48 protein-coding genes and 1 tRNA gene (1 of these 49 running past the window's edge) are annotated in these 57,671 nt (G+C 66.8%); 22 read left to right on the top strand and 27 right to left on the bottom strand.

Annotation, left to right across the window (positions count from 1 at the left end; translation table 11 throughout):
- A protein-coding gene (locus Q0982_RS20400) for a fatty acyl-AMP ligase (RefSeq protein WP_299399240.1) crosses the window boundary here: on the bottom strand, positions 1-777 show its beginning. Its footprint begins 1,005 nt before the window's first position; 777 of the gene's 1,782 nt are visible here — the first part of the coding sequence; it begins with the start codon at positions 775-777; the stop codon falls past the left edge of the window.
- Positions 778-1,506: 729 nt separating this feature from the next.
- Complete coding sequence (locus Q0982_RS20395; protein ID WP_299399097.1) at positions 1,507-2,853, bottom strand: nicotinate phosphoribosyltransferase; 1,347 nt, start codon at positions 2,851-2,853, stop codon at positions 1,507-1,509.
- Between the two features lie 220 nt (positions 2,854-3,073).
- Here Q0982_RS20395 and Q0982_RS20390 point away from each other — a divergent pair, with 220 nt between their 5' ends.
- The 3 genes from Q0982_RS20390 (at position 3,074) to bchJ (ending at position 5,990) form a co-directional block, all read left to right on the top strand.
- Positions 3,074-3,526: a universal stress protein gene (locus tag Q0982_RS20390; RefSeq protein ID WP_299399095.1), complete on the top strand. Its 453-nt coding sequence runs from the start codon at positions 3,074-3,076 to the stop codon at positions 3,524-3,526.
- Between the two features lie 166 nt (positions 3,527-3,692).
- Positions 3,693-5,315, top strand: coding sequence for a magnesium-protoporphyrin IX monomethyl ester anaerobic oxidative cyclase (gene bchE / locus Q0982_RS20385; RefSeq protein ID WP_299399092.1), 1,623 nt, complete (start codon positions 3,693-3,695; stop codon positions 5,313-5,315).
- Positions 5,316-5,327: 12 nt separating this feature from the next.
- Positions 5,328-5,990 (top strand): bacteriochlorophyll 4-vinyl reductase, encoded by a 663-nt coding sequence (gene bchJ / locus Q0982_RS20380; RefSeq protein ID WP_299399089.1) that lies wholly within the window; start codon positions 5,328-5,330, stop codon positions 5,988-5,990.
- 43 nt (positions 5,991-6,033) lie between these two features.
- Here bchJ and Q0982_RS20375 read toward each other — a convergent pair whose 3' ends face one another.
- The 6 genes from Q0982_RS20375 to Q0982_RS20350 form a co-directional block, all read right to left on the bottom strand.
- On the bottom strand, positions 6,034-6,306 hold the full coding sequence (locus Q0982_RS20375) for a hypothetical protein (RefSeq protein WP_299399087.1): 273 nt from the start codon (positions 6,304-6,306) through the stop codon (positions 6,034-6,036).
- Positions 6,307-6,332: 26 nt separating this feature from the next.
- Positions 6,333-7,532: a geranylgeranyl diphosphate reductase gene (locus Q0982_RS20370; RefSeq protein WP_299399085.1), complete on the bottom strand. Its 1,200-nt coding sequence runs from the start codon at positions 7,530-7,532 to the stop codon at positions 6,333-6,335.
- A 4-nt stretch (positions 7,533-7,536) separates the two neighbouring features.
- On the bottom strand, positions 7,537-8,898 hold the full coding sequence (locus Q0982_RS20365) for a BCD family MFS transporter (protein ID WP_299399083.1): 1,362 nt from the start codon (positions 8,896-8,898) through the stop codon (positions 7,537-7,539).
- The gene (chlG, locus tag Q0982_RS20360) at positions 8,895-9,809 is read right to left on the bottom strand and encodes a chlorophyll synthase ChlG (RefSeq protein ID WP_299399081.1); all 915 of its coding nucleotides are present in this window, start codon (positions 9,807-9,809) and stop codon (positions 8,895-8,897) included. Before chlG ends, Q0982_RS20365 begins: the two co-directional genes overlap by 4 nt.
- 106 nt (positions 9,810-9,915) lie before the next feature.
- On the bottom strand, positions 9,916-11,355 hold the full coding sequence (gene ppsR / locus Q0982_RS20355) for a transcriptional regulator PpsR (RefSeq protein WP_299399079.1): 1,440 nt from the start codon (positions 11,353-11,355) through the stop codon (positions 9,916-9,918).
- A gap of 54 nt (positions 11,356-11,409) precedes the next feature.
- Positions 11,410-12,309 (bottom strand): B12-binding domain-containing protein, encoded by a 900-nt coding sequence (locus tag Q0982_RS20350; RefSeq protein ID WP_299399077.1) that lies wholly within the window; start codon positions 12,307-12,309, stop codon positions 11,410-11,412.
- Between the two features lie 866 nt (positions 12,310-13,175).
- Here Q0982_RS20350 and bchF point away from each other — a divergent pair.
- The 15 genes from bchF to Q0982_RS20275 all read left to right on the top strand — a co-directional run bounded on the left by bchF (position 13,176) and on the right by Q0982_RS20275 (position 32,821).
- Complete coding sequence (bchF, locus tag Q0982_RS20345) at positions 13,176-13,775, top strand: 2-vinyl bacteriochlorophyllide hydratase (RefSeq protein ID WP_299399075.1); 600 nt, start codon at positions 13,176-13,178, stop codon at positions 13,773-13,775.
- Positions 13,772-15,079 (top strand): ferredoxin:protochlorophyllide reductase (ATP-dependent) subunit N, encoded by a 1,308-nt coding sequence (locus Q0982_RS20340; protein ID WP_299399072.1) that lies wholly within the window; start codon positions 13,772-13,774, stop codon positions 15,077-15,079. Before bchF ends, Q0982_RS20340 begins: the two co-directional genes overlap by 4 nt.
- A 4-nt stretch (positions 15,080-15,083) precedes the next feature.
- The gene (gene bchB, locus Q0982_RS20335) at positions 15,084-16,691 is read left to right on the top strand and encodes a ferredoxin:protochlorophyllide reductase (ATP-dependent) subunit B (protein ID WP_299399071.1); all 1,608 of its coding nucleotides are present in this window, start codon (positions 15,084-15,086) and stop codon (positions 16,689-16,691) included.
- The gene (locus tag Q0982_RS20330) at positions 16,666-20,382 is read left to right on the top strand and encodes a magnesium chelatase subunit H (protein WP_299399238.1); all 3,717 of its coding nucleotides are present in this window, start codon (positions 16,666-16,668) and stop codon (positions 20,380-20,382) included. The genes bchB and Q0982_RS20330 overlap by 26 nt, the downstream gene beginning before the upstream one ends.
- Entirely contained in the window at positions 20,379-21,290 is a 912-nt protein-coding gene (gene bchL, locus Q0982_RS20325; protein ID WP_299399069.1) for a ferredoxin:protochlorophyllide reductase (ATP-dependent) iron-sulfur ATP-binding protein, read from the top strand. Before Q0982_RS20330 ends, bchL begins: the two co-directional genes overlap by 4 nt.
- A gap of 11 nt (positions 21,291-21,301) precedes the next feature.
- Complete coding sequence (bchM, locus tag Q0982_RS20320; protein ID WP_299399067.1) at positions 21,302-22,003, top strand: magnesium protoporphyrin IX methyltransferase; 702 nt, start codon at positions 21,302-21,304, stop codon at positions 22,001-22,003.
- Entirely contained in the window at positions 22,000-23,439 is a 1,440-nt protein-coding gene (locus tag Q0982_RS20315; RefSeq protein WP_299399065.1) for a BCD family MFS transporter, read from the top strand. Before bchM ends, Q0982_RS20315 begins: the two co-directional genes overlap by 4 nt.
- A gap of 25 nt (positions 23,440-23,464) precedes the next feature.
- Entirely contained in the window at positions 23,465-24,247 is a 783-nt protein-coding gene (gene puhA / locus Q0982_RS20310; RefSeq protein WP_299399063.1) for a photosynthetic reaction center subunit H, read from the top strand.
- Positions 24,244-24,933, top strand: coding sequence for a photosynthetic complex putative assembly protein PuhB (gene puhB / locus Q0982_RS20305; protein ID WP_299399061.1), 690 nt, complete (start codon positions 24,244-24,246; stop codon positions 24,931-24,933). The genes puhA and puhB overlap by 4 nt, the downstream gene beginning before the upstream one ends.
- Positions 24,934-24,950: 17 nt before the next feature.
- Positions 24,951-25,403, top strand: coding sequence for a photosynthetic complex assembly protein PuhC (puhC, locus tag Q0982_RS20300; protein WP_299399059.1), 453 nt, complete (start codon positions 24,951-24,953; stop codon positions 25,401-25,403).
- A 33-nt stretch (positions 25,404-25,436) separates the two neighbouring features.
- Positions 25,437-26,501, top strand: coding sequence for a magnesium-protoporphyrin IX monomethyl ester (oxidative) cyclase (gene acsF / locus Q0982_RS20295; RefSeq protein ID WP_299399057.1), 1,065 nt, complete (start codon positions 25,437-25,439; stop codon positions 26,499-26,501).
- A 31-nt stretch (positions 26,502-26,532) separates the two neighbouring features.
- Complete coding sequence (puhE, locus tag Q0982_RS20290; RefSeq protein ID WP_299399055.1) at positions 26,533-27,663, top strand: putative photosynthetic complex assembly protein PuhE; 1,131 nt, start codon at positions 26,533-26,535, stop codon at positions 27,661-27,663.
- On the top strand, positions 27,626-28,864 hold the full coding sequence (gene hemA, locus Q0982_RS20285; RefSeq protein WP_299399053.1) for a 5-aminolevulinate synthase: 1,239 nt from the start codon (positions 27,626-27,628) through the stop codon (positions 28,862-28,864). Before puhE ends, hemA begins: the two co-directional genes overlap by 38 nt.
- Before the next feature lie 388 nt (positions 28,865-29,252).
- Complete coding sequence (gene ppsR / locus Q0982_RS20280; protein WP_299399051.1) at positions 29,253-30,608, top strand: transcriptional regulator PpsR; 1,356 nt, start codon at positions 29,253-29,255, stop codon at positions 30,606-30,608.
- A gap of 17 nt (positions 30,609-30,625) precedes the next feature.
- Positions 30,626-32,821: a GAF domain-containing protein gene (locus Q0982_RS20275; protein WP_299399049.1), complete on the top strand. Its 2,196-nt coding sequence runs from the start codon at positions 30,626-30,628 to the stop codon at positions 32,819-32,821.
- Positions 32,822-32,851: 30 nt separating this feature from the next.
- Here Q0982_RS20275 and Q0982_RS20270 read toward each other — a convergent pair whose 3' ends face one another.
- The 12 genes from Q0982_RS20270 to Q0982_RS20215 all read right to left on the bottom strand — a co-directional run bounded on the left by Q0982_RS20270 (position 32,852) and on the right by Q0982_RS20215 (position 44,375).
- Positions 32,852-33,652: a heme oxygenase (biliverdin-producing) gene (locus Q0982_RS20270; RefSeq protein ID WP_299399046.1), complete on the bottom strand. Its 801-nt coding sequence runs from the start codon at positions 33,650-33,652 to the stop codon at positions 32,852-32,854.
- 24 nt (positions 33,653-33,676) lie between these two features.
- The gene (gene pufC / locus Q0982_RS20265; RefSeq protein WP_299399044.1) at positions 33,677-34,690 is read right to left on the bottom strand and encodes a photosynthetic reaction center cytochrome PufC; all 1,014 of its coding nucleotides are present in this window, start codon (positions 34,688-34,690) and stop codon (positions 33,677-33,679) included.
- Entirely contained in the window at positions 34,687-35,661 is a 975-nt protein-coding gene (gene pufM, locus Q0982_RS20260) for a photosynthetic reaction center subunit M (RefSeq protein WP_299399042.1), read from the bottom strand. The genes pufC and pufM overlap by 4 nt, the downstream gene beginning before the upstream one ends.
- A 16-nt stretch (positions 35,662-35,677) precedes the next feature.
- Positions 35,678-36,502: a photosynthetic reaction center subunit L gene (pufL, locus tag Q0982_RS20255; protein ID WP_299399040.1), complete on the bottom strand. Its 825-nt coding sequence runs from the start codon at positions 36,500-36,502 to the stop codon at positions 35,678-35,680.
- A 104-nt stretch (positions 36,503-36,606) separates the two neighbouring features.
- Positions 36,607-36,762, bottom strand: a complete 156-nt coding sequence (gene pufA / locus Q0982_RS20250; protein WP_299399038.1) for a light-harvesting antenna LH1, alpha subunit — start codon at positions 36,760-36,762, stop codon at positions 36,607-36,609.
- 28 nt (positions 36,763-36,790) lie between these two features.
- Complete coding sequence (gene pufB, locus Q0982_RS20245) at positions 36,791-36,943, bottom strand: light-harvesting antenna LH1, beta subunit (RefSeq protein ID WP_322097080.1); 153 nt, start codon at positions 36,941-36,943, stop codon at positions 36,791-36,793.
- Positions 36,944-37,138: 195 nt separating this feature from the next.
- A complete protein-coding gene (bchZ, locus tag Q0982_RS20240) occupies positions 37,139-38,602 on the bottom strand; it encodes a chlorophyllide a reductase subunit Z (protein WP_299399035.1) in 1,464 nt (487 codons plus the stop codon).
- A 2-nt stretch (positions 38,603-38,604) separates the two neighbouring features.
- The gene (bchY, locus tag Q0982_RS20235) at positions 38,605-40,245 is read right to left on the bottom strand and encodes a chlorophyllide a reductase subunit Y (RefSeq protein ID WP_299399032.1); all 1,641 of its coding nucleotides are present in this window, start codon (positions 40,243-40,245) and stop codon (positions 38,605-38,607) included.
- Between the two features lie 5 nt (positions 40,246-40,250).
- A complete protein-coding gene (locus Q0982_RS20230) occupies positions 40,251-41,303 on the bottom strand; it encodes a chlorophyllide a reductase iron protein subunit X (protein ID WP_322097079.1) in 1,053 nt (350 codons plus the stop codon).
- A complete protein-coding gene (gene bchC / locus Q0982_RS20225) occupies positions 41,300-42,232 on the bottom strand; it encodes a chlorophyll synthesis pathway protein BchC (RefSeq protein ID WP_299399029.1) in 933 nt (310 codons plus the stop codon). Before bchC ends, Q0982_RS20230 begins: the two co-directional genes overlap by 4 nt.
- Positions 42,233-42,339: 107 nt before the next feature.
- Positions 42,340-43,437 (bottom strand): methyltransferase, encoded by a 1,098-nt coding sequence (locus Q0982_RS20220; RefSeq protein ID WP_299399026.1) that lies wholly within the window; start codon positions 43,435-43,437, stop codon positions 42,340-42,342.
- Between the two features lie 71 nt (positions 43,438-43,508).
- Positions 43,509-44,375, bottom strand: a complete 867-nt coding sequence (locus Q0982_RS20215) for a polyprenyl synthetase family protein (RefSeq protein WP_299399023.1) — start codon at positions 44,373-44,375, stop codon at positions 43,509-43,511.
- Between the two features lie 180 nt (positions 44,376-44,555).
- On the opposite strand from Q0982_RS20215, the gene crtD reads away from it, so the two are divergent.
- Together crtD and Q0982_RS20205 are read left to right on the top strand one after the other, a co-directional pair.
- On the top strand, positions 44,556-46,145 hold the full coding sequence (gene crtD / locus Q0982_RS20210) for a 1-hydroxycarotenoid 3,4-desaturase CrtD (RefSeq protein WP_299399021.1): 1,590 nt from the start codon (positions 44,556-44,558) through the stop codon (positions 46,143-46,145).
- Between the two features lie 26 nt (positions 46,146-46,171).
- Complete coding sequence (locus Q0982_RS20205) at positions 46,172-47,008, top strand: hypothetical protein (protein WP_299399018.1); 837 nt, start codon at positions 46,172-46,174, stop codon at positions 47,006-47,008.
- A gap of 159 nt (positions 47,009-47,167) precedes the next feature.
- Here Q0982_RS20205 and Q0982_RS20200 read toward each other — a convergent pair whose 3' ends face one another.
- From Q0982_RS20200 to bchI, 6 genes are all read right to left on the bottom strand, one after another.
- Positions 47,168-47,656: a TspO/MBR family protein gene (locus Q0982_RS20200; RefSeq protein WP_299399016.1), complete on the bottom strand. Its 489-nt coding sequence runs from the start codon at positions 47,654-47,656 to the stop codon at positions 47,168-47,170.
- A gap of 81 nt (positions 47,657-47,737) precedes the next feature.
- A complete protein-coding gene (locus Q0982_RS20195) occupies positions 47,738-48,841 on the bottom strand; it encodes a phytoene/squalene synthase family protein (protein ID WP_322097078.1) in 1,104 nt (367 codons plus the stop codon).
- On the bottom strand, positions 48,834-50,357 hold the full coding sequence (locus Q0982_RS20190; RefSeq protein WP_299399232.1) for a phytoene desaturase: 1,524 nt from the start codon (positions 50,355-50,357) through the stop codon (positions 48,834-48,836). Before Q0982_RS20190 ends, Q0982_RS20195 begins: the two co-directional genes overlap by 8 nt.
- A gap of 138 nt (positions 50,358-50,495) precedes the next feature.
- Positions 50,496-51,383, bottom strand: a complete 888-nt coding sequence (gene bchO / locus Q0982_RS20185) for an alpha/beta fold hydrolase BchO (protein ID WP_299399010.1) — start codon at positions 51,381-51,383, stop codon at positions 50,496-50,498.
- The gene (locus Q0982_RS20180) at positions 51,380-53,194 is read right to left on the bottom strand and encodes a magnesium chelatase subunit D (protein WP_299399008.1); all 1,815 of its coding nucleotides are present in this window, start codon (positions 53,192-53,194) and stop codon (positions 51,380-51,382) included. Before Q0982_RS20180 ends, bchO begins: the two co-directional genes overlap by 4 nt.
- Positions 53,191-54,225 carry a magnesium chelatase ATPase subunit I gene (bchI, locus tag Q0982_RS20175; protein ID WP_299399005.1) on the bottom strand — a complete coding sequence of 345 codons (1,035 nt, stop codon included), beginning with the start codon at positions 54,223-54,225 and terminating at the stop codon, positions 53,191-53,193. The genes Q0982_RS20180 and bchI overlap by 4 nt, the downstream gene beginning before the upstream one ends.
- A gap of 281 nt (positions 54,226-54,506) precedes the next feature.
- Here bchI and Q0982_RS20170 point away from each other — a divergent pair, with 281 nt between their 5' ends.
- Positions 54,507-55,991, top strand: coding sequence for an alpha/beta hydrolase (locus tag Q0982_RS20170; RefSeq protein WP_299399003.1), 1,485 nt, complete (start codon positions 54,507-54,509; stop codon positions 55,989-55,991).
- A gap of 312 nt (positions 55,992-56,303) precedes the next feature.
- Here the strand turns inward: Q0982_RS20170 and Q0982_RS20165 are convergent.
- Positions 56,304-56,380, bottom strand: a tRNA-Arg gene (locus Q0982_RS20165).
- A 304-nt stretch (positions 56,381-56,684) separates the two neighbouring features.
- Between Q0982_RS20165 and Q0982_RS20160 the strand changes: the two genes are divergently transcribed.
- Positions 56,685-57,671, top strand: a 987-nt coding sequence (locus Q0982_RS20160; protein WP_322097077.1) for a hypothetical protein, incomplete at its 3' end; no start/stop codon positions are given.

Genomic DNA, 57,671 nt, shown 5'->3' with positions numbered 1-57,671 from the left:
CAACCAGGTCAGTGGGCGCAGAGCGAAACTTTTCGTTGCCAGGTAGTCGACGGTCACCTGGCTCAACATCGGCGTCAGGCAGAAACCGACCAGGCCCATGTCGTGATACAGCGGCAGCCAGGATGCGCTGCGGTCTCCACTGCGCAGCTTGAGCCCGTGCTGGCCGATTGCACGGGCATTGCTGGTGATCGCACGTTGGGAAATGAAGACCCCGCGCGGCAGGCTGGTGCTGCCGGAGGAATACTGAATGTAACAGGGCTCATCGGCTGCAAAGGGCCGCAGATCGCCGCCGCTTTCCGGCAGCGCGGCATAATCGGCAGGCGTCCCGATCATCTTCAGCCCGCCACCGGCTTCCGTGAGGAAGGACATCAGTTCTGGAGGGCCGACGGCGATCTGCGCCCCGGCGCGGGCAATCATGGACCGCAGACGTTCGACGTAGGCTTCATGGCTGCCCAGATGGATCGGCAGCGGGAGCGGCACTGGGATCAGGCCGGAGTACTGACAGGCGAAAAAGAAGACCGGAAACTCAGGGACCGTCTCTGCGATGATTGCGACCCGCGTACCGCGCTCAAGGCCCAATCCGTCCAAACGCCGTGCCAGGACGATGGCGCGTTCGCGCAACTCCCTGTAGCTCAGGACGTGCGCGACCTCCCCTCTGCCCGAGAAGAAGTTGTATCCGGTGTTCCCCCTGGCTGCGTAGTCTAGTCCTTGAACCAGCGTGTCAAATTCTGCCACCACAAAAGGCAAATCGTCATTGATAGACGCCGTAACATTCATCATCAACAGATCCCTGAATCGGGTTCCTTCCGATTTCGTTGCATGGATTTGGGTGGATTACCGAAAACAAAGGTATCAGGAGCCGGGCCACCCTCTTCAGGAGCATTTGCAGGCAATCAGCGCATTACTTAGGGCGACAAGGGCGGCGCATATTAGACAAGCATAATAAATGGGCCGCTACCATAGATTGGCAGCAGGCTACCATTTGGGGCGTTTACCGAATTCATCAATCGATAACGCACATCTACAGACAGGAAACCCCCCACTCCTCGATATTTCCCGCTCAAAAGATCCCTCTTGTTGGCCTTTCCATACTTTGGGCTGCTTGGTGCGACAACATACCCAAAGATATGGGGCAAGTTAATCTCTTGTTGCTTTTAGACGCATCGCAGCCAATTGACTAGCCTTCGCCGTAAAAACGATACCCGAATGTAGCTATTTCCGCCACTTGGCGCTCTTCGGGGCGTTCTCAGGACGGTTGCCTATCCCTTCCGAGATGACCTGACCGCCGCGGCGTTACAGGCTCCAGCGGCTCCGGAGCCGCTGCCAGACCGGTGACATCAGCCCCGGCCGAAGCTTCGAGTTCCACCTCTTTCTGGAATCCCCCGGCGGGACCGCCTCAAGCAGCGCGACCGGCCGGAGGTACAGCGCCACGGCCAGGCCCAAGGGGCGGCAGATCGAGCCCGAGAAGCGCCAACGGGGCAAGCCTGAGAACCCTGGCTGCGGCTGTCAGGCCGGCGTCGCTTCTGCAGCCCGGTCGACCTCTGCGGTCAGCCGGCGCAGCGCCGGCGAGACCGCAACCGGATAGGGCGCCTCAGGTTCCAGGCTTCGCAAGCGCTTCGGCAGGCGGTCGCGCTCGGCAGCCGCATGGGCACGAACCTCGTCGAGCCGGGGGAAGGGCCCAAGGCGCTGGCCGCCGCGCATCACAGGCCGCAGCAGCGCCTCGCCGGGCGCCCGGTCGTCCGCCAAGGTCAGCAGATCGCCCGCCATGATGCCGCCGGCATCGTGGCGGCGGTAGACCTGCTTGCGGCCCGGCCAGGTCGCCTTGCCCTCGGAGCGCTTGCGCTTGGCCTGCCCGGCATAGGCCTGCAGCTTGTAGGCACAGTCGAGCGCCGGGGCATCCTCTGAGGTCGAGAGGCTGGTGCCCACCCCGCAGGCATCGATCGGCGCTCCCGCCCTCACCAGACGGCGCAGCGCCCATTCGTCGAGACCGCCGCTGGCGAAGATCTGCACCCTCTGAAGACCGCCGGCATCGAGGATCGCGCGCACCCGCCGGGCATGGTCGGCCAGGTCGCCGCTGTCGATGCGCACGCCTTTCAGGTCGTGCCCCTCCGCTGCCAGCCTGGGGGCCAGTTCGACCACTTTGCGGGCTGCCTGTTCCGTGTCGTAGGTGTCGATGAGCAAGACCACCCCCTCGTGGCGGGAACGGGCGAAGTGCTCGAAGGCCAGCGCCTCGTCGTCATGAGCCTGAATGAAGGAGTGGGCCATGGTCCCGGAAGCCGGAACACCGAAGCGCTGTGCCGCCAGGACGGTGGCAGAGCCGGCGAAGCCGGCCAGATAGCTGGCGCGGGCGGCGAGCAACCCCGCCTCTGCCCCGTGCGCGCGCCGCAGGCCGAAGTCCGCCAGCTTCATCGGGCCGGCGGCGAGGACCATGCGGCTCGCCTTGGAGGCCACCACCGTCTGAAAGTGCAGGAGGTTTATGATGCGCGTTTCGAAGAGCTGCGCTTCGGGCAAAGGCGCGGCCACTCTGAGGATCGGTTCGTCCGGAAAGAAGATGGTTCCCTCCGGCATGGCGTCGACGTCACCGGTGAAGCGCAGGGCGAAGAGACTATCGAGGAACGGCAGGGAAAAACCCGGTTGGGTGGCCAGCCAGCCAATTTCCTCATCCGTGAAGGCGGCGCTTTCCAGGAATGCGACGACCTGCTCCAGACCGGCTGCGACCAGGAAGTTTCGTCCCGGCGGCAACTTGCGCACGAAGAACTCGAAGACCGCCGTTTCCGCCATGCCCGCCTCCTGGTAGGCCTGGAGCATGTTCAGTTCATAGAGATCGGTCAGAAGAAGGCTGGTACGGGACATTGTCTGGGCTTTCGCAGGGTGTTCTCCCAGTCCTTCGGGCACAGCCCAGACTGACAAGCGCCCAGACTCCGGGCCATGCGGCAGATCAAGCCCGCCTGTCGGCTCGCCGGTTACAGAAGCCGCAGGCTGACACACGTCAACGCCAAACGGCCTACGCGGGGCTATTGATCGTTTCAGGTGGGGCCACAGTCAGACGCAACGGCAGCTTGGGAGGCCCCCTATGTTCAAGCGCATTCTCGTCCCCATCGATGGCTCGGAACACGCAACGCGCGCCGTCGATATCGCCGGCAGCCTTGCCGGGCAGGATGGCGCGCCGCTCACGCTGCTGCATGTCTTGACCCATTCGGGCGGCTACAGCGTGCCCAAGGAACTCCAGGCCTACGCCAAGGTGGAACACATCAGGATCACGGAAAAGGACCTGATCGAATCGGTCGGACAGGAGATCCTCGGCAACGCCGCCCGGCGCCTGCGCGACAATGGCGTCGACGCGGTTGAGGAACGCCTCGAAAGCGGCGATCCCGCCAGCGTGATTGCCGCCGTCGCCGAAGGATCGGGTGCCGACCTCATCGTGATGGGCCGCCGCGGCCTCGGGGACCTCGGCGGCCTGCTGCTGGGCAGCGTCTCCCACAAGGTCGCCCAGGCGGTGGATTGCAGTTGCCTGACGGTGAAGTAGCAGGGAAAGACGCCGGAAACACCGGCCGTAGCGCGGGCCGTAGCGCGGGCCGGAGCGCGGGCCGGAGCGCGGACACCGCCGCAGGCGCTGCTTTGACGTGTGTCAATTCAACACGACAATATCAAATGTAATGTAAGAACGACAATAGAGATGGGAGGCCTGCCCCATGCGTGTCGTTCTTGTCCATCCGAACTATCACTCCGGCGGCGCCGAGATTGCCGGCAGCTGGCCGCCGGCCTGGGCTGCCTATCTCGCCGGCTCCCTGCGCGCGGCGGGCTACGACGACATCCACTTCATCGACGCCATGACCAACGATCTGGACGACGCGGAGGTGGGACGCCGGATCGCCGCACTGTCGCCCGACGTTGTCGGCTGCACTGCGATCACGCCCTCCATCTACAAGGCCGAGCGCGTGCTGGAGATCGCCCGGGACGTCTGCCCCGGGGCGGTGCGGGTCCTCGGCGGCATCCATGCCACCTTCATGTACAAGCAAGTCCTGTCGGAGGCGCCCTGGATCGATGTCATCGTCCGCGGCGAGGGTGAAGAGATTCTGGTGGCGCTGATCACGGCGATCGACAAGGGGCGTTGGCCGGAGGACCGCGACAGCATCGCCGGTCTCGCGTTCCGGGACGAGGAGCGGATCGTCGCAACCCAGGCCGCGCCGACGGTGAAGAACCTGGATGCCATCGACCCGGACTGGTCGCTGCTGGAGTGGAGCAAGTACACCTACGTGCCCCTGGGCGTGCGAGTCGCCATCCCCAACATGGCCCGCGGCTGTCCCTTCACCTGTTCGTTCTGCTCGCAGTGGAAGTTCTGGCGCGACTACCGGGTGCGCGACCCGAAAAAGGTGGTCGACGAGATCGAAACGCTGGTGCGCGATCACGGCGTCGGCTTCTTCATCCTGGCCGACGAGGAGCCGACGATAAACCGCAAGAAGTTCATCGCTTTCTGCGAGGAGTTGATCACCCGCGGCCTGCCGGACAAGGTGAAGTGGGGCATCAATACCCGGGTGACGGACATCCTGCGCGATGCAGAGCTGCTGCCGCTTTACCGCCGCGCCGGCCTGGTTCATGTCAGCCTCGGCACCGAGGCCGCCGCCCAGCTCCGCCTCGACCGCTTCAACAAGGAAACCAAGATCGAGGACAACCGCCGCGCCATCGAACTGCTGCGCGAGGCGGACATCTTCATCGAGGCGCAGTTCATCGTCGGCCTGGAGAACGAAACCGCCGAGACGCTGGAGGAAACCTACCAGATGGCCCGGGATTGGGACCCCGATCTTGCGAACTGGGCGATGTACACGCCCTGGCCCTTCTCCTCCCTGTTCCAGGAGCTGGGCGACAAGGTCGAGGTCTTCGACTTCTCCAAGTACAACTTCGTCACGCCGATCATGAAGCCGGAGGCCATGGACCGCGCCGAGCTGCTCGACCGGGTCATGAACAACTACCGCCGCTTCTATATGCGCAAGGCGCTGTTCCACTATCCCTGGCGCGGCACGGGATTCCGCCGACGCTACCTGCTGGGCTGCCTGAAGGCCTTTCTGAAGGCCGGATTCCAGCGGACCTTCTACGACCTCGGCAAGGTCAACTACTGGGGGCCGCAGTCGAAGAAATCCGTCGACTTCCACTTCGACGAAACGCGCCGCATCGCGCCGGCGCAGACTGCCGACTGGGAATCGGCGGCGGAGCGGGCCGCGAAGAAGCGGGAAAGCCGGATGGCGGTCAAAGCCTGCGGCGGCGGCACCGAGCAGATGGCGGAGCTGATGGACCGCGAAACAGCCCCGCCCGCCTGACGGGCCCGGGCCATGGCGGAAGCGATCCTGCAGGCAGACCAGCTCGCATCGCGGGTCGGCCCCAATGCCGTGATCCAGCTCGCTGGGGCGCTGCGAGACCGTTCGGGGCAGCACGCCGCTGAGGATCTCTTCAGGCACGCCGGACTGCAGCACTTCCTCATCGACCCTCCCGGCGAGATGGTGGACGAAGCGCTGGCTGCAAAGCTGTTTGGATGCCTCTTTGCCGACCTGCCGGCGGCGACCGCCGCGGCAATTGCGGCCGAGGCGGGAACGCGCACCGCCGACTACATCCTGGCCAACCGCATCCCCGCCCTGGCGCAGAGGATCTTGCGGGCGCTGCCGCCGGCTCTGGCAGGGCCGCTGCTGCTGACGGCGATCGCAAAGAACGCCTGGACCTTCGCCGGCTCCGGCAGGCTGCGCACCGAAAGCGCCCGCGGCAAAGGCGGAAACGACAGCCACGGCCCGTTCTGGATCATCGAAATCGCCGACAACCCCCTGGCCATGCCGGGCTGCGTCTGGCACAGCGCCGTCTTTCGGCGGCTGTTCGAAACCCTGGTGAGGCCGGCGATAGCCGTCCGCCATCCGGACTGCTGTCACGCCGGAGCACCCTGCTGCCGCTTCGAGATCGGCGTGGATGCCCGCACAGACGAGCAGCCTCAACGCAGGCTTCGCTAGGGCACCCGAGAAGAGGGAGCCGACGGTCTCCGGACCCGGGCCGTCACGGCCGCTGCGGCCAACGTTGCCGCAGGTCGATCAGATGCGCGACCAGCGCCAGGATCAGCCAGAGCGCCACAAGCATCCAGGAGGCATCGGTCAGAGCCGCACGCACCGCCAGCAAAAGGCAGGCTCCGGGAACAAGCATGCTCGCGAGCACAGGAGGCGCAAGCCCCCGGCCCGTCCGCCGGTGGATGCCGTAGAGGAGGACGGCTTCCAGCAGCACGAAGCCCAGAACCACGTCGATCACACGACCGCTGGCGATGAATTCAGCCATCCCGGTCAACCGTCACGAAGCACGAGCTAAGGGGAGACGAGCCGGAAGAGGTGCGCCAGATCCTTGAAGAAGATCCGCAGATGCGCCAGCGGGTCGCGACGCACCAGCTCCTTGTTCATATAGGACTCCCAGGTCAGGCGCTGCACGTCGCGGTCGCCGCAGATGCTGACGAAGCGTTCCCGGCGCTGGTCGTTGACGTACCAGAAGCGCTGCATGATGCCGAGGATCCAGAAGACGCGGCCGTGCACCTTCATGAAGCGGCGGCGCGCCTGGGCCAGTGCCTTTGCATCGCCGCTTGCCAGGAATTCGCCGACCGCCTCGGCAGCCAGGCGGCCGCCCAGCATGGCATAGTAGATTCCCTCGCCGGAGGCCGGCGCCACCACCCCGGCGGCATCGCCGGCCAGCAGGACGTCGCGGCCGTTATCCCAGCGCTTGCGCGGCCGCAGCGGGATGGGCGCGCCTTCGCAGCGCAGCGTTTCGACGCCGTCGAGGCCGGCGTCGCGGCGCAAGCGGTCCACGGCACCACGCAGCGACAGGCCCTTGACCGCGGTGCCGGTGCCGATGCTGGCGGTGTCGCCATGAGGAAACACCCAGCTGTAGAAGTCCGGCGAGAGACGGCCCTGATAGTAGACGTCGCAGCGCGTGCCATCGAAGACAGCGTCTTGCGAGGCGGTAGGTTGCGGCGATCGCACGACCTCGTGGTAGGCGAAGACGAAGGGGATCTTCTCGGCCTCGGGAAAGGCCTCGCGCACGACGGCGGAGTTGGCGCCGTCGGCGCCGATGACCGTGCGGGCGCGTACGGAAACGCTGCCTCCCTCCCTGGTCCGATAAGTCACCACGGGCCTGTCCTGCACATCGCGGGTCAGGTGCTGAAAGGTACCCTGCCGCCAGTCGGCCCCCTGCATCGCGGCGCGGCGGCGCAGCCACTCGTCGAAGTCGCAGCGGTCCACCATGCCGACATAGCCCTCGCCGTCGATCGGCATGTCGACCGTGCGGTCGGAGGGCGCGATGATCCGCGCCGAGCGGGCCCTTGCAACGATCAGGGTGTCCGGAATGGCGAAGTCGCGGATCAGCCGCGGCGGCACCGCGCCGCCGCAGGGCTTGATGCGCCCGGCCTTGTCGAGCAGCAGGACGCTGCGACCCTGTTGCGCGAGGTCCGAGGCTGCCGTCGCCCCGGCCGGGCCACCACCCACCACCACGGCGTCGTAGCTTTCCATAGGCTGCATCAGCTCAGTCTCCTCCAACCGGGGCATATCCGGACCCTTGCGCATGCGCGCGGCCGCCAGCAGCGCCGCCCCTGACTCCCCTGACTCTCAGGGCCAGTCCGGCGGCCAGGAAGAACAGCATGGCTTCGCCTGCGAAGACCATCGCGTAGGCGGATGTCGGCGCGGCGAGTGCCCAGCGCAGAAGGTCGACAGCCAAGGTGCCGAGCAAACCTCCCAGGCCGAAGGCAATCGCCTGCGCCGCCCCCCAAAGGCCCATACGCACGCCCTCCCGCTTCGCCCGGCCGTCGTTGACAAGGCTCATCATCGAGCCGATGGCGGCCACCGCGAAGGCGCCGTTGGCCACACCCAGCGTGAAGACCGTGGCGCGCAGGGGCCAGCTTCCGACGACAAAGCCGGAGAAGGCCAGGGTCAGAAGAACAGCGCCCGAAGCGATGCAGCCGCCGACGGTCCAGCCCAGGAGCGAGCCCAAGCGCCCGCGCGCCAGGCGGCCGCAGGCCAGAGCAACCAGAAGCATACCGAGGAAGACACCGGCGTGCTGCACGCCGGAAAGCCGTGTCGATTCGCCCGGCGTCAGACCGAAGACCGTGCCGGCGAAGGGTTCGAGGATCAGATCCTGGCCGCTGTAGGCCAGCATCGACACGAAGACGAAGACCGCAAAGCGCCGCGCGCGGGACTCGCCCCAGACCTGGCGAATAGCCTCGCGGAAGGGCGGCATGGCCTGGGGGCTTTGTGGGGTTTGAGGGCTCTGCTGCGGCTCCGGCGCGGCCCTGCCTTCGATCCCGAAGACGGCGATCAGCGCCAAGACGAAGGCCGCGGCGGCAACGCCCAGGCTGACGGCGACCAGGCGCGTCAGCGAAAAGGGATCGAGGAGATGGCCGGCGACCGTCGCCGTCACCACGAAGCCGGCAATCATCATCATCCAGACGATGGTGGCCGCCGGGCCGCGGCGCTCGGGATCGACCTGCTTGGCCAGGAGCACCAGGAGCGAGGTGCCGGCAGCGCCGACACCGCCGCCGATGACCGTGAAGGCAAGCACCGCAAGGGCGATGCCCAGGAGCGGCTGGACCGACATCAGGGCCACCGCCAGCGAGGCCGTTGCAGCGCCCAGCGACAGCGCCAGCATGCCGCCGACGATCCAGGGGGTGCGCCGTCCCCCGACGTCGGAGCCGTAGCCGAGACGGGGGCGCAACACCTGAACTGCGTAGTGGAGGCCGACCAGCACGCCGGGCAGGGTTGCCGGCAGCGCCAGCTCGACGACCATCACCCGGTTCAGGGTCGAGGTTGTGAGAACGACGATGGCGCCGAGCGCCGTCTGCACGAGGCCGAGGCGGATAATGCCGAACCAGCCGAGGCGCTTCCCGCTCATGCCGACGCTCCGACCAGCGGCACCAGCGCAAAGGCGGTGACCATCATGCCGATGACGTAGAGCGTGGTCCCGGTGGCGTTGTACCAGGGCGCATAGGCCTTGGGGTCCCTCAACAGCCGCAGCATCAGGACAAGCTGCGCCAGGAACAGCAGCGTGACCGCCAGGGCAAAGCCGTGTTGTCCCCAAACCCAAAGCAGACCGATGACCACGACCTGCGGCAGCGCCATGACAAGGCAGGCCACCCGGGCGGCGAGACTCACGCCGAGACGGACCGGCAAGGAGCGGATGCCCATGCGGCGGTCGCCCTCCACAGCCTTGAAGTCGTTGAGCGTCATGATGCCGTGTGCGCCGGCGCTGTAGAGCGCGGCGACGACCAGGATGCGCCAGTCGGGCAGAGCCGCGGCCATGACCGCGGCGCCGGTGAACCATGCGAGGCCCTCGTAGCAGAGCGCCACGGCCGCACAGCCGCGCCAGCCCTCCTCCTTCAGCCGCAGCGGCGGCGCGCTGTAGGCCCAGGCGAGCGCAAGACCAACGACAGCGGCGCCGAGAACCCAGGGCCCGAGCAACGCCGCAACCATCAGCGAGAGGGCCGTCCAACACAGCGCGAAATAGAGCGGCACACGCCCCGGCACGCGGCCGGAGGGAATCGGCCGCGCCGGCTCGTTGATCGCATCGACGTGACGGTCGAACCAGTCATTGGCGATCTGGCTGGTCCCACAGACCAGGGGCCCGGCCAGAACGACCCCGGCAAGGATCACAGGCCACTGTCCCTCCAGCGGCACGCCGGAGGAAACCACACCACAGGCGAAGGCCCACATCGGCGCGAACCAGGTGATCGGCTTCAGCAGCTCGACCATCGCAGCCGGCTGTATGCGGCCCGTTGCCGCCTCGGAAACAGCCAATCGAGACATATCGTACGGTATGCTTGACATTCTAGATTGTCAATTTTGATTTACAGTTCGGAAGGTCGATTTTCCGCTGCCGGGGAGGCCACCGGGGAGGCCACCGGTGAGACCGTCACGCCTCTTCTTCCGGCGCCACGTCGGCGAGCCCGAAGCGGCGCAGTTTGACGTAGAGCGACTGCCGGCTGACCCCCAGCATTTCGGCCGCAGAGGCTCGGTTATCGCCGGTCAGCTCCAGGGCGGCTTCGATGCAGAGCTGTTCGATGACATCCGTCGTTTCCCGCACAATTTCCTTCAACGAGACACGCCCGACAAGACCGGTGAGCTGCTCGACCGAACGCGGCACGGTCTTGCCCGCCGGATTGTTAGACTTGAGGCGCTGGCCGACATTGCGGATCATGAAGCCGTAGCAGGGCAGCTCACCCTCGGTGACGGCAACGGCGGAAATCTCCACCTGCGCCACCAGGCCCTGCTCGCCTTGCACCGAAGACGCAAAGAGGCGGATCGCCTGGTTCTCGCGCAGATTTGCGCGCAGCACGCTCCAGTCTACACCGGGCCGCCCCAGCCAGCGCTCCAGAGGCTGGCCGCGCGCCTGTTCCTCCGACCCGAGTTGCGCGAGGTCGAGGAAGGCGCGGTTGGTGCTGAGGATCCGACCGTCGAGAGACGTCATGACAAATCCGTCGGGGGCGGCCTCCACCAGCTCCAGCATCCGCGAACGCGGTCCCGACTCGAAGACGCTGCCGTCCCTGTTGAGCGGCGCGAAACGCACCAGAAAGTAGGACGCGTTTTCGTGACGAAACAGCGATGCACCGACGCTGAAGCGCTCGTCCCCATCGGTGGCGACTCGGACATCCTCGCCACGCCCGGCGGAGCGAACCGTCGCCAGCAGGTGGTCGATGGCCTTGCGGCCCCCGGACTTCAAACCCCTGAGGACATCCGGAAAGGTGGAGCCGACGGTCTTGCGCGGGCGCTTGGTCTTGTTGGCATAGGCCTTGAGGAAGGCTTCGGCCGCAGTATTGGCCTCGATGATCTGCTGGCTTGCCGCATCGACGATGAGCACCGGCTCGGAGGAGACCTGGAAGAGCAGGCGGTAGCGCGTCTCGGCACTGCGCTGACGGGCGTATTCGCGCTCCACGGCCTGCTGGGCTTCGACCAGACGCTGCTGCAGCACCGCGAACTCCCGCAGATTGCGGCCCAGCGCAATGACCTTCCCCTTGTCTCCGACCCGCAGGGCGGAATAGAGCACGGGCAGGTCGCTGCCGCTTGTCGAGGGATGGTTGACCTGGCGCCAGCGTGGCGCCTTCTGCTTCGCGGCATCGCGCAGAAGATCCTCGATCTTCTCGCGGCTTTCGACCGTGACCGTCTTTTCCCAGGGCTGGCCGAGCCAGTCGCCGCAGTCGTCGAGAGAAATCTCGTCGCTGCCCAGTGCGAGGTCCCGCACAACGCCCTTTTCGTCCAGGATCAAGGCGACATCGGAAGACGCTGCAAGCAGGCCGAATGCCGCTTTGGGGTCGAGATCACCCAGGGTCTTTAAGGGCGCGTTGAAGTGCTTCACTGCCTACACCGTCATACGTGACAACATCGCCGGATGATACCCGTGCAGGCAAGATCAGCAATGCGCCATCACCAAAGTGTGTAAATTGTCAGCCTGAAGGGCAGCGTGGTGACCGTCAATGGCCATGGCGTCCGCACCGACCTGCGACACGCACTTGGGATGCTCGACGAACACGCGACCGCCAACGATTACGGATAGCTTGTCATTGCGCGACACCCTGCGCACCTCGTCAATCTCCGCGGCCAGGGCTTCCAGTCCTTCATCACAGCTCAACGACAGACCGAGGACCGCAAACCACTCGTCGCGCACCATGCTCGCGACATGCCGCTTGTCGGTGGCCGGCTCGACGGCCACGTCCCAGCCGCCGCGGCGCAGAAATTCGGCCACCATCAAGGCGCCGAAGTTGTGCTGCTCGCCCGGCGCCGGCGCGATGAGGGCGCGGCGCCCCTGTTCCCAGGGAATCGTCTCGCCCTGCGTCGAAAAGCTGAGGTCGCGCAGAATCTGCTGAAGTCGGCCCAGAGCAATGGTGACATCGGAGAAAGTGCAGAGATCCTGCTTCCAGAGCTCGCCCAGGTTCTTTGCAGTCGGCGCCAGCAGGTCCAGGAAGATGCTCTCAAGCGCAACGCCGCGCTCGTGCAGCAGCGTTACGTAGCCCATGGCAACGGGGAAGTCGCTCTTGAGAACCAGACTGGTCAGTTCGGTCACATCATCCGGCGAAGGCTTGCCCCAGTTTTCTTGCCCGCCCTGATGTTCGGGCGGAGTCACCTTGTGAGCTAGGACAAGTCTCGGGATGATCTCTCCTTCTATCGTGCGAACCAGGCGGTCGAAGCGGACATCCGAGCCGTCCACCGCGGCGATGTGACTGAAATCAGCCGGAGGCGCATCGTAGTCGCGGACCTGTTCTTCGGTCCTGAGAAATTCCTTCGTCTGGCCTTCGTCGCTAAAGCTAGCCATTGCCTTCCTCCCTCAAAGCGAGAACGCAGGCTGCATTTTTGGCGAAGGTAACTACCGTCGATCTCCGAGCGCCAATCTGGAGCTAGATCTGCCTACCTGTCTGAACTTATCCCCTGAGTGAAACGCCCCCTCTGGTTTTGATAGTCCCCTTCGCGTCCGCCTTCTTGACCGCTATGGCTTTGGGCATCTGCGCGAACCATTGAACGTTCCCACACGCAGGTCTGTCAAGCAGTCTTCACGTGAGAAAAAGTTGACAGAACGTCCGTGCTGCTCTGCCGCTTTACAAGACCTGCATCGCTTCATCTGCACCACAGCCTATACCCAGGTTCGAATCGGCGCAGCAGGTTGCGATGCCAAGTTCTTCCACAGCCTGTGGAAAAAGACCGGCTTGAGCGACACAGACGACGGCCGCGCGTCGCCGCCGCGCATGCCCGCCTCTCACCCTGCGACTCCGACGATGGGCAGCATGAGCCGAAGCGCAGAGGCGCTGGGATGACGCGAAATCCGATTTGTCCATTTTAATTTACGTCCATAAAACTTGACACTTCCGCGACAGCCGTTCTAGAGTCCCGGAAACAAAGCAAAAGGCGCGTGGGGAGGAGTTCGGTGCAGACTTTCCGACCCTGGCACGAAAGCGGCTCAACAGGATCACCCTTGCATCGTTGCGCAGGGGCTTTCCGGAAGACGGCCATTCGGACGGGTTCCCGGACCACAGTTTTCGGGACCACAGGTCTCAGGACCACAAGGTTCGGGACGATCGGCACCGCAACGCCGACAGCAGCACACACGGCAGATCGCGAACGCGCCAGTCGAACAGGCTTAGGTGGGCCCGGCTCAAGTATGCCCGGCTCAGGTAGGAGAGCATCATGATCTTCGCGTCCGGAATACTTGATCGTTGCATCGCCGCCGTCGACTTCTGCCCCTGGCCGGCCCACGCCGCCGCCAGCCCGCTGCAGCGGCGCCGGGCGCAGACGCAGCGCAGAGCGCTTTACACCGCCGAGCAGCGGCGCCGGCGTGATGCATCCCGCTGGACGCTGGTGCAGGGCATCCTGGCGCCACTGCAGTTCGCGGTTTTCCTGATCAGCCTCTACCTGGTCATGGACTACCTGGCGACAGGTCAGGGCTATGCGCTTGCCACCGGCTCCATCATCCTCAAGACGCTGGTGCTCTATACCATCATGATCACCGGGTCGTTGTGGGAGCGTGACGTCTTCGGGCGCTACCTCTTCGCGCCGGCGTTCTTCTGGGAAGACGTGGTCAGCATGCTGGTGCTGGCGCTCCACAGCGCCTACCTGATCGCCCTTCTGGGCGGTCTGCTGGCGCCTCGCGAACTCATGCTCCTCGCGCTGGCCGCCTATGTCTCTTACGTGGTCAACGCTGCGCAGTTCGTTCTGAAACTGCGCGCCGCACGCCGCGAGCAGCAGCGCTCAACCGAACACCTCGGCCTGGCGAGCCTCGCAAAATGAGCAACTCCGCCGCAGCCGTCTCGCCGCTCACCGCAGCCGGCTGCGGCTCGGAGGGGCTGACACCTGAACCCGAGGTTCTGCGACAGCGCGGCCAAAGAGAGGTCTTCTGCGGTCTCACCGGTATCATCTGGCTTCACCGCAAGATCCAGGATGCCTTCTTTCTGGTGGTCGGCTCGCGCACCTGCGCACACCTGATCCAGTCGGCCGCGGGCGTCATGATTTTCGCCGAGCCGCGCTTTGCCACGGCGATCATCGACGAGCGCGATCTCGCCGGCCTTGCCGACGCCAACGAGGAACTGGATCGCGTCGTCGACCAACTGCTTGCGCGGCGATCGGACATTCGTCTGCTCTTTCTGGTCGGGTCCTGCCCTTCGGAGGTCATCAAGCTCGATCTCGCCAAAGCGGCTCAGCGGCTCTCGCAGCGCCACGCTCCCGGTGTCCGCGTGCTCAACTACTCAGGCAGCGGCATCGAGACGACCTTCACGCAGGGCGAAGACGCCTGTCTGGCCTCGCTCGTCCCCACCCTGCCCGCCGCCGATACCGCCGAGGCATCGCTTCTGGTCGTAGGCGCTCTGGCCGACGTGGTCGAAGACCAGTTTTCGCGGCTGTTCGACGACCTCGGGGTCGGGCCGGTCGGTTTCCTCCCCCCAGGGAAGGCGAAGATGCTCCCGCCGGTCGGCCCGACAACCCGCTTTCTGCTGGCCCAGCCGTTTCTGGCCGATACCGCCAGAGCGCTGGAGGAGCGCGGGGCCACGCACCTGCCGGCGCCTTTTCCCTTGGGCGCAGAGGGCACCTCAGCCTGGCTGCGCGCTGCCGCCGATGCCTGGGGTGTCGAGGCCGAGCGCTTCGATGCGGTCACGGCACCGCCGCGCCAGCGCGCCGGCCGTGCCATCGCCCGCTACCGCGACACCCTGGCCGGCCGCAACGTCTTCTTCTTTCCAGACTCGCAGCTTGAGATTCCCATCGCCCGCTTTCTGGCGCGGGAGCTGGAGATGACGCCTCTGGAAGTCGGCACGCCCTACCTGCACCGGCAGCATCTGGCCGCCGAGCTCGCGTTGCTGCCGGAGACCGCCCGCTTGAGCGAGGGACAGGACGTCGAGCGCCAGCTCGCCCGCTGCCGCGCCGCGCGGCCCGACATCACTGTCTGCGGACTGGGGCTTGCCAACCCGCTGGAGGCCGAAGGCCTGACCACGAAGTGGTCCATCGAACTGCTGTTCACGCCGGTACAGGGCTACGAGCAGGCCGGCGACCTTGCGGAACTCTTCGCAAGGCCCCTGCGGCGTCAGGCGGCCTTGGCGGTTTGAGGCCATGCAATTGACACTCTGGACATACGAGGGACCACCCCACATCGGCGCGATGCGGATCGCAACCGCCATGGACGGGCTGCACTACGTCCTGCATGCGCCGCAGGGCGACACCTACGCCGACCTTCTGTTCACCATGATCGAGCGGCGCGACAGGCGCCCGCCGGTCACCTACACCACCTTCCAGGCACGCGATCTGGGCGGTGATACGGCAGCGCTGTTCAAGTCCGCGGTGCGCGACGCCTATGAACGCTTCAAGCCGCAGGCCCTCCTGGTGGGGGCCTCCTGCACCGCGGAGCTGATTCAGGACGATCCGGGCGGACTCGCCAAAGCCCTGGACCTGCCGGTGCCGGTCATCCCGGTCGAACTGCCGGCCTATCAGCGCAAGGAGAACTGGGGCGCGGCGGAGACCTTCTACCGCCTGGTACGGGCCATGGCCGGACCCAGCATGCCCGCCCCGGGCACCACCCGCTCCGCGCAGGCGGACGGCGCACGACCGAACGGGGCGCGGCCGTCCTGTAACATTCTGGGGCCGACGGCGCTCGGCTTCCGTCATCGCGACGACGTCCGGGAGATCACCCAGCTTCTCGGTCGGCTGGGCATCGCGGTCAACGTCGTCGCGCCGCTCGGTGCAACGCCTGCCGACCTGGCGCGCCTCGGCGAGGCGGACTTCAACGTCGTGCTCTACCCGGAGATCGCGGATACGGCGGCGCGCTGGCTGGAACGCAGCTTCAAGCAGCCGCGCGTGACCACCGTGCCCATCGGCGTCGGAGCGACCAAGGACTTCATCGCCGAGGTCCAGGCGCTCGGCTTCGCCGTCGCGCCGGAAGCCGGCTTCGACAGCGACCTGCGCCTGCCCTGGTACTCCCGTTCCATCGACTCGACCTATCTGACCGGAAAGCGGGTCTTCATCTTCGGTGACGCAACCCATGCCGTCGCCGCGGCCCGGGTCGCGTCCGAGGAGCTGGGCTTTCAGGTCGTCGGCCTCGGCACCTACAGCCGCGAATTCGCCCGCGACCTGCGGGCCGCCGCCGCGTGTTACGGCGTCGAGCCGCTGATCACCGACGACTACCTGGATGTCGAGGCCCGCATCGCCGAGCTGCAGCCCGAACTGGTCCTCGGCACCCAGATGGAGCGCCACATCGCCAAACGGCTCGGTATCGGCTGCGCGGTGATCTCGGCGCCGGTCCACGTTCAGGATTTCCCGGCGCGCTACGCGCCGCAGATGGGTATCGAAGGCGCAAACGTGCTCTTCGACACCTGGGTGCACCCCCTGATGATGGGCCTGGAAGAGCACCTGATCGGCATGTTCCGCGAAGACCCTGAGTTCGGTGCCGACGCCCGGCCCTCTCATCTGGGTCATGGATCGAGTCCGGCAGAGACGCGATCTGCCGGCGTGCCCATCGAGATCTCCCCGACCGTCACCGACTCCGGAGTCCGTTCCGGCGACGAGATCCGTTGGGCCGAGGAGGCAGAGAAGGAACTCGGCAAGGTTCCCTTTTTCGTTCGCGGAAAGGTCCGCCGCAACACAGAACGCTTTGCCCGTGACGGCGGACTGGCCCTGATCACTCTTGAGACGCTGTATGATGCCAAAGCCCACTTCGGACGCTGACGCGACCCCCCTTCGGGTCGTAATCGTTACGCTCGACAATCATCTGGCCAGCGCCACTGAGAGAGCCTGCCGGCGCCTGAAGCGCGGCCTGCCGAGCCTGACCCTCAGCCTGCATGCCGCAACCGAGTGGAGCGACCCGGAAGCCCTGGCCCGTTGTCGCGCGGATATCGAGCAGGGCGACATCATCATCTGCACGATGCTGTTCATGGAAGACCACGTCGAGGCCGTGCTGCCCTGGCTGAAGGCACGGCGTGAGCACTGTGACGCGATGATCGGCTGCATGTCGGCCGGTGAGATCATCCGCCTCACCCGCCTCGGCAAGCTTTCCATGGACGGCAGCAGCGGCGGCGCCCTGTCCTTGCTGAAACGTCTGCGCGGGCGCAACAAGAAGGGCAGCACAGCCGGCGCGCAGCAGCTTGCGATGCTGCGCCGGCTGCCGCAGATCCTGCGGTTCATTCCGGGCACCGCCCAGGACCTGCGCGCCTACTTCCTGACCATGCAGTACTGGCTGGCGGGCTCCGAGGCCAACGTCGCCAACATGGTACGCTTCCTCGCCAGCCGCTATGCCGCAGGACCGCGCGCCGGACTGCGCGGGCGCTTCAAAGCCACCCTCCCGGTCGTCTATCCGGAGGTCGGCCTCTACCATCCGGGCCTGCCGCGGCGGGTGACCGAAGATCTGGCGGACCTGCCGGGCGGCGGCAGCGGCGACGCCAGGCGGGTCGGCCTGCTGCTGATGCGGTCCTACGTTCTGGCCGGCGACACGCGCCACTACGACGGTGTGATCGAAGCCCTGGAAGCCCGCGGCATCGAGGTGGTTCCCGCCTTTGCCAGCGGCCTCGACTCGCGTCCGGCGATCGAACGCTTCTTCGTCGCCGAGGACCGCCCGCGGATCGATGCCATCGTTTCCCTGACCGGCTTCTCACTGGTCGGCGGCCCGGCCTACAACGATTCGAAGGCGGCGGAGGAGGCGCTGGCCGCCTTGGACGTGCCCTTGATCTCCGCCCAGGCGCTGGAATTCCAGACGCTCGACCAATGGGAAGCTTCGCCGCGCGGCCTGACGCCCATCGAAGCCACCATGATGGTCTCGCTGCCGGAACTCGACGGCTCGACAGCCCCCATCGTCTTCGGCGGACGCGGGCACAAGGCGGACGACCCAGCCCCGGGCCAGCGCGACATGCAGCCGCATGAAGAGCGGGCCGGCCTGCTGGCCGCAAGAGTGGCCCGAATGATCGACCTGCGGCGGCTGCCGCGCGCCGACCGTAAGGTCGGAATCGTGCTTTTCAATTTCCCGCCCAATGGCGGGAGCACCGGTACCGCAGCGCACCTCTCAGTCTTTGGATCATTGCACCGTGTTCTGCAGGGGCTGAAACTTGAGGGCTACAGCGTCGACGTGCCCGACACTGTAGACGCGCTGCGGTCGCGGATCCTGGAGGGTAACGCCAAGCGCTTCGGGACCGACGCCAACGTCCACGCGCGCATCGCAACGGACGACCATGTGCGCCGCGAGACCTGGCTCGGCGAGATCGAGGCCCAGTGGGGCCCGGCCCCCGGCCGCCAGCAGAGCGACGGCTCGTCGCTCTTCGTTATGGGTGAGCGCTTCGGCAACGTCTTCGTCGGCATCCAGCCGGCCTTCGGCTACGAAGGCGACCCCATGCGGCTGCTCTTCGAACAGGGCTTTGCCCCGACCCATGCTTTCTCCGCCTTTTACCGCTTCCTGCGCGAAGACTTCGCCGCCGATGCGGTGCTGCACTTCGGAACCCACGGCGCGCTTGAATTCATGCCCGGCAAGCAGGCCGGCCTCTCGTCCGCGTGTTGGCCCGAACGGCTGATCAGCGATCTGCCGAGCTTCTATCTCTATGCCGCCAACAACCCCTCCGAGGGCACGATCGCCAAACGGCGCGCATCGGCGACGCTGATCAGCTACCGCACGCCGCCGCTGTGCCATGCGGGGCTCTACAAGGGTCTCCTCGATCTGCAGGACTCCCTGAAGCGCTGGCGCGCCCTAACCCCGCAAGCGGCTGAAGAAAGGGACTCTCTTGCCGCCCTCATTCAGACGCAGGCGGCAGCGCTGGATCTTGCCCCTGAGACGCCTGCCTGGAGCGGGGGAAGCGACCGTGAGATCGCCGCCCTGCAGGACTCTCTGCGGGAACTGGAGGACTCGCTCATTCCGACCGGGCTGCATGTCATCGGCGAGGCCATGACCCGGGGCGAGCGGATCGAACTGCTGGATGCCATGATGGAAACCGCGACCGGCACCGCTGCCGACCGCCTGGCCGTCGAGGCGCTGGTGGACGGCGCGGCGCCGGAGACGGTCCTGGCCGCCAGCGGTCTGCCGTCCAACGAAGAGACCCAAGCGCTCGTCAAGGAACTGGCGGAGGTCAACCGCCTGCTGACCGAGGACTATGAGATCCCGGCCGTGCTGCATGCCCTCGACGGCGGCTTCATTCGCCCGGTGCCGGGCGGCGACCTGCTGCGCACCCCTGCCATACTGCCCACAGGGCGCAATGTGCACGGCTTCGATCCCATGCGTATTCCCAGCGCCTATGCGATTGCCGACGGCGCCCAGCAGGCCGAACGCCTGCTCGCACGGCATCGGGCCGGCGGAGAGGACTATCCCGAATCGATCGCCTTCGTGTTGTGGGGGACCGACAATCTGAAGAGCGAAGGCGGCCCGATTTCGCAGGCCATGGCCCTGATGGGTGCCCGCCCGCGCTTCGACGGATTCGGACGCCTCTGCGGTGCCGAACTGATTCCGCTGGAGGACCTGGGCCGCCCGCGTATCGATGTCATCGCCACGCTTTCCGGGATCTTCCGGGACCTTCTGCCCCTGCAGACCCGGATGCTGGCCGAGGCGGCCTATCTGGCGGCCACAGCGGAAGAGCCGCCGGAGCGGAACTTCCTGCGCAAGCACGCGCTCAGCTACCAGAAGGCGCAGGGCTGCGATCTAGAGGAAGCGGCGTTGCGCATCTTCTCCAACGCCGACGGCGTCTATGGGTCGAACGTCAACCACCTGATCGACAGCGGCTGCTGGGAGGACGAGGACGAACTGGCGAACACCTTCACCCGCCGCAAGGGCTTTGCCTATGGCCGCGACGGCAAGCCCGAACAGCGGGTGGAGCTGATGAACAGCCTGCTGGCCGATGTCGAGCTGACCTACCAGAGCCTCGAGTCCGTAGAGCTGGGCGTGACAACCATCGACCACTACTTCGACACCCTCGGCGGCATCAGCCGGTCGGTACAGCGCGCCCGGGGCGATACGGTTCCGGTTTACATCGGCGACCAGACCAGCGGCACCGCGAAGGTGCGTACGCTGGAAGAGCAGGTCGCGCTTGAGACGCGCACGCGCATGCTGAACCCCAAGTGGTACGAGGGTCTGCTGTCCCACGGCCACGAAGGTGTGCGCCAGATTGAGGCCCAGGTGACCAATACCATGGGCTGGTCGGCAACCACCGGCCAGGTGAACCCCTGGGTCTACCAGCAGATCACCGAAACCTTCGTGCTGGACGAGGAAATGCGCGAGCGCCTCGCCGCACTCAATCCGACCGCATCGGCCAAGGTCGCCAACCGCCTGCTCGAAGCCCAGGAGCGGCAGTACTGGTCGCCGGACGCCGCCGTTCTGGAAGCCCTGCGCAAGGCGGGACAGGACCTGGAAGACAAGCTCGAGGGCGTGGGCCAGGAGGCAGCAGCATGAACATCGCAACCAAACCTTCGGGCATCCTCACTGGGAACCGCTCCCGCCCCGACGGCGAAGGCAGCGTCCAGGTGAAGCTGGATCCCGATCTCGCCATCGACAGCGCCAAGGTCTTCACGGTCTACGGCAAGGGCGGCATCGGCAAGTCGACCACCTCTTCGAACCTCGCCGTTGCCTTCTCCAAGATCGGCAAGCGGGTGCTGCAGATCGGCTGCGACCCCAAGCACGATTCGACCTTCACGCTCACCAAGCAGCTGATGCCCACGGTCATCGACGTGCTCGAGTCCGTCGACTTCCACCCCGAAGAACTGCGTATCGAGGACTTCGTCTACGAAGGCTACAACGGCGTCATGTGCGTCGAGGCCGGCGGGCCGCCGGCCGGCACCGGCTGCGGCGGCTACGTGGTTGGCCAGACCGTCAAGCTGCTGAAGGAGCATCACCTGCTGGAAGACACAGACGTGGTGATCTTCGACGTTCTGGGCGATGTCGTCTGCGGCGGCTTCGCCTCGCCGCTGCAGCATGCCGACCGCGCCCTGATCGTCGCCGCCAACGATTTCGACTCGATCTTCGCGATGAACCGGATCGTCGCCGCGATCACGGCGAAGGCACGGAACTATGACGTCCGCCTGGGCGGCGTGATCGCCAACCGCAGCGCGGCCACCGATGAAATCGACCGCTTCAACGAGAAGGTCGGTCTCAAGACCCTGGCGCACTTCCCGGACCTCGACGTCATCCGGCGCAGCCGGCTGAAGAAGTCCACGCTTTTCGAAATGGAGGACTCACCGGAACTCGAGGCCGTCCAACGAGAGTATCTGCAGCTCGCCGAGACACTCTGGGCCGGTACGGAGCCGCTGGAGGCGGAGCCCATGAAAGATCGCGAAATCTTCGACTTTCTCGGGTTCGACTGAGGGGACGGACGATGGCAACAGCCTCTTACTTCGAACGGCGCAGCGAGCTCGAGACCTACTTCGACCGCACGGCGGCAGAGGCCTGGTCGCGCTTGACCTCCGACGCGCCGGTCGGACGCATCCGCGCGACGGTACGTGCCGGGCGAGAGCGCATGCGGGCCACCCTGCTGAGCTGGCTGCCGGAGGATCTCCGCGGCCGGCGCATTCTGGATGCCGGCTGCGGCACCGGAGCGCTGTCGATCGAGGCGGCGCGGCGCGGCGCGGACGTGACCGCCGTCGATCTTTCGCTCACGCTTGTACAACTGGCCCAGGACCGATGCCCCCAGGACCTCGGCCCCGGATCAGTTAGCTTTCAGGTCGGTGACATGACCGACCCCGCACTCGGCGCCTTCGATCACGTCGTCGCCATGGATTCGCTGATCCACTACGAGGCGGGCGATACGGTCGACATGCTGGCGCGCCTCTCGCAAAGGGCGCAGCGCAGCCTGCTCTTTACCTTCGCGCCGCGCACACGACCGCTGGCGGCGATGCATACGCTCGGGCGCCTCTTTCCGCGCGGCAACAGGGCGCCGGCTATCGAGCCCCTGCGGGAGATCGACCTGCGGCGCCGCCTGGCGCGGGCCAAGCGGTTGGACGGCTGGGAAACCGGCCGCAGCGAGCGCATCGCCAGCGGTTTCTACACCTCGCAGGCCCTGGAGTTGCGACGCCCATGAGAAGCCTGCAGCGAGTTCTGGCACGCGGCTGGCTCCAGGTCGGGCCACGCTTCCTGCCGTTTGCCGATGCGGCAACGGCGGAGCTGCCGCTCGGCAGACTGCTGCGCCTCTCGCTGTTCCAGGTCTCAGTCGGCATGGCGGTCGTCCTCATAACCGGCGTGCTGAACCGGGTGATGATCCTGGAACTGAGCGTGCCGGCCTGGTTCGTCGCGCTGGCTGTCGCCCTGCCGCTGATGCTGGCGCCCCTGCGCGTGCTTATCGGCTTCCGCTCCGATTATCACATCTCGGTCCTCGGCTGGCGGCGGGTGCCCTACATCTGGACCGGCACCCTGATCCAGTTCGGCGGGCTCTCCATCATGCCCTTCGCCCTGCTGGTGCTCTCCGGCGACAACTACTACGACGTCCCGGCCATCGTCGGCCAGGGCGCCGCCGCCGCGGCCTTCTTCATGGTCGGTATCGGTCTTCACATGTCGCAGACCGCAGGCCTCGCCCTGGCAACCGATCTCGCACCGGCGGAGGCGCGCCCGCGCGTGGTTGCGCTGCTGTACGTCATGCTGCTCCTGGGCATGGTGGTCAGCGCCCTCGCCTTCGGGGCGCTGCTGGCCGACTTCAACGCGGTAAAGCTGATCAAGGTGATCCAGGGCGCAGCCGTGGTGACGGTGGTCTTTAACGTCGTGGCGCTCTGGCAGCAGGAGGCGCGCGATCCGGCGCGCACCGACCCGGCCCTGCCGCGCCCGGCGTTTACCCAGACCTGGCGCGGCTTCATCGGCCAGGGCCGCGTGCGGCGCCTGCTGGTGGCGATCGGGCTGGGGACCGCGGCTTTCAGCATGCAGGATATTCTGCTGGAGCCCTATGGCGGCCAGATCCTCGGCCTCAGCGTCGGCGCGACCACGGTGCTGACCGCCCTGCTGGCCGGCGGCACACTGGTCGGTCTCGCCCTCGCGGCCCGCCGTCTCGGCCGCGGCGCCGACCCCTTGCGGCTGGCCGGTTGGGGCGCCGTCGCCGGCCTGGCGGCCTTTGCCCTGGTCATCCTGGCCGCACCCCTGAACTCCCCCACTCTGTTCCGCGCCGGCACGGCGCTGATCGGCTTCGGCGGCGGGCTCTTCGCCGTCGGCACGCTGACCGCCATCATGGCCCTGGCCGAGGGCGCGCACAGAGGCATCGCGCTCGGCGCCTGGGGAGCGGTCCAGGCCTGCTGCGCGGGCGGGGCCATTGCCCTGGGCGGCGCCCTGCGGGACGTCGTTTCGCAGCTCGCGGACACAGGCGCGCTGGGCCCGGTTCTGACCGGTCCCGCCATCGGCTATGGCGCGGTCTATCACATGGAAATCCTACTGCTCTTTGCCACCTTGATCGCCCTGGGGCCGCTGGCACGGGCGCAGGACCGGCGCAGGGCGGAATCGAAAAACCGTTTCGGGCTGGCGGAGTTCCCCGGCTAGACCCGATTGTTTGTGGAGGTTTGTCATGTCAACCGGCGCATTTACCAGCTACATCGACGTCGCTCAGATTGCCCTCTATATCTTCTGGGTCTTCTTCGCCCTGCTGATCTTCTACCTGCGGCGCGAGGACAAGCGCGAGGGCTATCCCCTGGAATCCGATCGCTCCGACCGGGTGACCGTCCAGGGCTTTCCCTCTCTGCCGGACCCCAAGACATTTCATCTGCACCACGGCGGCACGGTGACGGCGCCGCGGACCGAATCGGACACTCGGACGATTCACGCCGAGCCGGCATCCTACTTCCCGGGTGCGCCTTTGATGCCGACCGGCAATCCGATGACCGACGCCGTCGGGCCGGCCTCCTATGCACAGCGTTCGAACACGCCCGACCTGACCGCCGAAGGCGAGGTGAAGATCGTGCCTCTGCGGACGGCCGGCAACTTCTATCTGGAGCCGCGCGATCCCGACCCGCGCGGCTGCCCGGTCGTGGCGGCCGACGGTCAGACGGCGGGCACCGTGGTGGATGCCTGGGTCGATCGTGCCGAGGTGCTGATCCGCTACCTTGAGGTTGAGGTTTCAGGCCCCGAAGGCCAGCGGCGCGCCATGTTGCCCATGACCTGCGTGCGCATGGGCGGCAAGTCCGGGGCCCGGACGGTCCGCGTCAACGCGATCACCGCGGCGCAGTTCGCCGACGTGCCGCCGCTGGCGAACCCGGAGCAGATCACCCTGCTGGAGGAAGACCGCATCTGTGCCTACTACGCCGGCGGCAACCTCTATGCCACGCCCCAACGCCAGGAGCCGGTGCTATGACGGCCCATTCTCACGGTCACGACGATTTCGCGTTCGAACCCGTCCCTGGCCTGCCCGAGACCCTGCCGGAGGGAGAGGAGATCCTCTGGCAAGGGGCGCCCGCGTGGCGTTCGCTGGCCCGGCGTGTTTTCCACGTCCGGAAGATCGCCTTTTATGTGACGTTGCTGCTGCTCTGGCAGGGTGCGACAACGCTGCATGACGGCGGCGGCTTTGCCATGGCTGCCGTCGCCGTTCTTCTGCCGTTACCGCTGGCACTGGGCGCGGTTGCCATACCGGCCCTGCTGGCGTGGGGTTCCGCGCGTTCGACGGTCTACACCATCACCAACAAGCGGGTGGTCATCCGATCCGGCATCGCCCTGGACGTTACCGTCAACCTGCCGCTGGCGAAGATCGAATCCCTCGCCAAGCGGCTGCACCGCGACGGCAGCGGCGACGTTCCCATGACGCTCTCTGGTGATGGACGGATCGCCTACCTCGCCCTCTGGCCCAACGCCCGCCCCTGGCACCTCGCCCGGCCGCAGCCGATGCTGCGCTGCCTGGAGGAGCCTGAGGCCGTCGCCGACCTCCTGGTCCGGACCCTGATCGCAACCCAGGCCGCTGCGGGCCTGGAGACCGTGGATGGCCAGCCCGAGGCCAAACCGACGGCGGAGCAGCCCCGCCCGCCGCTGATTGCCGCGGCCTCCTGAGATAGGGAATCCACACCATGACCACAAACCACAAGCAGACCGAGACCATTCCGCGGCCTGTCCTGCTTGCCGCCGGGGCCATGGTCATCCTCGCCATCGCGCTGGCTGGTTTCGGCCAGACGAGCGGCATCGGGCGGGTCAGCCTGCCAGAGGCGGAAGCCGTTGCGAGCCGGGATCTGCGTTTCGAGCAGCGCAGTGATGGCCAGGTCGTGGTCCTGGACAGTAACGGTATCGCCGCGATCAATCCGAAAGGCGCCGGCTTCCTGCTGGGCATTGCCCGCGGCCTGGGGCGCGAGCGCCTGCTGCGCGGTGGCGACCCGAACGCGCCCTTTACCCTGACGCGCTGGAGCGACGGGCGGCTGTCTCTGCTGGACCGGGAAACCGGCAGCGAAATCGAACTGTCAGCCTTCGGCCCGGACAATCGGCGCCTGCTTGCGACCCTGCTCTATGCAGAGACCGTTGCGCAATGACGCTTGCCTGACGCAAGCGCAAAGGAGAACACCATGGACGACCTCAACATCAACGACGCCGTCAATGTCACCACCCGCCAAGCCGTCACCGAGGACCTCATCTCGCCGCGCTTCTACACCACCGACTTCGCGGCCATGGACCGCTTGGACGTCAGCTCGGTGCGCAGCGAGTGGGATGCCCTGATGGCGGAATTCCGGGCCGACAACAATCGCCACCACTTCGACCGCGACCCCCGGTTCAACGTCGACATCGAGGCGCTGCCCGAAGACCTGCGGGAAGAGTTCCTCGACTTTCTGGTGAGCTCCCTGACCGCCGAATTCTCCGGCTGCGTGCTCTACTCGGACATCAAGACCCGGGTGAAGAACCCGGACGTAAAAGCGCTGATGGGCGCCATGAGCCGTGATGAGTCCCGCCATGCCGGGTTCATCAACAAAGCGCTCAAGGACTTCAATCTCGGGATCGAACTGGGCTTCCTGAAGAAGACCAAGAAGTACACCTTCTTCAAGCCGAAGTTCATCTTCTACGCCACCTATCTCTCCGAGAAGATCGGCTACGCGCGCTACATCACAATCTACCGGCAGCTCGAACGCAATCCGCAGTACCGCTTCCATCCGATCTTCAAGTGGTTCGAGGCCTGGTGCAACGACGAGTTCCGCCACGGCGAAGCCTTTGCGCTGATCATGCGTGCCGACCCACGCCTGCTGCGCGGCCGCAACAAGCTGTGGATCCGCTTCTTCCTGCTGGCCGTCTTTGCAACCATGTACGTGCGCGATCATGCCCGGCCCGCGCTGCATCGCGCCCTCGGCCTCGATCCCACCGAGTTCGATTTCACGGTCTTCCGCATCACCACCGAGATCTCAAAGCAGATCTTCCCGGTCAGCCTGGATCTCGACAATCCTGCCTTCCACGCCGGTCTGGAGCGCCTGCGGCGCATCGCCGAGGCGAGCAAGGCCGCCAAGCAAAGAGGCGGCTTGGTCGGCGGCGCCAAACGGGCTGCCCTTGCCGTTGCCGGCGCAGCGACCTTCGCCCGGCTCTACCTGCTGCCGACGCGCAAGCACGCGCTGCCGCAGAACGTCCGGCTGGACCCGGTGTGGTAGGCGGCAACCGGACCGAACGAGAGGCACGCCGATGATGGAATACGGCCTCCCTGTGATTTTCGCGCTCTTTGTGTGGTGGTTCTCCACCGGCGTGATCATCTACCTGGACGGCCTGCCCAGGCACACCTTCCGCTGGAGCATGCTCGGCGCGACTCTGCTGCTCGCCGCGTCGGTCTACGGCTTGGCCATCACCAAGAACGACACCAGCGTCGCGGGGGCCTACTGGGCCTTCACCTTCGGCCTGCTGACCTGGGGCTGGCAGGAAATCAGCTTCTACATGGGTTTCGTAACCGGCCCGCGAAAGGAAGCCTGCCCGAAGGGTTGCCGCGGCTGGAAGCACTTCGGTCACGCCATACAGGCCAGTCTCTACCACGAACTCGCGATCATCGCCTCAGCGGTGCTGGTGGTCGCGGTTACCTGGAACGGTGCCAACCAGATCGGCACCTGGACCTTCATGATCCTCTGGTGGATGCACGAGAGCGCCAGGCTCAACGTCTTCCTGGGCGTGCGCAACCTGAACGAGGAGTTCCTGCCGGAGCATCTGGAGTATCTGAAGAGCTTTCTGACCAAGAAACCGATGAACCTGCTGTTCCCGGTTTCAATCACCGTTTCGACGGTGATCCTCACCTGGCTGGTTCAGCTGGCGATCGCGCCGGAAGCCACCGCTTTTGAAGCGGTCGGCTATACCTTTCTGGCAACCATGATGGCGCTGGCAGTGTTGGAGCATTGGTTCCTGGTGGTTCCCCTGCCGACTGCCTCCCTGTGGAACTGGGCCCTTTCCTCCCACAGCAAGACTCAGCCCCTCGATGCCGAGCCGGCCACCTTCGGTGTCGTGGAGGATCACAACCTCGAGCAGGTGAGCACCCTCGCCGCACTGGATCTCGGCGCGAGCGGGGACATCGAAACAGATCACGGGCACGGCCACGAGGATCAGGCGGCGTTATCGCATGGCGGCGCCCCCGGCGAAAATGAACAGCCGCGCATCGTGGCCATCGGACAGAAACTGGACCGCCCGGCGCCGGACGCCGGCACCGCAGCCTGCACCGCGGCCGCCACAACAGTCACCTCCGGGCCAGCCGCTCGGACACGGCCTGTCGAACCTCAAAGCGAGGAGGAGACGAAGAATGGATTACCAGAGCTTCTTCGACCAGCAGCTTACTGATCTCCGTCGGGAGGGACGCTATCGCGTATTCGCCGATCTGGCGCGTCAGGCCGGCAGCTTTCCGCGCGCCACCTGCCATCCTTCACACCAACCCGGCGAGGAGCCGGGCGACCCTTGCGGTGAGGTCACGGTGTGGTGTTCCAACGACTACCTCGGCATGGGGCAGCACCCCGCCGTGCTCGCGGCCATGCACGAAGCGATCGACCGCTGCGGCGCCGGCGCCGGGGGAACGCGCAACATCTCGGGCACCAACCATTATCATGTCCTGCTCGAACGCGAATTGGCCGACCTGCACGGCAAAGAGGCCGCGCTGCTCTTCACCTCGGGCTATGTGTCGAACTGGGCCGCGCTGACGACCCTGGCCTCGCGCCTGCCCAACTGCGTTGTCGTTTCCGATGCCAAGAATCACGCCTCCATGATCGAGGGCATCCGCCACTCGCGTGCGGAAAAGCGCATCTTCAAGCACAACGACCCGGAGGATCTGGCACGCAAGCTGGCCGACATCGAGCCCGGACGCGCCAAGCTGGTCGCCTTCGAATCCGTCTATTCCATGGATGGCGATGTCGCACCCATCGCCGAGATCTGCGAGGTGGCCGAGAGATACGGCGCCATGACCTACCTCGACGAAGTGCACGCGGTCGGTCTCTACGGCCCGCGGGGCGGCGGCATCGCCGAGCGCGAGGGGCTGATGGACCGCCTGACGGTCATCGAAGGCACGCTCGGCAAGGCGTTCGGCGTGCTCGGCGGCTATATCTCCGGCTCGGCCGCCGTGGTCGATTTCGTCCGCAGCTTCGCCTCGGGCTTCATCTTCACCACCGCCCTGCCCCCCGCCGTGACCGCCGGCGCCCTGGCATCGGTCCGCCATCTGAAACGCAGCAAGGCGGAACGCGCGCGCCACCAGGAGCGCGCCGCAACCCTGAAATGGATGCTGACGCAGGCGGGGCTGCCGGTCATGCCGTCGGAGAGTCACATCGTTCCCGTACTGGTGGGCGACCCTCGCAAGTGCAAGGCGGTGACCGATCTGCTCTGGGAGCGCTATGGCATCTATGTCCAGCCGATCAACTATCCGACCGTGGAACGCGGCACCGAGCGGCTGCGGCTGACGCCCTCGCCGCTGCACAGCGACGATGACATGGAACGCCTTGTCTCGGCCCTGAGCGAGATCTGGTCCGAGTTCGCCCTGGTCAGAGAGGCCGCCTGAGACAGCCGGCACTCGGAGCGTTGCGGGCACCGCAATTGGCTGCCGGTATTATAGGTTGCATCACGAGCGCGCCAACACCAAATGCGGTCAGGCGAATTGACTGCTATGATGTTGATTTCACAAATATTTCAGTAAATTATGCTTGTAGTCTGACAGGCGCTGTCCACATTTATGGACAGACAGGACCACGGTCTGTAGAAGTGGGTTCATAAGCAGGTCGTGAAATATAAGACCTGTGCGCGAGGGGGGATTGGTTTAGAGCAACGGCTCGTGGCTGTGCCGAGGGGCGCCTTGCGAAGAGGGTCTACCGGCAGGGGTGGTTTGCGTCCCGCCCATGGCAGCCGCAGTCAGCCGGCCCGGTTTCGACAGCGCATGAGATTGAGTCATTATGGAAGGCTTGAACGTCGCACAACCTGACATAACCATCCATCTGGATATGGAGGGGACCATCCAGCGCGTCTCCCATTCCGCCGCGATCCCTGACAGCGATGTCGAGAGCCTGCGCGGGCGGGCCTGGAGCGAGACGGTCGGCGACGTCGGCGGCGACAAGATCAAGCACATGCTGGAAGACGCGCGGGACCGGGGGATCTCCGCCTTTCGCCAGCTTAACCAGCACTTTCCCAGCGGGCTGAAGCTGCCGATCGAGTACACGGCGGTGCGCCTTGGCGACAACCAGGGCCTGGTCGCGATCGGGCGCAACCTGCAGGCCGTGGCCGAACTGCAGTCCCGCCTCGTGGCCGCGCAGCAGGCCATGGAGCGCGACTACTGGAAGCTTCGTGAAGTCGAGACCCGCTATCGACTGCTCTTCGACTCATCGAACGAGGCGGTGCTCCTGATCCGTGCCTCGAACCTGCATATCGTGGAGGCCAATCCGGTCGCGATCCGCGGGCTCGGCGTGTCGGCCCAGGGCGGCGAGTTCCTGGCCGAGATCGCGGCGAAGGAGCGCCAGCATTTCGAGGACATGCTGCAGAGGGTCCGCGATCAGGGCAAAGCGCCCGCCGTTATGATCCACATGGGCCAGGACCAGACACCCTGGCTGGTCCGCGCGTCCCTGATGACCGCTGGACCGGGCCCGATGTACCTGCTTCAGCTCTCCCCCGTCTCTGCCGAGGCTCCTGCGAGCCTCGTCAACGATACGATGCCGATTGCCGACCTCATCGCGCGGGTTCCCGATGCCTTTGTCGTGCTCGACAAGCAGGGCACGGTCCTGCGGACCAACCAGGCCTTCCTCGACCTGGTTCAGGCCGGCTCCGAAGCCGTTGTCGTCGGAGAGCGGCTCAGCCGCTGGCTGTGGCGGCCCGGCGCAGATCTGACTGTCCTGCTGGCCAACATTCAGCTCCATGGGACGGTCAGGCTGTTCTCGACGACCGTGCACGGCGATCTGGGCCTGGAAACCGAGGTCGAGCTCTCCGCCAGCGGTGACAGGGACGGCGATCCCCAGCATATCGGGGTCCTTATCCGCGACGTGAGCCGGCGCCTGGTGAACAGCACCCAAGGCCGGGAACTCAGCACGCTGGTCAGTACGCTCACCGAGCAGATCGGCAACACGTCCCTGCGCGACCTCGTGAAGGATACGGTCGGCGTTGTCGAACGGCACTACATCGAATCGGCGCTTGAGCTGACCAACGGCAACCGCACGGCCGCGGCCGAACTCCTGGGCCTGAGCCGCCAGAGCCTCTATGCCAAGCTGAACCGCTACGCGATGGACGGCGGCACACCGCCGCCGTCAGACACCAAAGCGTAGCCGGCGCCCCCGCGAGCGTGTCCGAACAACAGCCCGCGACACCGGCCTTCGGCGAAGCCGATCTCTCGAACTGCGAGCGCGAACAGATCCATCTGGCGGGTTCGATTCAGCCCCATGGCGCGCTTCTCGTGCTCCGGGAACCGGAGCTGCGCGTTGTTCAAGCCAGCGCAAACGCCGGCGACTTCCTTGGACATGAGGCCCTTGTCGGCGCGACGCTCGACGAACTGCAGGGCGATCTCTCCGAGAAAGTCCGGCGCCACCTCGGCGACCGCATGGATCGCATTCCGATTGCCGTCCGATGCCACCTGGGCTCGCCGGCACAGGAATTCGATGGCCTGATCCATCGCCCGCCGGAAGGCGGACTGATCGTCGAGCTCGAAGAGGCCGGCGCATCGCTCAACCTGTCCCAGCATCTCGAAGACTCGCTGCGCAAGATCCTCGAAGCCGCTTCCCTGGCCGAGCTCTGCAGCGAGTCCGCCGGCATCATCAAGGCGCTCACCGGCTTCGATCGGGTCATGGTCTACCGCTTCGACGAAGAGGGGCATGGCGAGGTCTTCGCAGAACGCCGGGAGGAGCATCTGGAAGCTTTTCTCGGAAACCGCTACCCGGCATCCGACATTCCGCAGATCGCCCGGCGGCTCTACGAACGCAACCGCGTACGGGTGCTGGTCGACGTGGACTACGAACCGGTGCCGTTGCGGCCGGGGCTTTCGCCGCTGACCGGCGGCGAGCTCGACATGTCGCTCTGCACGCTGCGGAGCATGTCGCCGATCCACATTCAGTATCTGCAGAACATGGGCGTCAGCGCAACATTGGTCGCCTCCTTGATGGTTGCCGGCCGGCTCTGGGGCCTCATTGCCTGCCATCACTACGCACCGCGCCCGGTTCCCTACGAGACCCGCGCTGTCGTCGAGCTTCTGGCGGAAACCATCGCGACGCGCCTCGCAGCTCTTGAGAGCTTCGTGCAGGCCGAAGCGGAGCTCATGGTCCAGCGTCTCGAACAACGTCTTGTCGAGGCGATTTCACGTGACGGCGATTGGCAGTCCGCTTTGTTCGGACATAGCCGTTCTCTGCTGCAGCCCCTCGACGCCAGTGGCGCGGCCCTGCTGTTCGAGGGCGAGGTGCGGACCACGGGCGAGGTGCCGGGAACCCGCGAGCTGCGCCGCATCGGCAACTGGCTCGACCGCCATGCGCGCAAGGGTCAGATCACCACGACCTCGCTGGGCCGCGAAGAGCCTGCCTTTGCATCCCTGACGCCGGTGGCCAGCGGACTGCTGGCGATGCCCCTTTCCAGCGTTCCCGGCGAGTACCTGTTGTGGTTCCGGCCGGAGCGGATCCGCACGGTCACCTGGGGCGGCAATCCCTTCAAGCCGGTCATCGTCGGCAACGACCCCTCCGATCTTTCACCGCGGCGCTCCTTCTCTCAATGGCACGAGGTCGTCGAGGGCACGGCCGACCCCTGGACCTCCGCCGACCTGAACACGGCACGCCTGATCGGCGACACGCTGGCCGACGTGGTTCTGCAGTTCCGCTCGGTGCGCATGGTGATCGCCCAGGAGCAGCTCGATCAGGTCAGCGACAAGGTAAAGCTCTCTGAACAACCGGTGATCACGGCCTCTCCGGAAGGCCGCATCCTGCTGATCAACTCGGCGTTCCGGCGCTTACTGAAGGACCCAGGCAAAGAACTGACCACGGTCAACGACCTCCCGTCGCTCTTCACCAACCCCAACGCGGTAAGGCGCAGTCTCGACGACCTGCTGCGTCATCAGAGCACCTGGCGCGGTGAGGTTGTCCTCTCCGTCCAGGGGGACGAAACGACGCCGCTGCGTGTGCGTGCCGATGCGGTGATCTCCGCGCCCAATCATCTGCTCGGCTTCGTCTTCATGTTTACCGACCTGACCGAGCGCAAAGCCGCAGACACCGCCCGCCGCCAGTTCCAGGAAGGGCTGATCGGACGCCATCAGATGCACGGGCTGCAGCTCAACTCGAAGTCCGATCTGCTCTACCGCAATCTGCTGTCCTCGGTCGTCGGCAATGCGCAGCTTGCCGCGCTCGAGATCACCGACAGCATGGAACTGGCGAAGATTCCGTCCAAGCTCGAGAGTGTTCAGGCCTCCGTGGCGCGCTCCAAGGAGCTGCTGGAGCACCTGATGTGGCATGCCATGGTGGACGACGACAGCGAAGACAGAGACGGGCCGGGAGAGGAGGACTAGCCGCCGGAAGTCTGCGGCTCATGATCCGCTCTAGGGCGCTGCGGCCCGAACGGCCAAAGACAGCGCGATGCTATCCTGGAAAGCCCGCGTGCCCTCGTCGAGCACCGCGTGGAATTGCGATGGCGCCAAGGGGGCGCAGTTGATCCTCTCGCGGTAAATGCCTCGAAACCGCTCGAGATCGCCCACCCCCGCGAAGTCGTAGAACGAAAGACATCCGGCCTGCAGGCCCAGGTTGCGGGCCAGCAGGCGCTGCAGCACGCGTCCGCCGTTCAAATCGCCGAGATAGCGGGTGTAGGCGTGGCCAAGAAGCCGCGCCGGATCGCTCTCTGCCACCGCTTCGATGCGCTGGGCGTAGTGGTCGGCGGCGGGCAGCACCGGCAACGACGACTGCCAGGTTGCTCCAAAGAGAGCGGCAAGATCTTGCGCAAGGCCTTCGGCACGGTAGACGGCAGGATCGGCCAGTCCTGAAATGACGGGGTCCGCCTTCACCTGTTCGAGAGACCGCTCCAGCGCCCCGTAGACCCTGTGCAGGTTGCGCAGCAACAGCACATAGCCTGACTGGCTGGCAGTGCCGCGCAGAATGTCCGCGATGATCCCAGAACGCTCGGCCTGGCGATGCAGGAGCCGGGTTCGTTCCTTCAAGCTGTCCGCCAGACCCGGCGCGCCGATAGAACCGCCGCGCCGCGTGCGACGTTCCCCTGCGGTAAAACCCGGATCCGCTCTCTGCCCATCCATCGGGTACACCTCAACCGGCTTCTTGCAAAGACGAGCTTCGCCGAGCCGGCCGGCGGGGTCAAGCGACGGCCCGCCTTCGGGCGGGCCGTCGTCCAAGGCACCCTGCTCAGAGAGAGCCGCTCAAGGCGGCGCGGCGCTCAGGGAAGGGAAGTCGCCCAACATGCTGTCGCCGTTCAGCGGCTTCTGAACCCCCTGGTGACAGGTCGTGCAGTACGTCTTGGCGACATCGCCCAAGGGCCCCAGCCGACTCGGCGGGAAGACAGGCTGCAACGGATCGAGATGCTCGATGTTCAAGGCCCGCACCATCTCGATGCCATGCCAGGCGGTCATGCGCTGCGGGGTACTCTGCGCCCACTCCTGGACCGCGCGCGTGTTGTGACAGAACGTGCAGTTGACCCCCAGGGCCTCGGACATATGGATCATGAGCGCATAGGAGCGCTCGGTATCCTGGATCGAAACCACGTGATCGCTCGGCAGAGCGTCCAGTCCCTCGACGCGGATCTCACCGTAGTCGCCCAGCAGCGCGGTAAAGGGGTCGGTGTGCATTGAGGTCAGCCCAACGGAAACGGTGTTCTGCCCGGCCGTATAGCCGGCCCAGCCGCCCGTCGGCCCGGGCTCTTCCTCCTTGTACCAGACGTTCTGCGGCACCGGATGACCACGGTGGCAGGTGTAGCAGGTGACGCCGGTCTGGGCGACATGGTCCGTCCAGTTGGTGTTGATGTCCCAGGTCATCTGCAGCATCCGCCGTGCGACGCCCTTGGTGTAGACATCGTCCGAGGCCAGGTTCTCCTCGTTGTGGCAGTAGGCGCAGCCCTCTTCGGGCGAGACCCACTCGGTGATCGCGGCCATCAGACGGTCGAACTGATCGGAGCTGAGATGCCCCAGCACCGGCACGTTCTCGTAGACTTCCGATGCGCGCGGGCCGCTGGTGTCAAGCTCCCAGGGCGGCTCCGGCACCTGGTTCGCCGCAACGCCCTCGGCCAGGCGCTCGATGTCACCGATCTGCACCATCGCGGTGCCGCGGAAGCCGGTCTGGTTGTTGTCCACCGGCGGCAGGTCCCAGTCGGCCATTGCGAACATGGCGACGGTCAGAAAGGCTGCGACCACCGCCAGCAATCCGGTCCAGATGTTCATTGCCCTGCTCCCATCGCCGGGTCGCCCATGCCCTGGAAGATGTCCGGGTAAGGCGGGGCCACACCGTGTTTCACCGACCAGAGATACCAGTTATCGACCACCGTGCCGGTCAGCAGGATGCCGATGCCGCCGGTCAGGGGCGTCAGCACCGCAAACCACCACGCCCAGCGATGGATCGATTCCATCGTGGCGTTGAAGCCCATGGTCCAGCGCCAGAACAGCGCCGCCCGTTCCGATGCCGTGCCGCGGTCGGTCACCTGTTCGATCTCGCGCTCGCCGCCGAGGCGGCTGACCGCAAGGATCGTCGCGCCGTGCATGGCAAAGAGCAGCACCGAACCGTAGAGGAAGACGATCGAGAGTGCGTGGAAGGGGTTGTAATGCAGGTTGCCGTACCGCAGCGAAAAGGCCGTCGTCCAATCGAGATGCGGGAAGATGCCGAAGGGCACGGCCTCGGACCAGCTCCCCATCAGCGCCGGGCGGATGAAGCCCAGCACCAGGAAGAGGAAGATGGCCGATGCGAAGGCCCAGGCGACATGGGTGCCCATGCCCAGGGCGCGGGCCCGGCGGTAAGTGCGCACCCACCACAGCAGGATGGAAATGGTCAGGAAGAACCCGGCCATAACCCACCAGCCGCCTTCGGAAAGCGGTGGCAGGAATGCGAAGCCGTACTCCGGCGGCGGCGGCTCGAGCGCCAGCCAGGGCAGTTGACGGACGAACTCGATCGGATCCCAGTTCACCGAGGCGGCCATGTTGAGGCCGATGATCTCAATGGCGGCGAAGCCGAAGAGCAGTGAAACGATGCCGGTCCAGCCGAGATAGATCGGTCCGATCTGGGCATTGCCGAGCCAACCGATCCAGTAGGCGAAGAAGGGCTTGCCTGCGCGGTCGGTGTCGTGGCGCGGCAGGTCGACCCCGAGATCGGGAGCAGCGCGGACCTGAACGCGTGTGAAGATGTTTTGATACTCAGCCATGGTCCCTTGCCTTTCCCTAGAACCAGATCGGCAGTCTCAGCCACCAGTCCCACCACTCCGGCCAGCTGCGGTTCCAGAACGGTCCGGAGATGACGATGCAGATGGCACTCCAGACGCCGGCGTTGATGGCGAGCAGAAGCCCGAGGCGGTGAATGCCGAGGGTGCCGATGGAGTAGCCGATGGTGTCGCGGAAGAAGGTGTCTTCGTATTCCGGCGTCTTGACCTTTTCTCCCTCGGCCGGATTCACCGCCGAGAGCACCAGCGCACCGTGCAGTGAGAGCGCCAGGGTGGTGGTGAAGAAGAAGGTGACCGCAATCATGTGCGCCGGGTTGTACATGAAATGCAGGTGCTGGTAGCCGACGTTGGACACCCAGTCGAGGTGACTGTAGATTCCGTATGGGAAGCCGTGCCCCCAGGCGCCGAGCAGCAGCGGGCGGATGACCACCAGCGTCACGTAAGCCAGAATGGCCGCGCTGAAGGCAATCGGCACGTGGTAGCCGATGCCCAGCTTGCGGCAGATCTCCACCTCGCGCAGCGCCCAGGAGACAAAGCTGCCGATGGCGCAGATGGTGACGATCTGCCAGATGCCGCCTTCCATCATCGGGGCCGGTCCCAATCCATACTTAAGGTCCGGCGGCGCGATGTTGATCTGCCAGAGGTTCCAGGTCGGCCCCTGGCTGGCACCATAGATGATCAGCACGGTGCCCAGAGCGGCAAAGAAGACCGTCGTCACACCGAAGAAGCCCACGTAGAAGGGACCGACCCAGAAGTCGAACATGTCGCCGCCGATCAGCGTTCCTCCGCGTACGCGGTACTTCCTTTCAAAACTGAGCATTGCCATGGCGTGCCTCTCCTTTGGGTCGCCCTGAACTTGAAGCCGCCGCGGGCGGCGGGTTGGCAGCGGACGGCCCTTCAAGGGCGCGCCCGCTGCCAAAGGCCCAGCGATCACTGGATGCTGGTTTGGGCCGGTTCGTTGAGCCAGCTGCCGTAGCGTTCGGTACTGAGTTGAACGAAGTGGTTCACCAGCACCATGAAGAACGCAAACGCCAGGATCGCTATCAGCGCCCTGCGCGGATCGAACAGAAGCCAGATTCTCCACATGATTTCTCTCTCCTTCTCTGATCTGGACCTAGAACCAAGGACGCCAGATCCAGATGAGGATGTGGGCAATGATCGTCAGCCCGAGGAAATACAGGAATCCCTGCATGAAATACTTGTGGAATTCCCTGGCTTCGTTCTCCGTCAATCCGGACAGGGAGCCGCTCCTTTCGCCGTTAGCCATGCGAATGGCCTCCAACAAGGATGGCCGAATGGCCGTTACCGCGCTCATCCCACGCGGCGGGGTTCGTCACGGCGAGAACACCATGACGAGTCCTCTGCCCGGCAGTACCGGGCAAGAGCTCGGGGACCGCTGCACGCCGGCCACGGCCGCGATCGGCGGGCCGGCAGGCAGGGTCGTGTCTGGAGAAAGTCCGGGTCATGCGCTCTGTCCCTCCGCCGTCGCGGCCAGGGAGCGCTTCACACGCTCGACGCCGACCTCCGCTTCGCCGGCGCCCTTCGCATCGGTCTCGATGCGCTCGCGCAGGCGTTTGGCGGCCGAGATGCGCACCAGGAAGGGCTGCCGCTCCAGATGCGCTTCCAGCGCAGAGCGGGCCTCCGCACTCCAGCGGCAGGCGCTTGCCTGCGCCCCGCGCGCGGGCGTCGCCTCCACCCGGTCGAGGTCGCTGCTTAGCGGCAGAATGTGGAAGAGCGCGTCGAAGAGCGCGTTGCAATATTCCTGAACGATATAGGTGGCACCGGCATAGCCCATGAAGGGCGTGCCCGTCGCCCGGCGCACGATTGCGCCGGGGAAGGATGCCGGAATGTAGACCGCGCGGCAGCCCTGCTCGGCGGCGTACATGCGCTCGTTGTAGGAGCCGAAAAGCACCAGCGGCGGCGATTCTCTGAGCGCCGTCCGGACCGCAGCATTGTCCGGCTTCTTGCCGGCCGTGCGGGCGAAGGAGAAGGTGCAGGGCACCCCCATCTCTTCCTCCAGGAAACGCTTCAGGCCGCGGGTGTAGGTCGCAGAGGCGACAACGGCGAACGACCCGGTGGCGAAGAAGTCCTGCGTCACGCTACGCCAGAGATCCCAGATCGGCTTGATGGTGCCGTGCTTTTCTTCGGCGATGAAGGGCTCCGGGTCGACGCCGGTCAGCTCGCCCAGCTTGCGCAGGAAGTTCGTCGTCGCGAAGAGGCCGATGGGCGCCTGCAGATAGGGCCGGTCCAGCGCCTCGCAGAGCTGGCGTCCGAACTCCCGGTAGAGGCAGACGTTGACTGCGGCATCGGCAAGCCGGGGCACGTCCTTCACATGGGCGCCCAGGGGAAAGATCAGGTTCACCTCGCAGCCGATGCCTTCAATCAGGCGGCGGATCTCCGCCAGGTCCGAGGGCATGTTGAAGGTGCCGTACATCGGCCCAATGATGTTGACCAGGGGCTTGGCGCCTTCGGGGCGCGGCTTCGCCGGCCGCTTCGCGGCCTTCTTGCCGCCGAACTCCGACCACAGCCAGTAGAGGGCGCGGTCGGCGCTCTGCCACTGATCCTCGTCGATCGTGCGCGGCAGGAAGCGCCGGAGGTTGGAGCCCTCGGGCGTGACGCCGCCGCCGATCATCTCGGCGATGGAGCCGGTGACCACGACGGCCGGCTGTTTCTGGTCCTGGGTGCCGCTGGCCCGACGGAGCGCCTCTTCCGTCCCGCTCATGGTGAGCTCGTCTTCGGACAGGCCCGTCACCACGACAGGCAGTTCGTGGGGCGGCAAGGCGTCGGTGTAGTGCAGGACCGCGGTCACCGGCAGGTTCTCGCAGCCGACGGGTCCGTCAATGACCACACGCAGACCCTTGACCGCCGAAAATGCATAGACGGCGCCCCAGTAGCCCCCCGCTCGGTCGTGATCGAGCACCAGCATGGTCAACCGCCTTCCTGCACGGCAGGCTGTAGCTTCGCCTGTGCCTCGGGTCTTACTGGTGCCTCGGATTTTACTGGCGCCTCGGATTTTACTGGCGCCTTGGGCTTCGCGGTGCTGCGCGCAGGGGCCTTCGCCGGCGCGGAAGAGGCTTCGGTCGCGGCCGCCTTGGAGGTCCCTTTCTTGGAGGGCCGCGGCCCGTAGCCCGCAGCATCGCCACTGCCGACCCCGTCGAAGAAGGCGGTCATCTGCCGGAAGCGTTCGCGGCCGCGGGTCTGCGCCGCCACGATGCCGGCCAGCGCACCCGCCCCGGCCGGCCCGAAGAGCGGGCGCGCCGAGACCATGTTGGTGAAGTAGATCGCCGGCACGCCCTCTTCCTTGGCCGCCTGCACCAGGGGCGTGGTTCCGAGCGCGAGATCGGGCTTCACCTCGCGCATGGCTGCCAAGTCCTGTTCCAGCGCGGCGCGGTACTGCACATGGGTTCCCTGCGCGGCAAGCCATGCGCGGTCGGGCTCGCTCCAGGGCGTCTTCGGGCAGGCGGTGCCGACATAGGGGACTTCCGCCCCGGCCTCGATCAGCAGGCGCGCGACCAGCAACTCGGAGCCTTCGTAGCCGGACACGGTGATGCGGGCCTTGATGGGATTAGCGGCCAGCACCGCACGGATCGCCGCCAGGCTCTGCGCCTTGGCGGCATCGACGCGCTCCGCCGCAACCCCGGCAGCCGCCCCGACGGCCTGCAGCCAGTCGGCGGTCGCCTCGACGCCCACGGGGCCCGAGCCGACGACCGGCCGTCCGGCGGCCTGGAACTCGCGCACCGACGCCGTGTAGAAGGGGTGCACTGCCGCTGCCACGCGGCAGTCCAGGGCGCCATAGAGATCGCGCCATTCGCGCGACGGCAGCTGCGGACCGACAGCCAGGCCGAGCGGCTCCAGCAACGCGCCGACTCCGACCGGATCGGCCGGGAAGAGCTCGCCGATCAAGGTGACCGTCGGACGCTCGGCGGCTTCCGGCTCACCCTGGCGCCGCGGCCGCTGCACGGGCCCTTGTTCCGCTTCCGACCGGGCGTAGCGCAGCATGGCGCCGGCCAGAACGTCCTTGGCTTCCGCATGCGTCGGCACGCCGAAGCCGGGCACGTCGATGCCGATGATGCGCACGCCCTCGATCTCGCGCGGCAAACGGTCGAGCGGGATGCCCGAGGCCGTCGGCACACAGAGATTGATGACCACCACCGCGTCGTAGAGTTCCGGATCGGCCATCTCGGCGGCTGCGTTGCGGATGTCCTCGTAGAGCTGCCCCGTGACCAGGGTCTCGGAATTGAAGGGAACGTAGCCGACGGTGCGGCGCGCGCCATAGAAGTGAGAGGTGAAGGTCAGGCCGTAGACGCAGCAGGCCGAACCCGAGAGGATCGTCGCCGTGCGCCGCATGCGCAGTCCGACACGCAGGGAGCCGAAGGCCGGGCACATGGATTGCGGCTGATCGTGGGGGCCCTTGGGATAGTCCTTGGCCAGCCTTTCCAAGGCCGCCGTCTTGCCGGCCGCCCTGGCGGCGTTCAGCAGGGTTTCCTGGCCGCCATGACAGCCACCCGCACCGCTTTCCGGCGCTGCTGCGTCGGGCGGCTTGGTCGGCGGACGATCATAGGGGCGCATCGCGATCAGACCCCTTCGTAGACGACTTCGAGGGAGGGCTTCTCGAGAACTTCCCCCGCGCACATATCTTCCGGCGTGGCCGGATCGAGCACCACGTCGCGCCCCACCGCTTCGCTGGCGAAGAGACCGAGCAGGGCGTCCTGGGTCAGCGGCGCCGGCGTCTGCGGCCCGGCCTCGGCCGCTTGCTGGGCGAGCTCTTCGAACAAGGGGGCCCAGTCTCCGCCGGGCTTGCCGACGATTTCGTAGTTGGCGCTCTTGCGCCGGATGTCGTCGTGCGCGGGGATCGCCGCGAGTACGGGAATGCCCACTGCCTCGGCAAAGGCTTGCGCCTCGCCGGCGCCGTCATCCTTGTTGACCACCATGCCGGCGACGCCGACGTTGCCGCCCAGCTTGCGGAAGTAGTCGACCGCTGAGCAGACGTTGTTGGCGACATAGAGCGATTGCAGGTCGTTGGAGCCGACGACGATGACCTTCTGGCACATGTCCCGGGCGATCGGCAGGCCGAAGCCGCCGCAGACCACGTCGCCCAGGAAGTCGAGCAGCACATAGTCGAAGCCCCAGTCGTGGAAGCCCAGCTTCTCCAACAGCTCGAAGCCATGAATGATCCCGCGCCCGCCGCAGCCGCGGCCGACCTCCGGACCGCCGAGCTCCATGGCGAAGACGCCGTCGCGCTTGAAGCAGACGTCGCCGATCTGGACCTCCTCGCCGGCAAGCTTTTTGCGCGAGGAGGTTTCGATGATGGTCGGGCAGCTGCGCCCGCCGAACAGAAGCGACGTCGTATCGCTCTTGGGGTCGCAGCCGATGAGCAGCACCCGCTTGCCCTGCTGCGCCATCATGTAGGAGAGGTTCGCCAGGGTGAACGACTTGCCGATCCCGCCCTTGCCGTAGATGGCGATGATCTGGGTTTCCTTCGTCACCGGCGCCGTGGAGACCGGGTCCGGATCCTTGGCCGCTTCGACGCGCAGGCGCGCGTCCATCTCCGCCGTCGTGCGAGGTTCGGCAACGGCGGACTCGGAAGACAGAAGGGCCGTGCCCGAAGCACCCTGGGTCTTGGTCATTGGCAATGCCTCCAATCGAGAACCATCTTCAGGCAGGAGGAGTCGTTGAACGCGGTGCGGTAGGCAGGCTCGGCCTGCGCCGCTGCCTCGCGATGCGTAATCAGACCCTCCAGGGAAAGCCGCCCCGACCGGACGAGGCCGCTGACGGCCGCCAGATCGCCGTCGCGCCACTCCGCCGCAACCCTGATCCGCGCCTCGCGGATAAAGGCCGGCGGAAAGGCGAAGGAAAGGGGCTGGCTGTAGAAGCCGGCCAGGGTGATCTCCCCGCCGGGGGCAAGACGGCCGATGAGACTGTCGAGCAGGCTGTGATCGCCGGAGACGTCGCAGATCCTGGTGTAGTCCTGGCGCGGATCGTCGTCGGGGCTGACGACCGCATAGCCTTCACCGCCCTGTCGGCGCGCCGGGCTGCGCTCCCAGACCGTCGGTGCCGTCCCGCCGAGAATGAGGGCCAGACGCGCGACGAGACGCCCCAGGACACCGTGTCCGACGACGAGATCGGGAATGCCGTCGACGATGGCATGGTGAGCGGTGGCTGCCAGAGCCATGAGGACGCCCCGCTCGCCGAGCCCGGCGTCCAGCGCGATCACCCGCTCACCGGCCACCACCAGGCGCGCCGCGGCACCGCCGAAAAGACCCCTGACATCGCCAAAGCAGCGCGCGCCGGGAACGAAGACAAACTCGCCGACCCTGGCGCCGGACCGGCTGCCTGCCTCGGTGACCCAGCCGACCGACTCGTAACCGGGAACCAGCGGATAGCCCATGCCCGGAAAAGCCGGCATGTCGCCGGACCACAGCAGACGCTCGGTTCCGGTGCTGACGCCGCTCCAGGCAACGTCGACAACGACATCCTCGGCCCCGGGCGGCGACAGCTCGAGCCGATCGAGGATCAGATGCTCGGGCTTTTGCAGAACAACGGCGAGGGTTTCCAAGGGTGCTCTCCGTGCCCTGTGGATCAGGGCTTATGGCTCATCTTTCGATCGACTGTCAGCTTATATGGACACTCTGGAATGTCAAGTTAACAGAACACATGCCAGTGTCAGCTTTTTGGAACCTCTGCGACAAGCACGCGGGCCAGCAGGGGGGTGTGGGTGGCGCGCAGCCGGGGATTCGCAAATCCGGCAGCCTCTGCGAGGCGGCCGATCCGCCCTGGCGTGCGCGGACGGCCGCGCCCCATCGCCAGCAGGTAGAAGCCGAAATAGGCGTCGCCGCTCGCCTCGGCCCCGCGGGTCTGCGCCATCGGTTCCGCCACCAGCAGGGTTCCGCCGGGCGGCAGGGCCCGACGTGCCGCGCGCAGCAGCGTCAGCACGGCATCGTCCTCGTGGTCGTGGAGCACACGCACCAGGGAGATGATGTCGGCGCCAAGCGGCAGGGCATCCTTCAGAAAGTCGCCGCCGTGAGTCTTCAGGCGGTCGGCGAAGCCCAGGCTGGCGAAGCATTGCTCGGCCCGCCGGGCGACCGCCGGCAGATCGAAGAGCATCAGCTCGAGCCCCGGTACCGCCGCAGCGGCAGCGGCCAGAAAAGCCCCCTCTCCGCCACCGACGTCGAGCAGGCAGCGGTGCTGGCCCAAGGCATAGGAATCGAGAACCTCGGCCGCCACCATCGGCTGCGAGATCGCCATGAGTCGGCTGTAGCCCGAAACCGAGTCGCCGCCCAGCGCATCGGGTCGCGCGCTGTCGGCATAGGGCCAGAACTGCGCGAGCGCCTGACCGCTGCGCTCCCCCCGCAGCAGGGCGACGGGATCGCGCAGGTCGGCGTAGAGCATGCCGTGATGCTCGACCATCGCCGCAATGCCCGGATTGCCCACCATCGCAGCACCCAGAGGGCCGAGGCCGTAGCGCCCGCCGCCGCGGGTCGCAACCAGTCGCAACGCCACGGCGGCGTCAAGCAGACGCGCCGCAGCCTCTTCGGTCAGACCCAGACGCCGGGCAAGTTCGCCGCGCCCTTGCGGACCTTCCGCCAGGATCGCAAAAAGATCGAGACGCACGGCGGCAGTGAGCACCTGCGTGTAGACAAAACCGGCGCAGAGATCGAACAGCGCGCGGCTGCGGCGGCGCACGATGGGCCGCGTCAAGGGGAAGCGCGCGGCCCAGCGCTGAAAGTCCGGATTTGCGAGCAGACGGTCGCGCGCGTCCAAAAGCCGGTCACGCAGGGCGCGCAGGTTGGCCGGCGCGACCTGCGGGGCGCTTGAGCGAAGGGGGGCGCCGGTTAGGCCGCGCGCCGGAGCTTCTTTGGTAGGAATCGCTGCGCCTCCTCGATGATGCGCAACCGCAGCGCCCTGCGCCCCGGACAGAGCGGGATCGATTCGGCGGCCGCCGCGACCAGCGCTTCGAGACGGTCGATCGCACCGTCCAGGCCAAGCGCATGAACGGCGTTGGGGCGTTGATGGGCTGCATCCTGGCCGACCGGCTTGCCGAGCTCGTCCGGATTGCCGAAGACGTCACGAATGTCGTCGGCAACCTGATAGGCCTCCCCCAATCCCTCGCCCAGCGGACGCCAGGGTGCGGGCTCGTATCCCGCCGCCGCGGCTCCGGCCATGGTCGCCCCGGCAAAGAGGGCGCCGGTCTTGGCGCGCTGGTACTGCGCCAGGTCGAGCGCGGGCTCGCATTCCCAGGCCTGGCCGGCCGAAATCCCGTGCGGTGTCCCCACCGCCGCGCCGACGATGCGCAGCAGGGCGGAGAGGCGCTGCGGCTGTGCCGCGGCGCCACGCCCCAGAACCTCGAAAGCCATGACGATCAGCGCGTCCCCGGCCAGAACGGCGAGGCGTTCGTCAAAGGCCTTGTGAACGGCAGGCTTGCCGCGGCGCAGGTCGGCATCGTCGAAACAGGGCAGGTCATCGTGAACCAGCGACGCGCAGTGCAGCAGTTCGATCGCCGCTGCCGAGGCGGCGGCAATGTCCGAAGCGCCTTCGCCGCAGGCACTGGCCACCGCAAGACAGAGTTGGGGCCGGATCCGCGCGCCCCCCGGAAAAACGGCGTGGCGCATCGCGGCAGCGAGGCGCGGCGGGTGCCCGGGGGCCTCGCCGGCAAGCAGCGCGGCGTCCAACACCGCATCGACCCGATTGACCGTCTTCATGCTGCCCTCCTGCGCTTGCGCTTCCACATCAGCCTCGACTGTCATTTTTAATTGTCACATAATACTGTCAGATAGATTGGACAGTTCCGGTTTGCTTGTCAACGGCCTTGCCCGACAGACCGGACGTCCCCAGAGGCAACACCGCCGGCAACACCGCCGGCAGCACCGGAGGGAGCGCTGGTGCAAAGAGATCGTGTCATCATCATCGGGGCGGGCATCGCCGGCCTTGTGGCTGCCGTCGAGCTGGCGGGCCGCGGCCTGCAGGTCACGCTGCTGGAGCGGGCCGGGGCGCCGGGCGGCAAGATGCGCGAGGTCATGGTGGGCCCGGCAGCGGACCGCCGGGCGGTCGACGCAGGCCCGACGGTCTTCACCATGCGCTGGGTCTTCGACGAGATCTTCGCCCGCGCCGGCACCTCTCTGGAAGACCATGTTACGCTACAGCCTGTCGAGGTCCTCGCCCGCCACGCCTGGAGTGCGGACGAGCGGCTCGACCTCTTTGCCGACATGGCGCGCTCGGCCGAGGCCATCGGCGACTTCTCCGGAGCGGCGGAGGCGCGCCGCTTTCTCGCGTTCTGCAAAGAGGCCGCAGAGGTCTACACCACGCTGGAAGCCTCTTTCATGCAAACCCAGCGCCCCAGCCCCGTCGGCCTCCTGCGCAATGTCGGATGGCGCGGGCTCGGCGGGCTTCTGCGCATCAAGCCCTTCGAGACGCTCTGGTCGGCGCTCGGCCAGCACTTCCACGATCCTCGCCTGCGCCAGCTTTTCGGCCGTTACGCCACCTACTGCGGATCCTCGCCTTTCGCGGCACCGGCAACCCTGATGCTGGTCGCCCACGTGGAGCAGCGCGGCGTCTGGCTGGTCGCCGGCGGCATGCAGCGCCTGGCGGAAACCCTGGCCGCCCTCTCCGAGAAACTCGGCGCCACAATCCGCTACGGGACCGAGGTGCGGGACGTCAAGACCGCCGGCGGCAGCGTGTCGGGCGTCGAACTGACAAGCGGAGAAGTGCTGAGCGCCGACGCGGTGATCGTCAACGCCGACGCTGCTGCAGCGGCGGCCGGCCTGCTGGGCCGGGACGTCGCCGCGGCGCTCCCAGCGGCCCATCCTTCCGGGCGCTCGCTCTCCGCGATCACCTGGGCCCTCGCGGCAGAGACCGAGGGCTTCCCCCTGCTGCGTCACAACGTCTTCTTCTCGGGAGACTACGCCGCCGAGTTCTCGGACATATCCGAGCATCAGCGGGTGCCTCGGATGCCGACCGTCTACGTCTGCGCTCAGGACCGCGGCGACCCCGGCGACCCGCAACCGCAAGGCCCCGAGCGTTTGCTCTGCCTGATCAACGCCCCGGCCTACGGTGATGCCTCACCCGCCGGCGCCCCTTTCGACGGCCCCCTCGACGCCCCCCTCGACGCCAAGGAGATCGAGTCATGCGCGCAAAGAACCTTCGACCGGATAGAGCGCTGCGGCCTGCGCATCGAACGGCAAAGCGCGGCGATGGCCGTGTCGACGCCGCAGGACTTCAACCGTCTGTTTCCCGGCAGCGGCGGGGCCCTCTACGGGCGGGCTTCGCACGGATGGCAGGCAGCCTTCAACCGGCCGGGGGCACGAACCCGCCTGCCCGGGCTCTACCTGGCCGGGGGCAGCGTGCATCCGGGGCCGGGCGTGCCGATGGCGGCAACCTCCGGCCGGCTGGCGGCGGAGAGTCTGCTCCAGGACCTGGATTTGCAGTCGACGTCGCTGCCGGCGGCTATGCCTGGTGGTATCTCGATGCTCTAAGCGAAGACGGCCGCCATGGGGTGACGGTGATCGCCTTCATAGGCAGCGTTTTCTCGCCCTACTACGCTTGGGCGCGTCAGCGCGGAACCGCCGATCCACTGAACCACTGCGCCGTCAACGTCTCGCTCTACGGACCGCGCGGCGGCCGCTGGGCGATGACGGAGCGGGGCGGCGGCGCCCTCAGCCGGGACGCAGAGCATCTGCACATCGGCCCTAGCGCTCTGCGCTGGGATGGCGAGTGCCTAAGCGTCGGCATCGACGAAGTGACCGTCCCCAGGCCGTCACGCCTGCGCGGCCGCTTGCGCCTCTATCCCGAAGCCCTCACTGGCCGCAAGCTGGCGCTGGACCGGGCAGCCCGGCATCACTGGTGGCCCGTGGCGCCGCGGGCCAGGGTCGAGCTCGACTTTCAGCAGCCCGCTCTGTGCTGGCGGGGAAGCGGCTACTTCGACAGCAATGCCGGCGCCGAGGCGCTGGAGCAGTCCTTTGTCGGCTGGCACTGGTCGCGGGCCCATCTGAGCAAAGGCGCGGCGCTGCTCTACAACGCGCGGGAACGCGGCGGCGCGACCACGTCTCTCGCCCTCCAAGTCGCCGGGGACGGGTCTGTCGAGCCCTTTCCCAGCCCGCCGGAAGCGGCCTTGCCGCCGACCCTCTGGCGCATCGAGCGCCGGACCCGCGCCGATCCCTCGGTGACGCCGCAGATTCTTCGAACCCTGCAGGACAGTCCCTTTTACGCCCGCTCTCTAGTGGCCAGCCGCGTGCGGGGCGAGGACGTTACGGCGGTCCACGAGAGCCTCGACCTCAACCGCTTTCGCCATCCCCTGGTACAGTTGATGCTGCCGTTCCGGATGCCGCGCCGTTCTTAGAGCCGGTCTGGGTTGTGTCGTCGCCTTTGCTGACGCTCCACAACTGCCAGACTGCCGCGCCCCCGACCAACAGGAAGAAAAGCGTGATCTCCAGGAAGGCGGCCAACTCGCCGCTGATGATCCCACCCGTCATACCCTCACCGTTCAGGACCCCAGCATTTACGATAGGGCAACGCCGCGCGCGCCGTTCAGCCGCCAGATCGTAAAGTTGAGCAGCATCGCGAAGCTGACCCAGGCCAGATAGGGCAGCATCATGAGGGCGGCGCCAGCGTGGATCGGATAGAAGGCGACGATCATCGCCACGATGGAGATCCAGAGCAGGGCCATCTCCGCAAGCGCAAGATCGATGCGCTTCAAGCCGAAAAAGAGCGCCGACCACAGCCAGTTCAGAAGCAGCTGCAGGGCGTAGATCGCCAAAGGCAACGCTGCACCGGCCCAGCCGGCCTCGGCCCAGACCAGCCAGCCTGAGACCGCGATCATCGCGTAGAGGATCATCCAGACCGGGCCGAACAGCCATCCCGGCGGCTGCCAGGACGGCTTTTCGAGCCGCTGGTACCAGTCGCCGGGCCGGAAGTACATGCCGCTGGTGGCGACGGCCATGCAGGCGCCGATGAACAGCAGCAGGGTCAGGTAGCTTGGACCATCCATCGCTTTATCACTTAGCCTGCCCGCGCCCGGCGTCAACGCCGCCTGCGGGCCGGCCCGCACCGCTCATGCGCGACGTCACAGTCAGGCCCGACGAATGGCCTGCGCTGCTGCCACCTCCCGGTCGCTGCGCTCCAGCCGCTCGAAAAGCGCGATCATCCAGCAAACCCGGGCACTGAGGTCCCACCACGGCAGCAACGCCTGCGCCTCTGCGGCCGCCTCGGCTGCCGCATCCGAAAGCGGCGCGACCGCACAAACCAGGAAACGGGTCTGGTCCAGTGCCGGTTGCGCGAGCGCACGGCGATGCGATGCGCGGCGCGGCAGGACCGCCTGGCCCGCCGTCCGCGCCAGGGATTTCAGCATCAGGTTCAGCTTGCGCGCGCCCGGCACCACGGCTCGTCGGGAGAGGCTGTCAAAGCCGTTCTCCGCGACGCGTGCGCCGATTTCCGCGTAGATCAGACTTGCCGCCAGGATCGCCGGGCGGCAGCCCGCAGGCAGTGCGGCGATTCCGGATCCGGCCCTTTCATAGAGCCGCTCCGCAGCCGCCAGCAGGCGCGCGATCACCGAGGCGAGCGCCGGGCAGAATCGCGGCGCGGCGAGCCAGGCATCGGGGTCGATCCCGGCTTCGCGCAGCCACTGGCGGGGCAGGTAGAGGCGTCCCGCCCTGGCGTCCTCGCCGACATCGCGGGCGATGTTGGTGAGCTGCATGGCCACGCCGAGATCGCAGGCCCGCGCCAAGGCGTCAGCATCGCGCACGCCCATCACGACGGTCATCATGGCACCGACCGTGCCGGCGACCCGTGCGGCATAGGCCTGAAGGTCGGCCAGAGTCTCATACTGGCGGCGCTCCGCATCCCAATACAGCCCCTCGATGAGCGCCAGGGGAAGGTCACGCGGCAGGGCGCGGCGCTGCACCATCGTCGCAAACGCGCGGTCCACCGCATCGTCTTCCGGACAGCCGGCGTAGAGGCGCTCCAGCCGCGCGCGCAGCGCGGCCGGGGCTTCCAGCCCGCCCTGCCCCAGATCGACCACATCATCCGCCGTGCGGCAGAACGCATAGAGGGCGATCGCGTCGTCGCGGACATCACCGGGCAGCAGACGGGAGGCCGCATAGAAAGAACGGGACCCTTCGCTCAGCAACTGGCGGCAGGCTGCAAGATCGGCGGCTGAGGAGTCTGAATCAGGCAAGGGCTGCTGCATCGGGAACCACCTTGTCGAGGACTTTGGCTGAGGTCAGGACGCCCGGCAGTCCGGCCCCGGGGTGGGTGCCGGCGCCGACGATGTAAAGATGTTCGATATCTTCGCTGCGGTTATGCGGCCTGAACCAGGCGCTCTGCGTCAGGATCGGCTCCATGCCGAAGGCTGCGCCCCGGTAAGACAGGAGACGATCCTGGAAATCCAGCGGGGTCATGAGCCGCGAGGTCACAACGGAGTCTTCCAGACCCGGCAGCAGGGTGCTGTGGAGATAGGCCGCGAGACGCTCGCGATAGGGTTCCGCCGCCGTCCGCCAGTCGACTTCGGCGTCCAGATTCGGAACCGGCGACAGCACGTAGAACGCATCGCAGCCCGGCGGCGCCAGGGACGGGTCGGTGGCGCTGGGCCGATGCAGATAGAGGCTGAAATCCTCCGCCAGCACCTTGCGCTTGAAAATATCGGCAATCAGTCCGCGATAGCGCGGTCCCATCAGGATCGTGTGATGGGGAACGTCTTCGTAGCGCCGCTTGGTGCCGAAGTACCAGAGAAAGAGGCTCATGGAATAGCGTGTGCGCTCAAGACGGCGGTCGCTCCAGCGCCGCCGCGCTTCCTCCGGCAGCAGGTTGCGGTAAGTCCAGGCGGTGTCGGCGTTGGAGACGACGATATCAGCGGGGATCACCTCACCGGAGGCCAGGGCGACACCGACCGCACGCCCCCCCTTCACCAGGATTCGGCTGACCTCCGCGCCCAGGCGCAGGCGCCCACCCTGCCCGGCGATCAGGTCGACAAGGCCGGCCACCAGCCGGCCGGTCCCGCCCATGGCGAAATGCACGCCCCATTGGCGCTCGAGAAAGGCGATCAGACTGTAGACCGAAGTCGCGCTGAAAGGATCGCCGCCGATCAGAAGGGGGTGAAAACTGAAAACCCGCCGCAGGCGTTCGTCCCGGATGTACTTGGCGACGAGAGTGTAGACGCTGCGATAGCCCTGCAGTTTCACGAGGTCCGGCAGCACGCGGGCCATGTCGGTCCAGGACCCGAAGCTGACATCGCCCAGTTTCTCGAAGCCGATCCGGAAGTGACGCTCGCTGGCCGCCATGAAACGCTCGTAGCCGGTAACGTCATCAGGAGAAAAGCGGGCGATGGCCGCCCGCATAGCCGCGGGATCGCCGGAATAGTCGAAGGTCGCGCCGTCGTCGAAACGGATGCGGTAAAAGGGGTCGAGCGGCCTGAGGTCGACATCGTCGGCCAAGCGCCGGCCGCAAAGCTGCCAGAGTTCCTCGAAGAGAAAGGGCGCCGTCACGATGGTCGGCCCGGCATCGAAGGTAAAGCCGTCCTGGCGGAACACGTAGGCCCGCCCCCCCGGGGCGTCCAAACGCTCCAGCACCGTCACCCGGTAGCCGCGCGCGCCGAGACGCACCGCCGCAGCAAGACCGCCGAAGCCGCTGCCAATCACCACCGCATGCGGCTTCTGTGAAGCCTTGGCCGGATCGCCGGTGGCGCGCAGGCGCAGGCCGACGCCGCTTTCTCTCACAGCCGTAAACATTACTTGACAAGTATATATGTTGTTTTTAATTGACGCTAGCCGGAGAAACGGCAGCCGCGGAGAATCCTTGTGGGGCTGGCGCGGGACCGGCACGGCAACGGCGGATCAGCCGCGAAGCACCTTCACCCGCCGTGCAAAGTCTGCGATATGCGCCGCCGTTTCCCGCGGCGCCTCCTCGTGGGCCAGGTGCCCCAGGCCCGGCATCGAAATGACCTCGGCCCGGGGGGCCAGTGCCCCGATATGCCGCGCCTGTGCGGGCGGTACGCTGCGGTCGCGGGCACCGACGATCAGCAGCAGCGGAACGGAGAGCTCTGAGAGCTGGTCCTCAAGGCGCTCCAGATTCCAGTTCGCCATCATGTCGAGCGCTGCAGCCACATGGGCCGGCTTGCGCGCCAAGCGGCGATAGAGGCGCACGCCCTCGGCATCGATGCGCGAACCGGTATCGCGCAGCAGGCGGTTCACGAGCAATGGCTCCGCTGCGCCCAGGGAGAGAATCCGCGGCGCCGCTCCGCTCAGCGACAGAGCCCGGGCAACCGGGGAAAACACCCGGCCGGGCAGCCCGCGCAATGCCAGCAGAGCGCCGTTGAGACTGATCATACCCTTGGCGTCCAGCCGCTCGTCCAGGCACATGCGCGCCAGGATCGCCGCACCCGCCGAGTGCCCGGCGACCAGCGCCGGTGAGACCGCAAGGGCCTTCAGCAACGTGTCGATCGACCGGGCCATCGCCGTCAGGGACATCCGGTGGAACGGCGCGGTCTGACTGAAGCCGTGGCCCGGCAGGTCGGGCGCCACGACGGAGAAGCGTTCCGCCAGAAGCGGCAGCAGGCCGCGCCACGAATGGGTCGAGGCGCCGGTCCCATGCAGCAGCAGCAGAACAGGCCCGGATCCCTGGCACTGAACGTGCCATTCCAGCCCCCCGGCTTCGATAAAGCGGCTGCTGTCCCGGTTCGGCCAGTCCTGCCCGTCCTGTTCCCAGATCGGACAGTCACTCATGCCACAGCCTCCGGCGCGCCGGCGCTTTGGCCGGCGTCTTGAACAGCAGCGGAAAGGCTGCGGGCATCGGCGCGCGGCAATGCCAGGTAACGCGCACCCATCTCCGCCGCCAGATCCCGGGCGAAGGGATTGGCCCGGGGGCCGGTATCGATGAAAAGGGCGGCGAGCCCCGCGCCGCGGATCCGGCGCGCGGCGCGCTGCGCGTCTTCCTCCGCCTGCGCGCGCCCGCCGCTGCCGTCGCGGGATACATTGGCGCGACCGTCGGTGAGCAGCACAAGGCTGGGCGTGCGCCCTTGCCGCTTGGCCGCCTCCGCCAGCGCCAGCGCCGCATCGAGACCATCGGCCAGCGGCGTTCCGCCGCCACCGGGCAAGGCCGCAAGCTCTCGCTTGGCGCGCACCAGCGAGCGTGTCGGAGGCAGCAGAACCTCCGCGCCGGCGCCGCGAAAGGCGATCAGCGCAACCTGGTCGCGCCGCGCATAACAGTCCGTAAGCAGCAGCTCGACGGCACCCTTCGCTTCCGCCAGCCTGTGCAGGGCCGCCGACCCGGAAGCGTCGACCACGAAGATCGTGACCGACTCGCTGCGCTGCTTGAAGCGAACGATGCGGAAGTCGTCCCGCCGCACCTCCATGCGCGGGCCCGCGTCGGCGCCATCCTGCCGGCGCCGGCGCAGCGGCTGCCAGGGGGCAGCGGTCCGCAGCGTTTCGACGAGGTTCAGGCGGTTGCCGCCCGCAAGGTCGCCGCGGCGCGTGCCCACCGGGCGCCCCCGCCGTCGGGCAAGCTGCAGGGCGCCGACGCGCCCGGCGGCGCTTCGGCCCCGCGGGCGGCCGACGGCCGACTGCAGCTGGGCCAAGAGGCGCGGCGGGATCGCTGCCTGCGCCGCGGCAAGAACCAGGTCTTCGGGCGGAGAGTCGCTGCCCCTGTCATCGCCCTCACCGTCCTCCGGCGGAGTCTCGGCCTGGTGCTCTTCGGCGGCCGGCGGTTCGTCGTCCGGCAAAGGCAGTCGACTCGCCCGGGGTGCCAGCACCAAGCGCGCCGCGGCCTCGCAATCGGCCTTGGCCAGGGTCGTGCGGCCATGAAGCGCCGCATGAACGCGGGCGAACCTCAGCGCAAGGGCTTCGGCCCGCAGGGACCCCGTTCCGAGCGCGAGCGCGACGCCACAGAGCAACTCGACATCGCTTTCGGCGGCCGTCACGGTCCGGAGTCGCTTGCGGGCCTGCGCAATTTCCTCTGGCGTAAAGACAGTTTCAGGGCTTTCGCCACGGCGCAGGCCGTTCAGATCGATGTGCAACGCCAGCCTGTCCGCCAGCGCCGGCGGTACAGCCTCTGAGTCGTCGAGGCTCTCGTCGAGGGCGACGATGCCGAAACGGGCACTGTGACGGGCCGTCGTCCCGTCGCGCTCCACGGCGACCATGCCGCGGTCGACGGTCGCCGTCAGGCGTGCCGCCGTCGCCGCTGAAAGCCGTTCGGCAGAGGCCAGGATCAGCATGCCGCCATCACACTCCGCCAACAGCCCGCGTTCCGCCAGGGGCTTGCCGGCCCGCAGCGTCGCGGCGAGGTCGAGCCCGCCGAACAGGCGCCCGTCGGTGACATGCAGGGGCACACGGCGCCAGGGCGCGTCCGGCGGTTGTCCCTGGCGCAGCAGGTCCAGCCAATTGTCACGCAGCGGCGAGGGTGGCGAGCGCAGCACCACGCCGCCGAGGCCGGCCGGATCCACCGCCAGGGCGGCGGCCGCAAGGACCGCGTCGGCCCAGGGGGAAGGTCCCGGAGAGCTCCCCGATGCGCCCTGACGCGCGGGCGCTTGGCCGGTCATGTCCCGAAGACCTCCTGCAGCGCGCGCTCGACACGCACGCCGGAACCGGCCTCGTCCAAGGGGTCGCGCCGCAGCCGATGGCGCAAAGCCGCGGGCGCGACCCGCCGCAGGTGGTCGTCGTTGAGGGACTTCGCCCCCTCCAGCGCGGCCAGCGCGCGCGCGGCGCGGATCATCGTCAGCTCGCCGCGCAGTCCGTCGGTACCGAGTTTCATGCAAAGCTCGGCCACCCGTTCCAGCGCGCCGTCGGGCACCTGAATGTCGTCGAGCCGCTGCCGCGCCGCGGTCAGCTTGCGGCGGAGCTGCCCGTCCTTGCGCTTCCACTTGGCGAGAAACGCGGCGGCGTGCCGCTCGAAGTCGTCGCGGCGGCGCACCACCTCGACACGGCTGGCCAGGTCTTCCGGCGTGGTGACATCGACGGACAGGCCGAAGCGGTCGAGCAACTGCGGGCGCAGTTCGCCCTCCTCCGGATTGCCGCTGCCGATAAGGACGAAGCGCGCGGCATGGCGGACGCTGAGACCTTCGCGCTCGACCACGTTCTCCCCCGAAGCGGCGACGTCGAGCAGCAGGTCGATCAGGTGGTCCTCCAGGAGGTTGACCTCGTCGATGTAGAGAAAACCGCGGTGCGCCAGCGCCAGGAGCCCGGGTTCGAAGGCCTTGACGCCGGCGGTGAGGGCGCGCTCCAGATCAAGCGCGCCGACCACCCGGTCCTCGGTCGCGCCGAGCGGCAGGTCGACCACCGGAACCGGCACCGCTTTGCTTTTCAGTTCCGCAGGCTTTCGGCCGCGGCGCAGGCTGCAATCGTCGGCGCAGGCCCGCGGGTCCGCCTGCGGATCGCAGTGATAGCGGCAGCCTGCGACCACCTGCATCTTCGGCAGAAGGGCGGCCAGCGCCCGCACCGCCGTCGACTTGCCGGTGCCGCGATGGCCGAAAACCAGAACTCCGCCGATCGAAGGATCGATGACGGCAATCAGCAGGGCCAGCTTCATCTCTTCCTGCTCGACGATGGCGGAAAAGGGATAAGGCTCGGCCATCGTCAGACCGCGTTTTCCGTGGAGTTCAAGGGTCTGTCAGCTTCCCATCGGGACATCGCGCCAATGAGCCTCCCTCTGTAACTGGTTGCTCCAGTCATGTTACATCGATTGGACAATTGAAAGCGACAGGCTATCTGGACAGTCCGCAGGCGTTGCGTTCGCAGCCTTGTGGGGGTCTGGCGGGGCGCAGCCCTGTGGGAGTCGGGCGGGGCGCAGCCCTGTGGGAGTCGGGCGGGGTCCGTGGTGCCGGCTTCAACGCGGACAGGCGAGAGGGGGGTAGGGTGACTCTGATCCAACGCATCGTCGGCGTTGCCACAGCCGCGCTGGCCCTGCTCTCCCTCTGGCAGCTCGAAAGCGCCCGCAAAGGCCTCTCCATCGTCCCGCTGGACGCCGGACAAACCCCAGCCACGATCTACCGGCAGCCGGACAGCAACGGGCCCATCGTGGTCATCGCCCATGGTTTCGCCGGCTCCCGCCAGCTCATGGAGGCGTTCGCCCTGACCCTGGCACGGGCCGGCTACACCGCCATCAGCTTCGACTTTCAGGGCCACGGCCGCAATCCGGCGCCGATGTCTGGAGACATCACGCAGGTCGACGGAACAACGCGGCTGCTCGTCGCCGAAACGGCGGCCGTGATCGATGCTGCTCAGCAACGGCTGGGATGCGCCTCAGAGCCCGTCGCGCTGCTCGGCCACTCCATGGCCACCGATATCATCGTCCGCCAGGCCATTGCCGACTCGCGGGTACGCGCCGTGGTCGCCGTTTCGATGTACTCAGAGGCGGTGACTGCTGAGGCACCGCAACGGCTGTTGGTGATTACCGGCGCCTGGGAGCCAGGGCTGCGCCGCGTCGCGCTCGCGGCGCTCCGCCTCATCGATCCGGGCGCTTCGGAAGGGCAGACCGTCAGCGATCCGAGGAGCGGGATCCTGCGGCGCGCCGTTGTGTCACCGGCGGTCGAGCACGTCGGCGTCCTTTATAGCGCGACGTCACTGCGCGAAGCGCGCGCCTGGATCGACGGTGCCTTCGGGCGCGAAAGCAGCGGCCCGGTCACGGCAACCGGGGGCTGGATCGCCTTGCTTCTGGGCTGCATCGTCGCGCTCGCCTGGCCGCTGTCCACCCTGTTGCCGGAGGGCCGGCGTGCGCCGGACCGGCCGATCGCAAGCACGTTCACCCTGGCAACGGTGCTGCCGGCGGTGTTGACGCCGCTGCTGCTCTATCCCCTGGACCTGCGTGTGCTTCCAGTCCTGGTGGCGGACTATCTTGTGCTCCACCTCCTGCTCTACGGCCTCATGGCGCTTGCCCTCCTCGGCTGGCGCGGCGTCCGCTTCGGACGCCTGGCGCTGGTTCCGAGTGCGGCCCTTGTCGCCTTCGGGCTCGGCGTTTTCGCCCTAGCCCTGGACCGCTATGCGGCAAGCTTCCTGCCGCATGCGGAGCGGATTCCCGTCATCCTCGTTCTGATGCTGGGGGCCGTGCCCTTCATGCTGGCAGACAGCGTGCTCACCGAGGCCGGCCGCGCCCCGCTGTGGCGGCGCGGCGCCGCACGATTGGCCTTCCTCGCCTCGCTCAGCATTGCCGTAGCACTCGACTTCGAGCGCCTGTTCTTCCTGATCATCGTTCTGCCCGTCTTCGTGCTGTTCTTCGTGATTTTCGGTCTGATGGGCCGCTGGGTCGGACAGCGCAGCGGTACGGCGATGGCCCCCGGCCTGGCTCTCGGCGTGATCCTTGCCTGGGCCCTGGGCGTCACCTTTCCGCTGGTCGCGGTGTGAGGGCCGTCCCGGCTCCGGACACCATGGAAGGACTTGCGCGCCAGCGAGCCATTTCATGCTGACCGGGACGCCGCCGACGATCGCGCATTTCGAAGTTCCGGGCGGCCCGATCGATCGCCCGGCTCGGCCCGCCCGCGCCAGTTCCGCTGCGGTCTGCAGAACGAATCGAGAAGAACCGGCGCCGAACGCCGTTCCAGCCCGTTTTCACCTTGTTTCTCAGGAGACTACGAGTTTCTCAGGATATTATGGCGGGTCCGTTCGAACAAAGTTCGAACCTCTGCTTGGATGACAGGACGATCATCTTGGAAGTAATGGCGCGCCCGGGAAGATTCGAACTCCCAACCTCCTGATCCGTAGTCAGACGCTCTATCCAGTTGAGCTACGGGCGCTTGAGGGCCAAAAACGGCAGCGCGGCGCTGCTAAGCGGACCGCGAAGAGGCCGGACATTACTCGAAGCCCCGGTTCCTTGCAAGCGCTTCACCGCAGTGCAAAAGCCAAGGATTCTCGCGGGAAATCAGCGCTCTTCCACAGCTTAGGCGCGGGAAATCGCTCTTGTACCCCCAGAATCCATCCTCTACTATCTCGCGAACTTCCCCGGGGGGCTGGGATAGCAATACTCTGTAAAGACTTACATGGTTAATCTGTAAGGACTTACTTGGTTTGGCTGTCCCGTAAATCTGTACGGATATATCCATGTCGAAAAGACGATCCCTGCCCTTTCGTCGGACCGCTGTCGTCGCCGGCGTGCTGATGCTGGCCGCCGCCTGCGCCGCGCCGCAGAACGACCGCACCGCGGCGAGCGACAGCGCCCAGGCGCCCGCGCCCGAGCCTGTCGTCGAGACCGCGGCTGTGCCGGAGGCCGCTCCGGCCGAACCCGCTGCCGTCCCTGCCGCCGACTCTCCGCCGCCGCCGCAGATCCTGGGGACCACCGATTTCCGCCCGCCGACGGTCAGCAACATGCGCCCGACCGGCACCGTCGTGGGCAAGAAAATCGAGAGCCTGCGTGGCGATCTGCTGCGCCTGCAGGGGGATCTCTCCTCCGAAAACGGCCAGCTTCAGACCCTGCGGGTCTCGGCCCGCCAGTTCGCCGGCAACTACCACTCCCTGAAGGCAGCGATGAACGCGCGCCTGCAGGTCGGCACCACCCCCGGCAACCCGGAACTGGTGGCCCAGTGGAACCAGGCGCAGTCGGAGCTGCAGCAGGTCGGCGCCTCCATCGCCGCCCTGAACACCCTGGCCAGCCAGGTCTCCGGCACCGCCTCCCTGGCGGCCTTCCTGCTGGAGTCGACCAGCACGACCTTTGAGCTGCGCGGCGCCGTGGAAGAGGACCACCGCCAGCTCGCCGTCCTGGAAGACGAAGTCAACAAGACCGTCGTCATCATCGACCGTCTGCTCAACGAGCTGACCGACGACATCGCCCGCACCCAGAACTACTTCGCCAACGAACGGCTGAACCTGACCGCCATGCAGGTGGCCATCGACAACGGCGAGTACATCGGCGGCAGCCTGGCCAACCGCTCCTACGGCGTGCCGGCCCCGGCCCCGGCCGGCGGCGCGGCCAGCCAGGTCGGCCAGCGCCAGCCCCTCGCGGTGATCCGCTTCGACGATCCGGACGTCCAGTATGAGCAGGCGCTCTTTACCGTCGTCGGCTCCGCCCTGGAACGGCGGCCCAACGCAGCC

The organism is Pelagibius sp. (assembly GCF_028281305.1).
Lineage (GTDB): Bacteria > Pseudomonadota > Alphaproteobacteria > Kiloniellales > Kiloniellaceae > Pelagibius.
Note: the sequence above shows the minus strand (reverse complement) of the source record. Positions and strands in the feature narration are given on the sequence as shown.

Excerpts from the sequence above, each read along its gene's own strand:
- ppsR (WP_299399051.1), top strand. The coding sequence starts at position 29,253 with ATGGAAGGCTTGAACGTCGCACAACCTGACATAACCATCCATCTGGAT.
- bchM (WP_299399067.1), top strand. The coding sequence starts at position 21,302 with ATGGCAACAGCCTCTTACTTCGAACGGCGCAGCGAGCTCGAGACCTAC.
- Q0982_RS20350 (WP_299399077.1), bottom strand. The coding sequence starts at position 12,309 with ATGGCTAGCTTTAGCGACGAAGGCCAGACGAAGGAATTTCTCAGGACC.
- Q0982_RS20200 (WP_299399016.1), bottom strand. The coding sequence starts at position 47,656 with ATGGATGGTCCAAGCTACCTGACCCTGCTGCTGTTCATCGGCGCCTGC.
- chlG (WP_299399081.1), bottom strand. The coding sequence starts at position 9,809 with ATGTCTCGATTGGCTGTTTCCGAGGCGGCAACGGGCCGCATACAGCCG.
- pufB (WP_322097080.1), bottom strand. The coding sequence starts at position 36,943 with ATGGCTAACGGCGAAAGGAGCGGCTCCCTGTCCGGATTGACGGAGAAC.
- Q0982_RS20330 (WP_299399238.1), top strand. The coding sequence starts at position 16,666 with ATGCCAAAGCCCACTTCGGACGCTGACGCGACCCCCCTTCGGGTCGTA.
- pufL (WP_299399040.1), bottom strand. The coding sequence starts at position 36,502 with ATGGCAATGCTCAGTTTTGAAAGGAAGTACCGCGTACGCGGAGGAACG.
- puhB (WP_299399061.1), top strand. The coding sequence starts at position 24,244 with ATGACGGCCCATTCTCACGGTCACGACGATTTCGCGTTCGAACCCGTC.
- acsF (WP_299399057.1), top strand. The coding sequence starts at position 25,437 with ATGGACGACCTCAACATCAACGACGCCGTCAATGTCACCACCCGCCAA.
- Q0982_RS20180 (WP_299399008.1), bottom strand. The coding sequence starts at position 53,194 with ATGACCGGCCAAGCGCCCGCGCGTCAGGGCGCATCGGGGAGCTCTCCG.
- Q0982_RS20215 (WP_299399023.1), bottom strand. The coding sequence starts at position 44,375 with ATGAAGACGGTCAATCGGGTCGATGCGGTGTTGGACGCCGCGCTGCTT.
- Q0982_RS20365 (WP_299399083.1), bottom strand. The coding sequence starts at position 8,898 with ATGAGCGGGAAGCGCCTCGGCTGGTTCGGCATTATCCGCCTCGGCCTC.
- Q0982_RS20315 (WP_299399065.1), top strand. The coding sequence starts at position 22,000 with ATGAGAAGCCTGCAGCGAGTTCTGGCACGCGGCTGGCTCCAGGTCGGG.
- bchO (WP_299399010.1), bottom strand. The coding sequence starts at position 51,383 with ATGAGTGACTGTCCGATCTGGGAACAGGACGGGCAGGACTGGCCGAAC.
- bchZ (WP_299399035.1), bottom strand. The coding sequence starts at position 38,602 with ATGCTGGTGCTCGATCACGACCGAGCGGGGGGCTACTGGGGCGCCGTC.
- Q0982_RS20340 (WP_299399072.1), top strand. The coding sequence starts at position 13,772 with ATGAGCAACTCCGCCGCAGCCGTCTCGCCGCTCACCGCAGCCGGCTGC.
- bchI (WP_299399005.1), bottom strand. The coding sequence starts at position 54,225 with ATGGCCGAGCCTTATCCCTTTTCCGCCATCGTCGAGCAGGAAGAGATG.
- hemA (WP_299399053.1), top strand. The coding sequence starts at position 27,626 with ATGGATTACCAGAGCTTCTTCGACCAGCAGCTTACTGATCTCCGTCGG.
- Q0982_RS20390 (WP_299399095.1), top strand. The coding sequence starts at position 3,074 with ATGTTCAAGCGCATTCTCGTCCCCATCGATGGCTCGGAACACGCAACG.
- pufC (WP_299399044.1), bottom strand. The coding sequence starts at position 34,690 with ATGAACATCTGGACCGGATTGCTGGCGGTGGTCGCAGCCTTTCTGACC.
- bchB (WP_299399071.1), top strand. The coding sequence starts at position 15,084 with ATGCAATTGACACTCTGGACATACGAGGGACCACCCCACATCGGCGCG.
- pufA (WP_299399038.1), bottom strand. The coding sequence starts at position 36,762 with ATGTGGAGAATCTGGCTTCTGTTCGATCCGCGCAGGGCGCTGATAGCG.
- Q0982_RS20375 (WP_299399087.1), bottom strand. The coding sequence starts at position 6,306 with ATGGCTGAATTCATCGCCAGCGGTCGTGTGATCGACGTGGTTCTGGGC.
- bchJ (WP_299399089.1), top strand. The coding sequence starts at position 5,328 with ATGGCGGAAGCGATCCTGCAGGCAGACCAGCTCGCATCGCGGGTCGGC.
- Q0982_RS20370 (WP_299399085.1), bottom strand. The coding sequence starts at position 7,532 with ATGCAGCCTATGGAAAGCTACGACGCCGTGGTGGTGGGTGGTGGCCCG.
- puhE (WP_299399055.1), top strand. The coding sequence starts at position 26,533 with ATGATGGAATACGGCCTCCCTGTGATTTTCGCGCTCTTTGTGTGGTGG.
- pufM (WP_299399042.1), bottom strand. The coding sequence starts at position 35,661 with ATGGCTGAGTATCAAAACATCTTCACACGCGTTCAGGTCCGCGCTGCT.
- bchY (WP_299399032.1), bottom strand. The coding sequence starts at position 40,245 with ATGCGCCCCTATGATCGTCCGCCGACCAAGCCGCCCGACGCAGCAGCG.
- Q0982_RS20230 (WP_322097079.1), bottom strand. The coding sequence starts at position 41,303 with ATGACCAAGACCCAGGGTGCTTCGGGCACGGCCCTTCTGTCTTCCGAG.
- Q0982_RS20395 (WP_299399097.1), bottom strand. The coding sequence starts at position 2,853 with ATGTCCCGTACCAGCCTTCTTCTGACCGATCTCTATGAACTGAACATG.
- bchE (WP_299399092.1), top strand. The coding sequence starts at position 3,693 with ATGCGTGTCGTTCTTGTCCATCCGAACTATCACTCCGGCGGCGCCGAG.
- puhC (WP_299399059.1), top strand. The coding sequence starts at position 24,951 with ATGACCACAAACCACAAGCAGACCGAGACCATTCCGCGGCCTGTCCTG.
- puhA (WP_299399063.1), top strand. The coding sequence starts at position 23,465 with ATGTCAACCGGCGCATTTACCAGCTACATCGACGTCGCTCAGATTGCC.
- bchL (WP_299399069.1), top strand. The coding sequence starts at position 20,379 with ATGAACATCGCAACCAAACCTTCGGGCATCCTCACTGGGAACCGCTCC.
- bchF (WP_299399075.1), top strand. The coding sequence starts at position 13,176 with ATGATCTTCGCGTCCGGAATACTTGATCGTTGCATCGCCGCCGTCGAC.